Source organism: Limnospira sp. PMC 289.06, assembly GCF_032350395.1.
GTDB lineage: Bacteria > Cyanobacteriota > Cyanobacteriia > Cyanobacteriales > Microcoleaceae > Limnospira > Limnospira platensis.
In genome coordinates this window covers 1-46107 of sequence record NZ_JARPLC010000017.1, presented here as the reverse complement: position 1 = coordinate 46107, position 46107 = coordinate 1, and the positions used below count along the sequence as shown (strand labels likewise).

Sequence of the window (46107 nt, the reverse complement as noted above, 5' to 3'; positions counted from 1 at the left end):
GATGATGCTACCGATGACTTAGCTACCGATGACATGGATTTAGGTTTAGACCTAGATGATGCTGGGGATGACTTAGCCACCGATGACATGGATTTAGGTCTCGATGATGCTACCGATGACTTAGCTACCGATGACATGGATTTAGGTTTAGACCTAGATGATGCTGGGGATGACTTAGCCACCGATGACATGGATTTAGGTTTAGACCTAGATGATGCTGGGGATGATCTAGCTACGGATGATTTAGATTTAGAGGAAAGTAATCCATTTAAAGATGATTCCTCAGATGATATCGGAGAGCTAGATCTTAGCCTAGATGGAGATGATGATTTAGGAGACTTTGGTAGTTCCTCTGATGATGATTTAGATATAGGAGACTTGAATGATGACGACAGCGATTTAGGCGATTTAGGAGACTTAGGAGACTTAGGAGATTTAGAGGAAATCAGTTTAGAAGAGCTAGGAGAGGTAACGACTGGAGATACAGATAAGTTTGATTTAGATCTGGACAGCCTGACCGAATCAAATGATGATGATATCTCAATATCAGACTTTAAATAAGTCAATCATTCCTTAACATCTAACAGGCTGGTGTACTCATTATGATTTTGGAAGTTAGTAGCCAAAGTCAACCGTTGATCATGTCTAAATTTCTGCCAGGTTGTCATCTCATAAATAGCTGGGTGTCAACAGCTTAAAAAGTGACACTAAAACTGGCTTAATTATAAGGAGAAATATATGACTGTTGCTCAACCTGAAGCACTTACCTTTGAATGTGAAACTGGTAATTATCACACTTTTTGTCCGATTAGTTGTGTGGCGTGGTTGTACCAGAAAATTGAAGATAGTTTCTTTTTAGTAATTGGTACAAAAACCTGCGGCTATTTCTTACAAAATGCGATGGGGGTGATGATTTTTGCAGAACCTCGTTATGCAATGGCTGAGTTAGAAGAGGGTGATATTTCGGCTCAACTTAATGATTATGATGAATTAAAACGACTGTGTTTGCAAATTAAACGCGATCGCAATCCTAGTGTAATTGTATGGATCGGAACCTGTACTACTGAAATCATTAAAATGGATTTGGAGGGGTTGGCTCCTAAATTAGAGGGTGAAATTGGAATTCCTATTGTGGTGGCGAGAGCAAATGGTTTAGATTATGCTTTTACCCAGGGAGAAGATACGGTTCTAGCGGCGATGGCTAATCGCTGTCCGAAAGAACCTGAAAAAGATGCGACTACGGCGACTTCAGGCGATCGCAATGCGATTCAGAAATTGCTGAGTTTTGGTAAAAAAAATGAGGATGTCACTAAGGAAGAGTCAGAATATGTAGACCATCCCCCGTTAGTGTTATTTGGTTCCCTCCCAGACCCGGTAGTAACTAATCTGAGTTTGGAGTTGAAAAAACAGGGGATTAAGGTATCTGGATGGCTTCCAGCAAAGCGTTATACGGAACTTCCGGTTTTAGAAGAGGGTTATTATGTATCGGGGGTAAATCCGTTTCTCTCGCGCACCGCAACTACTTTAATGCGTCGTCGTAAGTGTAAACTGATTGGCGCACCGTTCCCCATTGGACCTGATGGAACACGAGCTTGGATTGAAAAAATTTGCTCTGTATTCGGTATTGAACCCCAGGGATTAGATGAACGAGAAGCTCAAATTTGGGCGAATTTAGAGGATTATCTTGAGTTAATCCGGGGTAAGTCGGTGTTCTTTATGGGGGATAATTTGTTAGAAATTTCCCTAGCACGTTTCTTGATTCGCTGTGGGATGACTTGCGCGGAAATTGGCATTCCTTATATGGATAAGCGCTACCAAAAGGCGGAGTTAGACTTACTGGAAAAAACTTGTCATGAAATGGGGGTTCCGGCTCCGAAAATTATGGAAAAGCCGGATAATTATAATCAGATTCAACGGATTTATGAACTTCAGCCGGATCTGGTAATTACGGGTATGGCTCATGCGAATCCTTTGGAGGCGCGGGGTATTAATACTAAGTGGTCGGTTGAGTTTACTTTTGCTCAAATTCATGGGTTTACTAATGCTCGTGATATTCTGGAGTTGGTGACTCGTCCCCTCCGTCGTAACCATAACCTGAAAGATTTGGGTTGGAGTAATTTGGTGAAGGAGGCTAAGGTTTAATCAATTACTGTTGATGGAAAGGAGAGCGATCGCTTTAGGTCGCTCTTTTCGCGTTTGATTAGGATTTTCGATACATTGTCCAGCAGATATGACTATGAACACAATCGTTAATTATCATGTTATTGACCCTAAGAATATTGGGGATTTGTTCTCGTCCCCAGTCAATTATTTTCAGTTTCCGGGTTATGAAGTTATCAAGCGAGATATTCGGACTCTGGATAATTCCCCGCCACTAGAAGACGCGGAAACTCTATTGAATCATCATGCGATCGTTGGTGGTGGTGGGTTAATGTTTGACCGCTTTTTGCCGAATTTTCAACGTTTACAAGCTGGTACAAATGGCAATAGTTTGATTTTATGGGGAGCCGGACAGCAGGTTTATCAACTGAAAAATTCCGGTTTAACAGATGGTTCACACTCACCCTATAATAACAATATTTTTGACTATACCCCTTATTTAAAAGATTTTAATTGTATTGGAATTAGGGACTATAATCAAGGTTATGATTGAGTTCCCTGCGTGAGCTGCATGGATGGATTTTTTGATAAGGAATACTCTATTCAGCAGGAATTTGTAGTATTTTCGCATAAAAAATTTCAACTTAAAATTGATTCATTTCCTCGGATGACTAATGAAGGTAACAACTTTGAGGAAATTATTAGTTTTTTGGCTTCAGGGGAAACTATTTTAACCAGTTCTTTCCACGGAGCCTATTGGGGAACACTGCTGGGACGAAAGGTTTTAGCTTTCCCATTTACCAGTAAATTTTTGACCCTAAAACATCCAGTTGCTATGTATCCAGGGATTCATTGGAAACAACCAAAACGGGAGATAAAAATATTGGGAAAAACTCTATATCAGCGATTTGATGAAAGTAAATTTTTGTGCAGTACGGATAATTGGCGATCGCATCTTAAACACTGCCAATCTTATCCGGAAAGTTTACAAGAATGTCGCGATCGCAATAATTGGTTTTATCAGCAAGTCATGAATCACCTAAGTACAGTATAATCTAAATTCATGCAATTTTGACCTTTGGCCCAAAGTTATGCACTCCGACTACCTAAAACGAATCCTCACCGCCCGGGTCTATGATGTCGCCCAGGAAACCCCCCTAGAATTAGCTCCTAGACTATCCGAAAGGTTAAATAATCAAGTCCTCCTCAAGCGAGAAGATATGCAGTCTGTGTTCTCATTTAAACTGCGGGGAGCCTATAATAAAATAGCCCAATTAACCCCGGAAAGCCTCGCCCAGGGAGTAATAGCCGCCTCAGCGGGAAATCACGCCCAGGGGGTAGCTTTGGGAGCAAGTCGCCTAGGAAGTCGGGCAATTATTGTTATGCCAACTACTACCCCAGATGTGAAAGTACAGGCGGTTAAAGCTAGAGGCGGGGAGGTAGTTTTATATGGAGAAACCTTTGATGATGCCTATGCTTACGCGCGCCAATTAGAAGTCGAAAAAAACCTAACTTTTATTCATCCCTTCGATGACCCAGACGTGATTGCTGGACAGGGAACTATTGCCATGGAAATATTAAGGCAATATCAAAAGCCTATTGATGCTATCTTTGTGGCTATAGGAGGCGGCGGTTTGATTTCTGGTATTGCGGCTTATGTGAAACGACTGCGACCAGAAATTAAAATTATTGGGGTGGAACCTGTGGATGCTGATGCGATGTCTCAATCTTTGAAAGCTGGACATAGGGTAAAATTATCCGAGGTGGGATTATTTGCTGATGGGGTGGCGGTGCGACAGGTGGGAGAGGAGACTTTTCGCCTCTGTCAAACTTATGTAGATGATATTATTTTAGTGGGAACTGATGATATTTGTGCCGCGATTAAGGATGTGTTTGAGGATACTAGATCAATTTTAGAGCCCGCTGGTGCATTAGCGATCGCCGGAATGAAAGCCTATGTGGAAAGGGAGAAGCTCAATAATTGTACTTTAATTGCTGTAGCCTGTGGCGCAAATATGAACTTTGACCGTCTGCAATTTGTCGCAGAAAGAGCCGAATTTGGAGAACGACGCGAGGCGATTTTTGCCGTGACAATTCCTGAACAACCGGGAAGTTTACGCAAGTTTTGTAACTGCTTAGGAAAACGTAATCTCACCGAATTTAACTATCGCATTGCGGACGAAAAAGAAGCCCATATTTTTGTCGGTGTTCAAATTAAAGGCCGGGAAGATGCCCAAAAGTTAACAGAAAACTTTGCCGAACATGATTTAATTGCCATCGATTTAACAGATGATGAATTAACTAAAATGCACTTGCGCCACATGGTAGGCGGTCGTTCTCCTCTGGCTCATGATGAGTTATTATATCGTTTCGAGTTTCCCGAACGTCCGGGTGCATTAATGAAGTTTGTCGAGTCTATGAGTCACACTTGGAATATTAGTTTATTTCACTATCGCAACAATGGCTCAGACTACGGCCGTATTGTGGTTGGAATGCAAGTTCCCCCCCAGGAAATGCAGAAATGGCAAGAGTTTTTAGACACCCTAGGATATCGCTATTGGGATGAAAATAAAAATCCTGCCTATAAATTGTTTTTAGGTTAATGATAATTTTCCATGATTAACTGTTCAGGAATTTCGGCAAATTTAGCGACAGTTTTGGGAATGTTATCCCAATCAAAATCCTGAAGTTGCTGTTTGAGGGTTGCCACATAATCGAGTAAAACTGTCGATTGGTGTTCTTGTCCTAACATCTCTAAATTTTGAATAAACTGCTTAATTTCTCGGGAAACTAAAGTTTCTCGTAAATGGGGTAAAGTCACTTCTACTTCCTGACGCAATTTAGCGGCTAATTCGGGTAATCTCACGGGTTTTAATGAGACTTTATCCGATGGCTGTTTATCTGTGGGTTCGGTGAATTGAGTAGAATTTAGGAACTTCTTGAGTTCAGCTACAATTTGTGATTTAGTCACCGGTTTTGATAAAAAACCATTGCACAATTGCTGTAAATCTTGTTCATGGCGCTGTTGGGGAGATGCTGTTAATAGGACAATGGGAATATGGCTAGTTAGTTCGTTGTGTTTGAGAAACTGGGTGGCTTCTCGTCCATCCATACGAGGCATCCGTAAGTCCATAAAAATAATATCTGGCTGATAAATTTGGGCTAACCTAATGGCTTCTTCTCCATCTTTGGCGGTGATGATTGTATGATATGTATTGGCGAAATATTCGGCTAGTAAATCCAGATTAGAACGGACATCATCAGCCACTAAAATACTAGCAGTTTGAAATTGTTTTAAATTCTCGTCAAGGGCTATTAGAGGCGATAATATTGTGGTTTCTGTGGCTATTTTGACATCAGGGAAATCAAAGGTAAATGTGCTTCCTTGGTTGATTTGGCTTTCCAGATGAATTGAACCACCTAGGAGATGGACTAACCTTTCTGTAATAGTTAAACCTAAACCTGTCCCTCCGTATTTGCGGTTACTTTGACCTTCGCTTTGGGTAAATGAGTCAAAAATCTTCTGTTGGTCTTCGGGAGAAATACCAATACCTGTATCAGTAATGGCAATTTTGAGGTTAATAGAATTATAGGGATGATTTGGTTTGAGTTGTGAACAAGAAGCCATAATTTTAACTGACCCAAATTCTGTAAATTTGATTGAGTTTCCTACAATATTAAATAGAATTTGTCGCAGCCGGACTTCATCCATGATAATACTGTAGGGTATTTCTGGGGCTATATAAACTTGTAGTTCAATATTTTTTTCCTTGGCTTTTTGTTCAAAAATATGCTCGATTTCATTAATGATGGTGCGGATATTAACGGGTTCATAGTGTAATTGTAATTTCCCGGCTTCGATTTTGGAGAGGTCTAAAATGTCATTGATTAATGCTAACAAAGTGCGACCACTAGAGGCGATCGCCTTAATATAAGAACTAGCTTGAGGGTCGGTAATTGTTGATTGTAATAAATCCGCAAAGCCTAAAACTGCATTCATGGGTGTCCGAATTTCATGGCTCATATTAGCCAAAAATTCGCTTTTCGCGCGGTTGGCGGCTTTGGCTTCCTCCGTCATCTTTTTAAGTCTAATATTTTTATAGGTTAATTCTTGGCGTTGCTCTTTTTCTTGGGAGAGTAGTTGTGCGTGAGCGATCGCAATTCCTAATTGGCGTGCTATCGCTTCTATAAGTTCCATTTCATCAACAGTCCAGACTCGCTTATGGTCGCATTGATGCAGGCTAATAATACCATTAGGTTGACCATGATAGAAAGTGGCGATCGCCAACATGGATTTCAGATTTTCTGACTCTTCAAAATATTCATGGGTCTGCAAAAAAGGAGAAGCCATATTCAGTTCTGATAGCTTAATTAAGCAATCATTTTTATGGCATGAAATCGCCCTATCTTGCTCCACTATGTACTCTATATAAGGGTCATTATCAAAGGCTACCGCCTCCTTTAAATCCCCAAGTAAATGACATGGATGCTGAGAATATTTAGCTACTAAAGCCCCATGGGGCAAAGGATATTTTTGGTAAGTATGAATTAGACAGCAGTTGACTTTAAAGGCTTTACCAATTTGTTCCACTGCCGTTGTGAAAATTTCTTGAACATCTAAACTCTGACGAATTTTCTCGGTAATTTTCTGGATGATTAGGGTTTTTTGTAGTTGATTTTGTAGAGCATTTTCGATGTTTTTACGATGAGTTATATCTTCAGCAATACCAGTATATCGATAAATGTTTCCCTGTTTATCTCGCACTGGAAAAGCACGAGACTCAATCCAACGAATTGAGCCATCTGGTCTAACAATTCGGTAAGTTTCATTAAAAGCAATACCTTGACTAATTTGCTTATTTAAAGCCTCAGTCATAGCGTTACGGTCTTCTGGGTGAACACACATTAACCATAAACTAGGATTTTTATATAAACTATCTCGACTTTGTTGCCAAATTTGCTCATAAGCGGGAGACACATAAAGCATTTCTCCGATAGTGCTATTAATAAAGAAAACTTGATGGATATTTTCGGCTAACTGACGAAACTTTTCTTCACTCTCTTTTAAAGCCAGTTCAGTTTTTTTGCGTTCACGCAGTGCAGCTTGCTGTTCGCTAATATCCGTGTGAGTTCCAATTACCCGCAGCGGTTTTCCGTCGGGACTGCGATACATCACCCGACCCCGATCAAGAATCCATTGATAACTACCATCTTTGCACTGAATACGATGTTCACTAATATATTGCTCTGTTTCATCATTTAGGTGTTTATTTAATGCCTCGAATACTTGCGGTTTATCATCGGGATGTATTCGTTTTTCCCACTCCTCAACATTATCGCTAATTTCCTCATCCCTAAAGCCGAGAAGTTGTTTCCAACGTCGAGAAAAATAAACCTGATTGGTTTGAGCATTCCAATCCCAAACTCCATCACCATTTCCTTCTAAAGCAAATTGCCAACGTTGTTCACTCTCTTGTAAAGCAATTTCCGCTTTTTTGCGGTCTGTAATATCCCTAGCTGCTGCATAAATGCGATCGCCTACGGGAGTAGAACGCCACTCTATCCAACGATAAGAACCATCCTTAGCTTGATAGCGATTGACAAAATTAAGCACCGAATTTTTTTGAGATAAATTTGATATTTGCTCAAGGGTAGGTTGCACATCATCGGGATGCAAAAATTCTATAAAAAACCGACCCTCTAACTCTTCTATGGTATATCCTAAGCTGATTTCCCACTGTTGATTTAATCGCAAAAATCTTCCTTCTAAGTCAGCAATACAAAGCAAATCCATAGCCATGGAAAAAAAATCATATAATTCTTGGGTTTTTTGCTGTAAAGCTAGTTCGGTATTCTGACGCTCAGTTATGTCAAAAATTGCACCATCGAGACCCAGCAAATTTCCCTGTTCATCAAACTTACCCCTACCCTTTTCATCAACCCAACGAATACCACCATCTCGATGAATAATCCGGTATTCTACAATAAATGATTCATGTACAGCTACAGCTTGTAAAATCTCGGTGGCGACAGCTTTTTTGTCATCAGGATGAATGATGTTATTATAGGAGATCACCCGATTGTTGATAACTTCATCCGCTCGATAACCGCAAATATCTTCAATGGCATGGCTGATAAATTTCATCGTCCAATCTTGGTCACAAGCACAGCGATAAATCGCACCAGGAAGATTAGCAAGTAAAGCCCGAAATGATACTTCTGAATATTGAGGATTGAGTACATGGGTGTTTAAATTTTGCAATTTTTCGAGCAAATTGGCTTGTTGAATAGCGATCGCCAAATGTACAGATATAATCTTCAGCAGATCTACTTCCTCTGGTAGCCATTTCCGGCTATCACTACACTGATGAACAATCAAATATCCCCAAATATCTCCACTCACCCAAATAGGAACTATCAAAATTCCCCGCACTTGCAGCCGAGCCAGAAATTCTATATAATCATCTCCTAGATGGGTCTGATAAATATCAGCGATCGCCATTACTTCGTCTATAAATGCCTGATACTTCCAGAATATTGGGGCGATGTTTTCCTCGCTGACAAACCAGCAAATATCCTGAAAAGAGGCAGCTCTTATCTGGAGACTACCATCAGATTCTAAGGGACAAATCAAAGCGCGATCGCTTTGCCACAACTCAGATAATTCCGTGACTACCGTATCAAAAATCGTGTTTAAATTAGCCAACTCAACCATCTGGTTAGCTATTTTGAAAAGCAAGTTTTCCCTAGGAGTCGCCGTAGTAAGTTGGTCTGATCGTGCTAAAATCTGTGGAATCATTGGATTTGTCCCCTGTCTGAATCATCTTAGGAAAAATTAACTCGGAAAATTCACAGTGTAGAGTTATATTCCCGCCCCCGTATCAAATACTGTTGACTGAATCACTAAAAATTATCAATGCCTATGATTCCATTTTGCCAGATTTGCTAACCAAATATCTACCCCCTAAATAAACCATGGTAAAATTTGCCGTTAGTGGGTTGAACCTGGTCTATGGGGTCTATGGGGACAGGGCCCAAGTTCCGGTATAATTCCCAATTCAGTTCAAAACCCCGCTTTGTATTGTTTAAAATAGAGTTTTAAGTTAAGTTCACAGCAGCAATCATGGATAAGCAGCGAATTCTCTCAGGAGTACAACCAACGGGAAACCTACACCTAGGTAACTATCTGGGCGCGATCCGCAACTGGGTAGAAGGTCAGAAACAGTATGATAACTTTTTCTGTGTGGTAGACCTACACGCTATCACTGTTCCCCACAACCCCGCCACTCTGGCGACCGATACCTACACGATCGCAGCCCTTTATTTAGCCTGTGGTATCGACCCGGAACATTCAACTATTTTTGTACAGTCCCATATTTCCGCCCATAGTGAGTTAACCTGGCTTCTTAACTGTCTGACCCCCATTAACTGGCTGCAAGATATGATCCAGTTTAAGGAAAAAGCCGTTAAGCAGGGGGAAAATGTCAGCACGGGTTTATTAGACTATCCTGTATTGATGGCCGCCGACATTTTGCTTTATGATGCCGATCGCGTTCCGGTTGGGGAAGACCAAAAACAACATTTGGAACTGACACGGGATATTGCTGGCAGATTTAACCATTTATTCGGTCAACCCGATCAGGAAATTCTCAAAATCCCTGAACCTCTCATTCGTACAGAAGGCGCGCGGGTCATGAGTTTAACTGATGGGACTAAGAAAATGTCTAAGTCTGACCCCTCCGAGTTAAGCCGGATTAACTTATTAGACCCCCCAGATGCGATCGTTAAGAAAATTAAACGCTGCAAAACTGACTCCGTGCGAGGGTTGACTTTTGATGACCCAGACCGCCCCGAATGTCATAATCTGCTGAGTCTATATGCTTTGCTCTCTAACCAAACTAAAGCACAAGTGGCGGCTGAATGTGCAGAGATGGGGTGGGGACAGTTTAAACCCCTGCTGACGGAAACGGCGATCGCCGCCCTCAAGCCTATTCAAGAACGCTACAAGGAAGTTATGAGCGATCGTGGTTATTTAGAGTCCATATTGCGTACAGGTCGCCAACAAGCCGAGGCTGTAGCCAATCAAACTTTAAGCCGCGTTAAAGATGCCCTAGGTTATTCCAAACCTTTGTAATCTCGCTGAATTTACCTTGAATTTTTACATCTAAAACCGCCATAATGAACCGATTTAGGACTGCTTGTTTGAACCCCAAAGAATTTGTGATCACCGCCGAAGTAGCACCCCCAAAAGGCGGCGATCCCACTCACATGATCGAGATGGCGCGGGGTCTAAAAAAACGCGTCCATGGGGTTAATATTACTGATGGCAGTCGGGCTGTTTTAGGGATGAGTTCCCTAGCTTCCTGCGTGATTCTGCAACATCATGGCATTGAACCGATTTTACAAGTGGCTTGTCGCGATCGCAACCGGATTGGTTTACAAGCCGACCTCCTGGGAGCGCACGCCCTAGGAATTAGGAATATTCTCGCCCTCACAGGTGATCCAGTCAAAGCGGGAGATCATGTTAATGCTAAACCAGTTTTTGATTTTGAATCCGTGCGCCTATTACAAGCTATTAATAAGCTAAATAATGGCATGGATTGGAATGACAAAAAGCTGCCCCATGGTCGGACAGACCTATTTCCGGGAGCCGCAGTAGACCCCCAATCTCCCAGTTTTTCCGGGTTACAAAGTCGTTTTTATCGCAAATTAAAAGCCGGGGCTTGTTTCTTTCAAAGTCAATTAATCACGGATTTTGAAAGGCTCTATAAATTCATGAATCAAGTGGCTTCTGATACGGATAAACCGATTTTGGCGGGAATTTTCCTCCTGAAATCCGCGAAAAATGCCATTTTTATTAACAAATATGTTCCCGGTGTTAACATCCCCGACCACATTATCCACCGTTTAGAAAAATCATCACATCCCCTGGAAGAAGGCATTAAAATTGCGGCGGAACAAGTACAAATTGCACGTCAAATTTGCCGAGGTGTTCACCTTATGGCGGTTAAACGAGAAGACCTCATCCCGAAAATATTAGATGCAGCCAATATCCCCCCATTACCATAATAGCGGAGGGTAGAACCATGGAGTTTTCGATATGATGGGATACAGCCAACTCCAGGAGAAGCCACCGCGCGTCTACACCCCTTTCCCCCTGGGGGAGGGGCTTCAGAATGTACTTGATGGCTAGAGAAGGCGAAGCTGTTACCAAAACTGGTGAAGGTGATTTGAATCAGGTCTGACTAACCGAGTAGATGAAGTTGGCATTTGGGCGCAATAATTCAATCAAATGGTAAAGCAACTCAAGGATTTATTCAATACATTATCATAGCCCTCAGAACTGAGAAATTATCCCAAGCCAATCAAGAGATTCTTAGCTTCAATGTGACCAAAATCTAACTTTTGCCATAATTCCCCCCAAATTACCATGAGCGACAATATAACCGAGGTGCGATCGCCTAATATTTCCATTCATCCCCCCACGGCTTTTGTCGCGGCTAATTTAAGGCGGATTCTACCAGATTGGAACTCTGATGATGTTTGGATAGTGATTTTTTTACAGCGATCGCAGTTCCCCTTAACCACAACTAATGATATAATTGAGCAGGAGAAAAACCGATTATGCGATCGCTTTTTAGAATTCGCCCAACCCGTAGCCCAACAACTTAATTCCCAGGGATGGATGACCGATATTATCTACCCTCCCAGCGGTTATCCGTTGCTGTCGAAACCCGGAGAAATCCACCATAGTGATGCTTTAACTGTCGCGACATCCTTAAACCTTTCTCTGCAAAAGGGACCCTGTACCATCGTAATTCATCCCCAATGGGGAACCGCCGTTTATCCCAGTGTGTTGATATCCTCTGCGCCGCCAGATGAAATCAACAAAGCTATCGATTTTGCTGGCTATCGCGTCGCCCCAACTCATAAACCCCACAGGTAACCGCCGCAATGACTCCCACACTGATAGACCAAGAAGGTCCCAACCCCAATTCAACTCCCCAATTCAATAATCCCCCCACCATTAGAAACGGTACAACGCTGAAGATAGAAGCAAAAAAAATATTTCCCGACTCCCTGCTAGTGCGCGTTTCCTCAAATTGTTCATCTGACCCATAAAAGGGACGTTCAGCCCAATCTAGCCACCCCGTGAGTTTTTCCATGAGTAATTCACTGAGGGGGGAAAACCCCAAACTTAATGCCAGCGACCATAACGCCGTCCCAGCCATAGCCGTTGTATTCAACGGGAACCAACCCAGAAATATCGATATAACAGGGGTTTCCATCGCCCATGAAAAATAATCAGTTAACATTATGTTCTGTTTATGCCTAATGGTGGCAGAATATCAAATGTGTGCTATACGGGAATTGATTTAAATATAACCCTTGTGGGTGCATCCGGTAATTCATTAATAGATTTTGGTGATTGAGGAATCAATAATCATGGCAAAACTCAACCCCCTGCAAGTTTTCAAGCGTCCGACCCTTCTGAAACGAATGCTATGGGTTCTGGTAGGTTTCGTGTGTCTGACTCTAATTCCTTGGGGGGGACAACAGTTAGATATAGGTGCAACTAAGGCATCAGCCTCCCAAGTAGCGGTAGGGGTCGATTGGGGTAATGCTTCTTTTCCGGTGGAAAATTTCCAGCAGTATACATCACCTTTTGGCTATCGTGCTGGTGGGTTTCACTATGGTTTAGACTTAGCCGCACCTATGGGGAGTTATATCCGCAATTGGTGGAGCGGACAGGTAGTCGAACTCTGGGAGGATAATCGCTGCGGCACGGGAATTATTATCCAGTCAGGACAGTGGGAACATATCTATTGCCACGTTCAGGGTCATGTACAAAGTAATGCTAATGGTACTTACTTTATTGACCGTGGCGGCGGTCTGGAACTTCGCAAAGGTCAAATTGTGGCAGCCGGGACTAGAATTGCGCGGGTTGGGATGACCGGGAGAACTACCGGACCTCACTTGCACTGGGGACTCAAGTATAGTAATCGGTGGGTTGATCCGGCCCGTGTTCTGATTGCTATGTATCATCAACAAAACCAGCGTTTGTCTCAACGTTGAACAAATAGCTGGTTAGGTTTTGTGGGGCGCGGAGTATAGGTTCATACTGTGCGCCCGGTTGTTTTGTTTTTTGTGGTCTTAGTTAGGATTGCTAACAGGGCTCAATTTAGCCCTGGGAAAGTAGATCAATGGATACCCGTTCCGATGGACTGCTTTGGGAAAAGGTGGGCAATTCTACGGAATTCTGACGCAATGCTGCTACTGGGTTAGTGGCGTTGCAGGCGTAGGTGTTGTCAGTATCGCCGTGGGCGAGGAAATTACAAGGTTGACTTGGGTTGGACTGTTGCCAAGTACACTCAAGGGCTGCATAGTAAGCATCCTCATTTCGGCTTTTCAGACATCTCGCCCAGGCTTCAGGATCGTAACCTGAACCGATACATTGGAGACTGAGACCTAAACCAATGGCTTTTAAGGCGCAGTCGGCATTCACACTACAGCCGTTTTTGTGGAAGACACCGAAGCTGTCTCTGTTGATTTCTTGTTTACCGCCAGTGTGCAAGCCATCCATTTGGCCAGGATCATTAAGTAAATCTTCGGTGGTAATTCCTAGGAAATCTGCTACATCATAGACAAACTCTGTTTGGTCATCATTGAGGACTTCGCCATTAAAGATTAATTCCTCATCTGGTTCTTCTGGTGGCATTGCCCAAGGGGGAAAGGCGGCGGCGGGAGAAACACTCCAGCCTACTACCAAGAAAGAGACGGTGCCGATGGTTGTTAGTAATTTTTTCATAGTTAGTTATAATTTAGAATCAGTTGGTGAGGGAATTTCACAGTTAATAGCCGGGGTCTGAATCCATCAAAAAATCAAGACAATTATGGGTTGCTGAAGTCGCTTAACTTTCCTCCAGCATAGCTAAAGATAGGTGTTGATGTCAATATTTGTTGTGTAAAGATGTTGTAAAATCTGAGAAAATTATGTAAAGGTGGTTGAGGGTGATTGTCTACTCAAAATCTGCTGTCAAGTCAGTATTTTCACGGAAAAAGTGGCTAGGGTTTTGGGGATAAAGGGGAAGCCGGCAATCAATATTGAGCGGAAAAATGGTGGCGAGAGGGTGGTTTTGAGGTAATATCATAGCGAGTTCAGGGTGAAGGTAGCTCAGGATAGAATGGGAGAGTCTCAGTAAAAATACGGAAAGTGATAGTGTTATGAAAGGAACAACTCGAAATCAAATCCCGTCCCAGGCTGCTGGATTTTTGAGGCTGGCGGGGGTGATTTTATTCTTTTTTGCCCTAATTAACTATATTTTGCTGTTTGTGCCACCGAATTTTGGGGATCTGAGATGGCAATTGAATTTTACTACTCAGATGGTAGAACAAGGGGTGATTCCGGTGTTGGCGATCGCCTTAATGTTTTGTGCGTACGGGTTACAGGAGGTAGCTGGTCTATCACCAGAAAAGCCTAAACAGGGGTTCAACAGTCTGAAATTTTGGGTTTATGTGATTTCTGGCATTCTGGGGGTGATGTATTTAGTGCTGATTCCCCTGCACGTTGGCACTACTATAGCGGCGAGTAATGAAACGATTGAGAAAATTAATCAGGATGCAGCGACGGCCCAAGTACAGCTAGAGGAACGTCTGCAAGAACAACAAACGCAGATGTTAGCTATCTTAGGCAATCAGCAGCGCTTAGAAGATTATATCCAAGAACAACAGCTTACGGAAGCACAATTAGCCCGCCTGCAACAATTTCAGGAAAACCCGGAAGTGTTGGGAGTCCAAAGCGATGCTATTGGCCAAGAACTGAAACGGGAAATTGAAAACCGTCGGCGAGAGGCGGAAAAGCGATCGCAACTGGGGACTTTCAAATCTAATCTGCGGGTAGGCTTAGGTAGCTTACTGCTGGCTAGTTGCTATTTGACTATCGCCTGGAGTGGCTTAATCAACAAACGCAGTCGCAAAAAAGCGGTTTAAATGGTCAAATTTGCTGGGCTTCATTGGTCAGGGCTTCCTTGACTCTTTCTAACTCGGCTTGAATCTGAGTATAAAATGATTCCGCCGATGGTTGAGGAATGGGGACACCTGCATCTACTCCTTGACGGCCCATAATTTCTAGTTGCAGACATAATTCCGATAAACCAAAAGCGCCCAAAGTGCCACTGATGGATTTAAGGGAATGGGCTGCCTGTTTTAAGGCGATCGGATCATTTTTTTGGAGGGCTATTTGAATAGTTTTGAGAAGTTCGGGGGCACTTTCGATGTACATTTCGGCTATTTCTTCTAAGGCTTCTATCTCTCGCAGTCCTTGTAAAACAGTGGGATCAAGAATGGGGGAAGATTTGTGATCATCGGTGGTATTGGCATATACTGAGGGTACAATGACATCGCAGGTGATGGGGCGACAGTTGCTGAGAACTTTCACTAATTGTTCCATACGGATAGGTTTGCTGATATAGTCGTCCATTCCTGCTGCTATACATTCAGCCCGATCGCTTTCCATAGCATTGGCTGTAACGGCGATAATACGAGGGCGTGGGGAGTAGGGGTTGTCATTGCTATCATAGCGTTTTTTAATCTGTCGGGCTGCCTCTAAGCCATCCATAATGGGCATCTGCATATCCATTAAAATGACATCATAGGGCTGTCTTTCTAGGGCTTCGAGAACTTCTAAACCATTCCCGGCGACATCAGCCCTATATCCCATTCTTTGCAGAATTTGTAGGGCGACTTTTTGGTTAACTAGGTGATCCTCGGCTAATAAAATCCGCAGGGGGAGTTTTTCTGCTAACAGGGGAATATCTTGGGGCGATCGCATTTGGTTGCGACTCCAATTTTTAATCTGTAGAGGTTCCCCACACAGGACGTTAATCAGAATATTGTATAGGGGTGATTGTTTAATGGGTTTATTGAGAAAGGCGACAAAATCTCGATGATCGGTGGGGTTAAAATTTTGTTGACCGACGGAAATTAACATGACTAAGGGGAGGTCAACGCCGGCTGAAGTTTGTCGGACTTGGGTGGCAAAATTGAACCCGTCTAAATTGGCGATTTCCATTTCCACAATGGCGATATCAAAGGTTTTACCTTGTTTTAACCAGGCGATCGCTTCTGTGGGGCTGTCGGTATCTTCTACCACTAAACCCCAGCATTGAACTTGCTTGGTCAAAATTTGGCGATTGGTGGGGTGAGAGTCAATAATTAATAGTCGTTTTCCGGCTAATTCATCAGCATGATTCCACTGTGGTAATAAATTCTGGCTACTCTGAACTACTATGGAAAAATAGAATGTAGATCCCTGTGTGGGAGTATCTTTATTTATCTGCCAATTTTCTGGGGGATGACCACCGATCGCATCACCACTGACTACCCACATTTTACCCCCCATCATTTCGGCCAGTCGCTGACTAATAGCTAGACCTAATCCTGTCCCGCCATATTGTCGATTCGTGGAAGCATCAACCTGACTAAAGGACTTAAATAAACGATTCATGCGATCGACCGGAATACCAATACCTGTATCCGACACTGCTACCTCAATTTGATAGTGGGTAGAATACATAGATTTTGCAGTCAATTCTAAATCCGAAAACAGTGGTTTTGCTGACACTGATACCAACACTTCACCCCGGGCGGTAAACTTAACGGCGTTGCTGAGTAAATTCACTAAAATTTGCCTAACTCTTGCCATATCTCCCACCACTTCATTGGGGGTATAAGCATCAATGAAATATCCCAATTCTAGGGATTTACTCGCGGCTTTGGTCGCCAATAAGTCCAGGGATTCTTCAAGACAAGTGCGTAAACTAAAGGGGAAGGCTTCTAGGTCTAATTTTCCTGATTCTATTTTGGAGAAATCTAGGATATCATTAATTAAAGAAAGTAGGGCATCACTACTGCTGCGAATGGTTTCGACAAAATCCTGTTGAACTAGACTTAAAGGAGTATCTAATAACAATCCGGTCATCCCAATTACTGCATTCATGGGAGTCCTAATTTCATGGCTCATAGTGGCTAAAAATTCACTTTTGGCACGAGTGGCTGCGAGAGCCTCATCCCTGGCTTCACTCAATTCTTGGGCGGTTTGCTGTCGTTCTATTTCACTACCTATCCACTGCGCCATGAGTTTTAATAGTTCTTGGTCAACGGCTCTAAATGGCTCATTTAAAGGGTTTTGACTCCAAAAACAAAGAGTTCCATAAACCTGACCATAGACTTTAATAGGAATAGCCATATATGCCTCAATTTGCCAGCAATTTTCATCGGCATAAGAGGGGAATCCGGAGACTAACACTGATTCAAAAATCAGGGGGTTTTCAGCCTTTAATGTCGCCAAAATCAACGGATTATTTAAATCAAAATTATCCCCAAATGACCAGCTATTATTATGGTCAATTCCTGCCATAATTTGGGCGGAAGGCTGGGGGGTGCCTAGGTTCAATATCTGGTTAATTATACCGACTTCTAAGTGGAATTTATCACAGCCCAACTTGAGGATTTGCTGGAGTTGTTCTTGCCAGTCTAAATGACGAGATGAGGTGATTTGATAAAGACTCCTAATTGAGGCTTCGCTGTCTTGTAGTTCCTGTTCCCGCTGTTTGCGATCGCTAATATCTCTGGAGACACCCAGAATTTCTTGGACTCTCCCGGTTTCGGGATGATAAATGGCGCGACTGGTGGTTTCAAACCAAATATATTCGCCGTTTTTGTGGCGGATACGATAGGTTAGAGTATAGGATACTTTTTGACTTAAAACAATTTCTAATGTCTTGCTGAGTGTGTTAAGGTCATCTGGGTGAAAAAATTTACTGGGGTGTTGACCAATTAAACTTTCCGGCTCATATCCTAATAGCAACGAACAGGCGGGGGAGGCGTAGCGGATCAAACCTCGGCGAGAGTGATGAGTAATTAAATCGGTGGAATATTCCGCCATTAGCCGATATCTTTCTTCACTATCCTGGCTTTGAATGTTAGCTTGTTCTAAGGCTTCTAACATTTGATTAATGGTTTTTCCTAAGCTGGATAGTTCATCTTCCCCTGGGGGTACTGTTAGCCGTAGGGATGGATCGCGACTTTGGCCGATTTGATTAATTTTGTAGGTGAGGTCTAAGAGTCTGGCTAAAATCAGTTTTTCAAATACCAGTATGGTAATTGCACTTAAAATTATGCCGATCAAAAATAGGGAAAATGTTAGATAAATTAGGCTGGTGCGACCTTGGCGGAAAATGGGGCGATCGCTTTTGATTTGCAGGTTGAGAATCGGTCGATTATAAATGTCTAGGAGGGGAATAGACCCTAGAATAGTGGAAGTGTCTACGGGTTGAACTCTGATGGGGTCTTCGGTATTGATGATCTCTTGGGTTTGTTGGGGGTCTAGAGGACTCCAAGGGGTGATTTCTAAGGAAAGTTGGGTAATTTGAGTTAGGCGATCTATTTCTTTAGCATCAAGATAGCGACCTACTACTAGGGTTCCTCGGCTTGGTCCACGGGCAATACTGGTAAGAATGGGACGGGCCGATAGCAGCAATGGGCCTTCTGGTAACATGACGATCCCTATTGTGGGACAGGGGATTTCCTCTTCTTTCTCAAAACAAGACCGGGAGGGGTTGGAAAATGACAGACTGACTGATTTTAGGTGGGGGGAGAGACTGGGAGGAATGGCGGTTTCGGTTTGGTTGTTGATGTCGAAACCTTTGCTGAAGACGATTTGACCTTGGCTATCTATCAGAATGAAGAGATTTAGCCTCAGATCCATAAACATAGTGTTAGCTAGGTTAGATCGCACATATCGGCTATTTTGTTGATTGATAAAGGCATAGGTATCATCCCATTTGGCTTGATCTTGAGCGATCGTATCTAAATTAGCCAGGTCATCCTCTAAGGCTTTAATTACCCGGACTACATCCTGATGCACCGACTCAATCTCCAGATTACGGAAATTCTGAATCAGGATACAGGATGCTGTTGTATACAACACCACAATTAGGCTAATTAGTGCTGCGCCAATAATGAGCAATGTCTTCTTGTGCAATTTCATAATCTTCCTCCGAGAAACCCCATCCCCTTGTGGGTGGGGAGGGATAGGAACAGCAATTGATATAGAGTGGGCGGGACCCCCAAAAGTGCATCATTCAAAAGCCATTTGAGTGCCATGGGTATTGTGCAAAGTCAGTTCTGCTATTTCTCCCTCGCCAACCACTGGTTTAAAGTAATACAACCATCACTTCCCCTACTAACATACAATCCTGTTGCTTTCTGGGTAATTCCCCTCCGTTGTCCCAAGACTCCCTGGAGTAAGTCTGGTTGGCTTGAAAAAAATCTTTAACCATAAGGTTTGACAGTTAGGAACTAGCGACCCATTCCCAGGTAAGAACTTCAACCCTTGCTCCCAAGGTAGACCCGGAAAGTCTCTCGAATGTTCCACCCAGGTCTGTCAACTAAACTCACTTAGGTTTGTGGCTGTGGTCAGCCTGATCCCTTTGTGGGGGGTTATTGACGGCGTTTTGCCTTGATGATGCTTCTACGAAACAACTGGGATGAGTAAATAAAGTTAGCACCCAACCACCCGGAAAGGCTTGGTTATTTGTAACCTGACATCAAAATAGAGACTAATAAACCCATAATCTGTTGATCCAACTTAAAACTAAGGTAGATACTTTGATTGTAGCCTAGGTTGTTGGTAAAGTTGGCTAATTACATCCATAGGACCAGTTATAGCCTTGTAGGAAGCCCTGGGGTTGAGAAATTGTCTCTGATCCGTTGATGGGTGCTTCTAGGCTTGAAAGGGATTTTCAAAATTAGGATAACGTTGATCAATTTGGTGGGCTTTTTTGGTGAACCAATTAAACAAGAGGTTAAATAGTTGAATTTGCCTCAAAACTTTCTGTGGATCAGATAGGTGAGTGGTCGGCAAAGTCTGTCCGATTTCCTTCAAGACTAAACCCAAGGGAATCTTGATTTCCTCTTGTAGTTTTAGACACCGGGTAAATAGGGGCGCATAAGCAGAAATCAACGAACCTACACCGCCTCGCGCTTGGCCCCATCCGATATAATATAGCCCTTTATAATCATCTAAAAATGCTCCCCCATAACACTGTACAGTCGCTCCCTTGACTCTTTGTAATTCGGGAGGAAGAAAGGGATAGGAAACATGATAGCCTGTGCCACAAACTATTAAATCAAAGGCTTCTCGGGTGCGATCGCTAAATTCTACATCCGAACCGTCTAATTTATCGACGGCGGGTTTGGGGGTGATTTTACCATGTTTGATATAGTAGGGTACTTCATTATTTAAGGTGGGGTGTTTATCGAAAATCCGATATTTTGGTTTGGGTAAACCATAGTTTTCATGACTGCCAAAAGTTAGCTTGATTATACCATAAGATATTAATCTTTGCAAGGCTTCAGGCATCCACCAACGAATTAAATCCGATAGGGGAACCCCAGCAAAGGTTTTGGGAATAAACCACACAGACTCCCGCAGGCTTAACACCGATTTTTGACCGACTCTGGCGGCTTCGGCTGCTAGGTCACAGGCGGAGTTACCACCACCAATTATTAAAACCCGTTTACCCCGGAGTTGGTCGGGATTTTTGTAGTCTTTAGAATGGATGATTTCACCGTTGAATTTTCCGTTAAATTCGGGAAATCTTTTGCACCAATGATGACCATTACATATAATCACCCCTTTATAAATTCGCTTTTCTCCATTATCAAAGCTGACTAACCAGAGATTATTGGCGATAGGATTAACTAGGGTAACGGTGCGTTTTAGTTCAATGTTGGGGCGCAGATTAAAAGCATCAGCAAAATGGTTTAAGTAGTCTCGCATTTGTTTGGCACTAGGAAAATCTGGATAATCATTCGGCATCGGAAAATGAGTAAATTGGGTGATTTTCTTGGAGGAAATAATATGGGCGGTTTCATAGACACCATGATACCAATTACCACCAATATCATCACTAGCATCTACTTGATCATAGGTAATTTTAGCGGCTTTTAAACCTTCGGCTATACCTAATCCGACAAATCCGGCTCCGATAATTAAATATTTGTCGGCAGTTTCTGGGTTGTTTTTTAATGTTGTAAAAGTCATATTTTGGGATTTTTCACAAGTTTTTTATCAGCTAAAACCGAGATTTTATTTAATAAAAAAGGTGTATAGCGCTTGAGTAAATGAATTAAATTTGCCGGGGAGTCTGGAAATACATGGAGTTGATTAGATTTAATCCCTCGTAAGGTCGCTTTCATGACCTGCTGAGGGTCGGTTAACCAAGCCTCTGGTAAACCTTGATAATTAGTGGCTAGGGTTCCATATTTTTCGGCATCTAAAATTGGGGTGCGACTAAAAAATGGGTAGACAGCAGTTACTTTGACATTATAGGATTTTACCTCATCAAAGAGTCCCTCACTAAAGCCTCGTAAGCCAAATTTACTGGCGCAATAGTGGGTTAAACCAGCTTTGCCACTCCAACCAGCTACGGAGGAAATATTGACGATATGACCTTGGCGGCGGCTAATCATATCCCCTACAAATAGACTGCTTAAACGCATGGGTGCGATCAGGTTAACTTCCATGAGAGTTTCCCATTTTTCTGGGGGTGTTTCGTCCATACGACCATAGATGGCTAGTCCGGCATTATTGATTAAAATATCGATGGGAATTTCTAGGCTTTGGACTTGATTAAATAGGGTTTCGCATCCCTCACGGTTCGATAAATCAGCTTCAAAACAGGCGAGGATTTCTCCGGTTTTAATCTCCTGTTTAATTAGTTGTGCTTGGTGGCTGAGAGTCGGTTGATGGCGATCGCTTAAAATTAAACGGCTACCTGCTGCTAATAATTGGCGGGTGAGTTGTTGACCAAATCCGCCAGTGGCTCCCGTTAAAACAACTGTGGCATTTTCTAATTTAGTCATGGTTAAATTTTCGGAGATTTTAGCATGGTTGATAATAGCACAGACCAGGGAATATTTACATTAGGAATTAGTGATGCGGATTTTTGCAGTTGCGGCCATTTCATGGAGAGTAAAAAACGCAGCGATCGCAGAGAAACTGGACGATTACCATTTTCATCTACTAGATTATACTCTTGAGCCCGTTCGGCGACAATTTGCAGGCGACCACTGCGACGCATAATATTAGGATCGGCTGCTAATGCTGCAATAACTCTCCCTGTTAATAGGGGTGTTTCCCAATTATAGCGGTCAACAAGCGATCGTATTGCTGGATCATCTGTGGTGACATTAGAGGCTTCTATTTCCGTGGCGACCCGAGACATATGTTCTGTGTTAACAATTCCTGGCCAAACGGCAACGGAAGCGACATTATAGGGTTGAAGTTCAGTCGCAAAATCCGCAGCTAGGCGATCGCAGGCAGATTTTCCAATCCCATAAACCGCACTAAAAAGATAGGAAAATCCCCCCCAAGATGAAATAGTACAGATTAAACCTTGACGACGTTTAACCATCATTCTAGCTGCTAAAACCGCCGCCACATAATGACTGCGTAAGCCTACATTATTAATCTCATCCCAAACTTGCGGTTCACTTTCCCAAAAGGGTTTACCCTGCATTTCTGTTAAAGTTCGTACTCCCGCGTAGGCGTTATTTACCAATAAATCAAGTTGTCCCTGTTGTTCTTGGTCAATGCGATTAAAAAGTAATTCAACCTGTTGATCATCACTGTGATCAACCGGAATCGCGATACATTTACCCCCGGCTTTTTCCACCGCTAACTGAGTTTCTGCTAAACTGCCTCCGACGGCATCATTGGCTTGCGATAGGCTGCGACCTGTGATATAAACAGTAGCCCCAGCTTCCCCTAAACCAATGGCAATTCCTTTACCTAATCCTCTGGATGCGCCCGTGACTAAAGCGACTTTACCTGTTAATTGGCTCATGTTTGATTAGTGCTATAATTAAATGATTTTGGTCGGGGTAATTAATTAATAACTACCCCTTTCTGGTAAAATTTACGCGGCGGCTTTGATGATTTCATCGTCCGTGGAAAAGTCTACCTCCCCTTGATTGCTATTGATTATATAATCATTTTGGAAGGAATCTTTTAATCCAGAAATGAGATCATATTTGGGTTGCCAATTGAGTTGATTTATGGCTTTGTGAACATCGGCGAAGAAATGCTGAACTCGCAGGGGAAATGCTTTGCGTTTCCCGAAATCAAACTTTTTGGGGTCATAATGAATTAATTGCAGGTCATCTGGGGACTGACCCGCAGCGATCGCACAGGCTTTAGCTAAACCATCAAAGGTGACAAAGCGATCGCCTGAGATATTATAAATTTGACCAATAGCCGTTTGATTTCCTAATACTGCTACCATCGCATTCGCTAAGTCTTCCACATGACCTAATTGGGTAATGTGCATTCCATTACCGGGAACAGGAATCGGACGTTTAGCAACAATGCGATCGAAAAACCAGGACTCTAAGGGGTTATAATTTTGCGGTCCGTAGATGTAAGTTGGTCGAATTGATGTCCAAGGAATTCCCACTTTTTGCAAGTAGGTTTCCGTTTCATATTTCCCTAAATGGCGACTTTTTGGATCGGTGGGATCTCCTTCAATATGAGGCATTTGATCAGACTTGAGATAGACTCCGGCTGAACTCATATAAACAAAGTGTTTCACCTGACCATTAAATAAGTCTGCTAAGGGTTGGGTATCACTTAATTGGCGACCATTATTGTCAAAAATGACATCAAAGGTTTCACCGGATAGCTTTTCCTGCAGTTGTTGGCTATCAGTGCGATCGCCATGAATTTGTTTAATTCCTTCTACCGGACTCGGTTTATTTCCCCGATTAAATAACACCACTTCATGACCCTGGCTGACTAAAATTTTCGTGAGATAAACCCCGATAAACCTAGTACCACCCATGATTAAAATTCGCATTTTATCCATCTCCTAATGATTGATTTTTATGGTTGAGAGTAAACTGGTCACGATAGTTGACTAATGTCTAGCCAGAAACCATAATACCATGGGGTTATACAACTTCTAACTAAAGTGGTAGGAATAGATCCCAATGGTCACTAAATTAATCTTATATGATTCTGGGTATTGATACCAACAAGTTATACAATAGCACAATTAGCCGATGACCAGACCCTATCCAAAAGCGATTTTAGCAGTTACTACAGTTTTCAAGCTATACTGACAACAGTTGAAATTCAAAGTTGTCAGGTAGTTAATTCCATGTTGGCTTTCTATCTTCGCCGTTTTCAGAGACAACTCAAGCGGATATTCAGTAACATTTCACTCCGCACTATTTTAGTAGTACCGTTTTTGCTACAAGTAGCATTAACTGTCGGTTTAGTTGGTTATTTTTCTTTTCGCAATGGCGAAGCAGCCGTGCGAGATTTAGCATTTCAACTGCGCCAGGAATTAACTGCTCGCATTGACCAGCAATTACAAGCATATATTAGAATACCTCATCAGATTAACAAGTTAAATGCTGATAGTTTTTCTCATGGTCAAATTGATTTTTATACTGGGGATAGAATTAATGTTTTGTTGCAACAGATTAAAAATGCACCTTATATTAATGCCGTTTATTGTGCTGAACAAGAAACCGGAAATTTTATCGGTGTAAGTTGGAGTGATGAAGGGTCATTTTTTGAGTTAATGATTAGGAATGATCAAACCAATGGAAATATGCACTTATACGGTATTGATGTCCGTGGCGATCGCCTTTATTTTCTTCGGGATGCTGGACTCTATGAACCTCGTCAACGTCCCTGGTATCGATCCGCACAAGCCACAGGAAAGTCCGTATGGAGTGATATATATTTAGATTTTACCACACAATTACCCACCATTACCGCCAGTTTATCTACTTATGATCCTTGGGGAAATCGTTTTATTGGGGTATGCGGAACTGATATTTTACTGTCTGAAGAACTTAGGCACTTTTTGCAAAATTTAGGAATTGGCAAAACTGGAGAAGCATTTATTATGGAGCGTTCAGGTCTGCTAGTTTCCAGTTCAACTAATGATAGCATGATCCGTAAAATTGGTGATAATATCCAAATTCGTCAAGCCACAGACAGTGAAAATATATTAGTCCGAGAAAGCGCCAAATATTTAACTGACCATATTTTAAACTTTCACACAATTGAGCAACCCAAACAATTCGATTTTAAAATTAAAGGCGAACGGCAATTTGTGCAAATTTTACCCTTTGATGATGGACATGGCTTAGACTGGTTAATTTTGTTAGTAGTTCCCGAAGATGATTTTATGGCTACTATTAATGCCAGCAAACGCACTACAATTTTACTGTGTATTTTAGCTTTAATATTCCCGACAATTTTTAGCATTATGATAGCTAGATGGATTAGTCTTCCTATCTCCAACTTGAGTGCGGCAAGTCAGGCGATCGCTCAAGGAAAATTACAGCAAAAAGTTCATTCTAATGGCATTAAAGAACTCAGGATTTTAGCCAAGTCTTTTAACATGATGACTCAACAGGTGCAAGATGCTTTTACCGCCTTAGAAAAACGGGTAGAGGAGCGGACGTTTGAACTCCGATATGAAAAAGATAAATCTGAAAAACTATTATTAAATATCTTGCCAAAAGCTATTGCTGATCAACTCAAAAATGAACAAACAACCATTGCTTGCTCTATGGAAAATGTGACTATTTTATTTGCAGATATTGTCGGATTTACTCCTTTATCTGCTCGCATTCCTCCCATTCAGTTGGTGGAATTGCTAAATCAGATGTTTTCCCGATTTGATGAATTAGCAGATAAGTATAGTTTAGAAAAAATCAAGACTATTGGTGACGCTTATATGGTAGTGGGAGGCTTACCAATTCCCCGGGATGACCATGCAGAAGCGATCGCCAATATGGCTTTAGAAATGCAGCAAATTATGGATGATTTTAAGACTTGTCCAATCTTGGGTAATATTTCAGGTTGCGAACATTTTCAAATTCGGATTGGTATTAATACTGGTTCCGTGGTAGCCGGAGTAATTGGTATTAAAAAATTCTCCTATGATTTATGGGGAAATGCCGTTAACATTGCTTCCCGCATGGAATCATCAGGAAAACCCGGATATATTCAGGTGACAGACATCACCTATGAACGCCTGAAATATCGTTATAAATTTCAGCCCAGAGGCACAATTAATGTTAAAGGAAAAGGCAATATGACCACCTATTGGCTATTAGGTAAAATTTAGACAATCGCAAACTTTTATTAATCTCAATATTTATCTGCATTCACAATATGATATAATCTCAATTACTATTGGAGAATTATCAAATGATTGCCACACCCAATTTTGTCAATTTATCCCCAGATGATTACCTAGAAATAGAAGCAAACAGTTCTATAAAGCATGAATATATTGATGGGGAAGTCTACGCTATGGCGGGTGCAACTGATACCCATGTTACTATTGCTTTAAATATGGCGATCGCACTTCGTAATCATCTCAGAGGTTCTGGTTGTCGGGTGTATATATCAGATATGAAAGTCCGTATTCAAAAAGCAAATGGTGAGCGTTTTTACTATCCCGATATTCTCGTAACCTGTGACCCTCGTGATAGAGATACACCCACTTATAAACAATTTCCTAAACTTATCATTGAGGTATTGTCAGACTCCACAGAAGCCTTTGATAGGGGTGATAAATTTATGGACTATCAAAGTATTGATAGCCTACAGGAATATATATTAATTAATACCCGTCATCCTCGCTTAGAGATTTTTCGCCGCCAGGATGACAGTTGGCTATTTAATACTTATAGTTTATCTGAGGATACAGAGAACCCCACTTTTCATATTGTTAGCCTGGATTTTACCGAAAAAATTGCCGCAATTTACGAAGATGTTAACTTGAATAATCAATAAATATTAATATGATTGCTACACCCAATTTTGTCAATTTATCCCCAGATGATTACCTAGAACTAGAAGACCAAAGTTCTGTCAAGCATGAATATATTGATGGGGAAGTCTACGCTATGGCGGGTGCAACTGATACCCATGTTACTATTGCTTTAAATATGGCGATCGCACTTCGTAATCATCTCAGAGGTTCTGGTTGTCGGGTGTATATATCAGATATGAAAGTCCGTATTCAAAAAGCAAATGGTGAGCGTTTTTACTATCCCGATATTCTCGTAACCTGTGACCCTCGTGATAGAGATACACCCACTTATAAACAATTTCCTAAACTTATCATTGAGGTATTGTCAGACTCCACAGAAGCCTTTGATAGGGGTGATAAATTTATGGACTATCAAAGTATTGATAGCCTACAGGAATATATATTAATTAATACCCGTCATCCTCGCTTAGAGATTTTTCGCCGCCAGGATGACAGTTGGCTATTTAATACTTATAGTTTATCTGAGGATACAGAGTACTCCACTTTTCATATTGTTAGCCTGGATTTTACCGAAAAAATTGCCACAATTTACGAAGATGTTAACTTTAACTTACCCGAAAACTAAGTTCCTATTTCTAAAATAACGGGTGCATGATCACTCGGTTTTGGTTGGGTTCTGGGTTCAGTGTCAATGTAACAGGCGATCGCATTTTCATAGAGTCCAGGACTTAGATAATGGTGATCAATTCTCCAGCCTCGGTTGCGGGTAAATGAGGCGGCGCGGTAGTCCCACCAGGTAAAATGTCCGCCGTCTTGGGTAAACTTACGAAAGCCGTCTGCTAAACCCAAATTAGCGATCGCATCTAAGGCTTGACGTTCCGCCGCCGATGCCATAATATGATTTTCGCGGTTTTGAGGATTATAAATATCCCGATCTTCTGGCGCAATATTAAAATCACCACAAATACACAGATGAGGATATTTGATTAACATCTGTTGTAGATAATCCCGTAATCGGTTTAACCACTGTAACTTATACTCATATTTATCACTTCCGACACTCGACCCATTCGGGATATAAACATTGATAATACAGATATCATCAATTACCCCAGCAATTACCCGTTTTTGGTCGTCCAAATCCCCCACCTTGTCGGCACTCAAAATAGGGGTAAATCCCATGATTATAGACTCGATATTTAAGCGACTAAAAATTGCCACCCCATTATAGGCTTTTTGACCATAAATATAGACATGATAGCCCAATTCTTCAAAAGGCGATCGCGGAAAATCTTGATCAATAACCTTAGTTTCCTGTAAGCACAAAACATCAATATCCTGACCTTGTAACCAGCCCAAAACTTGGTCTTGTCGAGTCCGAATTGAATTCACATTCCAGGTAGCAATTTTCATATCTTAATCAGGGAATAAAACAGGTTTTTTAATTATAGCAAAAATTATGTCAATTTACAAATATTTTCTGGGATATTCTGAGAATATACCAACGCTGGTAAAGTAATTATAGGGGCGAGAATATCTCCCCTTTTATGGTCTCCTCCACCCACAAATTCAACAGCTTTTCCCCAGAGATTTCTCGATGTTTTGCGATCGCACTAATTTAGTCTGATCAATTGCGATCGATACCATAATATCTCACCGAAGATTTAAGGCAAAGATTCATCACGCCATTAGGTTAATCGCTGGTGAATACAGAAAGACGATCGCACTTTTGAAGCATCAACGAATGATGAAATTAGGCTTTCAGAAAATACATCTGGACAAATAAATTCTACTTATACTTCATGAGTGGCTAATTGATCACTAAAATCTCGCCAATCTGAATCTACTGCATTTAATATGGGTGGTTTATCGGGATGTGCGATCGCCACCGCCACAAATTGGCAATCGGATAAATCAAAACCATCCAGATTTGGATCGTTGGGGAATTCAACAAAATTATACTCGGATATTGCCGTAATCTGAATTCGTTCGCAACGCTGAGGGTTGTATTGATTAGTTAACAACCACTTCAAAAAAGCATCACCAACCCCCGGTTGTCCGCTAGAAGATAACTTCTTCTGGTACTCTTGAATGATTAACCATCCATCATCTAATACGAGAATTTCATTTGGTTGAATTTCTCTTAATCGCCGAACGCAATTAATTACACATTCCACTGATGCTTGAGAGGATTTACCATTAGCCACAATAACCACATTGGTATCAGCAATTATATACATCACGACCCTCTTTCCTCAATTTTTCGTCGCCTTCCTGCTTCGGTCATGGCGGCTAACTCTCCAAGTTCGTCACCCAAAAAACCATCTGGCTAATTATTAATGTTGCCATATTGATCGAGTTCCAAGGCAGTTATTTCTGATATTCCCCGATCGCTTGTTTGGCAAAAGTATAGCGCAGCATCTTGATTAGTTAACTGTTCTTCCGCCAGCCTTCGCTGTAAACGACGCAGCAAATGTTCGCTATGACTTTCTAAAATAATCTGTACCTTGCGGTTTTTCATAGTATCAATAAATATATCAGCCCATGCGGTTTGTGCTGAGGGATGTAGATGAATTTCTGGCTGTTCTAAAATAATTGTTGAACCTTTCGGAACGTAGTAGCAAAGTACCAGTACAGGCAAGATTTGTGAAACTCCAAAACCCACATCGGCGATCGATACTTCAGAAGAGTTCGAGCCCTGGCGAACCCGCACTTCGTAATCTTTAAGGTTTTCGGCAATTGGCTGAATATTAAATTCCGAAATTAAGCCTAAATCTCGTAAAGCTTGCCCTACCTTTTCCTCCATCATATTACTTTGGGTGAACGATCGCGAGGCAAGTAATGCGGGAATGGCTAACTCCCCTCGCTGTCCTACATCTTGGGGTTTTTCCCCTGCCCATAAATATCGCCGACGCGGATCGTCCCGCAATGGCCCAAGATAGTAGAGGTTTTGAAATAATTCCTCAAAGGCTAGAACGAAGTCAGATAAAAAGCTGGCATTTTGATAATAGCTATTGACGCGATCGGGAAATCGGTAATTTTTCAACGGCGGTGTGAGGGGCCAAGCCCGTCCGCGATTTCGCTTGAGAGAATAGCCACTATGGATTAAATCATATTCAGAGTCGTTTTGACTGGTGGCATTTATGTCTTGATCTCTGTCATTTTGGCGGCGCATTCCAAATTGATAGTTAATATCATTGAGGTTGAAACTATAAGCAAATTCTTCAACGGAAATACTGTCAGCAGTTCCCTGAATCGTAGTGGCAAAGCCCAGGGCAGAAATTGAAAATAATGTGCGATCGGGTTCGTTTTCTAAATCGGGAATTTCTAGTAAATTGGGCAGGTTCCAATCGACAGAAACATGGATTTTTCCGGGAATTTGATGCTTATGTAAGATGTCCGAAAATGTCCCTAAGTCAACATAAGCCCCCCTCGTTTCCAGTACCCGTTGGCGATCGACTGCTTCAACAGTTTGCTTCAACATCAGCAACAGTTGTAATATGGCAGTTTTTCCCGAACTATTGGTGCCAAAAAAGCCAGTCAAGGGGGCGATTCTGATGTCGCCAGTATCCTGCCAGGATTTGAAATATTTGGCGCGTAACTGGGTAATCATTTTTATGGTTGACGATCGATTACTTTCATTGAATATATTATCATCATTAGATGATCATAATTAGGGCGATCGCATCTATCTCAGCTTTGGTCAAAGCTTTTCTTTAGTCAGTCAACTAAACACTATTCGTAGGTGGGCAAATATTTGCCCACCTACCCGTAGATTTGTTACGTGAGTCCTGACTCAGCCGGTTGTCCGTTGTGCGATCGCTCAACATGGTGGCTTGGCATTAAATTTGTTGAGCAGGTTCAATATGAACCCTCGTCGAAATCTGGTTAAATGCTGGCTGCAAAACCCCGAAAGTATTTGTTAATAATGATTTAATATTAAATGGCTACACTTGATTTTATAATATTGGGATGGTTGCCCAAATCAAATGGTTTTAGAAGCCCGTGAAAAAATTGCTACTCAGTCAGGGGCAGAAACTTGTTTGAGTGCGGAGAATATGCCGCAGTGGCATTGCATTAATTGATGAACCATCGAAAATTCATCGATGAGTATAAACGGAATTTTGACCTTTTGGCTGTTAATCAAGTTTAGAATGGTTGTTTCTGCAAAATTTTTCTTAATAAAAAGCAGGTTTCAGTTATCACAGATTCGCAGGTTATGATTGGTGAAGAAATATTGTTTAGTTGATTTTTGACCCAACTATGGTATTGTTCGCTACGGTTTAAAAGAGCAACCAGAAACCCTGTGTCAATAATTACTGTTGGTTTCATTCTGTGCTGAATCCTTCTAAGTATTTTTTATTGGTAGCCAAATCGCCGGGTCTCCCTTCTAGACATCCGATAAATTCATGGGCATCTTCTAAAAACGATCGGCTTTCTGGGGATACATCTATGTTTTCGGTCTTGGTTTCTGGATAACGTTTTTTGAGAAGTTGAATGAAGTCAATGAGTAAGTCTTGCGCTTCTGGTGGCAGAGTTTGAATGTCGTTTTGAATTGGCTCTATGCTAATCATAGTTGTGATATCCTCAAAGAATTAAGAAACTAAGAAACCGGGTTTATTTGAACAGAACATTTTTTATGGTCTATCCTTTACCAAGGAAGTTTGAGCAGGCGATCGCACTCCTACTATTTAAACGCCAATCATCCATCCCGCTCATTTCCATACCAAGCTATTCCTAAAATGCTAACCTTCTTGTTTATGTTTCTTACGCTATATCCTGAACCTTTAGGAAAAATATCATATATATTTGGGATTGTTGGAAGTAGTATTTTTTAATTTTTTTCATCTCCCGAAATTCAACAATCGTCTATTAATATGAACGAGTTTTTTATGGGAATTGAAATTTTTACAACAATTGTCATATTTATATCCTGTTGTTTTAATTTTGTTAAGGAAAAACCCAGTTTTCTAATTGTAGTCCCGGAATGCGATCGTAGTGCCGAGTATTGTTGGTGACAACAATTTTACCTTCTGTAAAAGCGACACTCGCTATCATTAGATCGAAATCTGCGATTGTTTGTCCGATTCTACGCAGTTGTGACTTTAATTCTCCAAAGCGTCGTAGAGTCTGATCAGTTAAAGGTAAAACAGGTAATTGTTGGATAAAAAATTCTGCCCGAATGAGATTTTCAGTTACCCGACTAGAATTATATGCGCCATAGTACAACTCAGCAGCAGTTATGACACAAATTGAAATCTTATCCCAGCCAATTTGTCTAACTTTTTCTCTGATTTCGTAACAATTTTTCATCCAGTAAATGCATGTATCGGTATCTAGTAAATAAGTCACAGGCTATATTCTGAGTTGGAAATGCTACGGCTATCATAGATATCTTTGATGATTTCCTCATCGGTGCGATCGTCTTCCCAATCCCCAAATTTTTCCATAAACTTTTCCAGAGGATGTTCTGTTAATGTTGTTTCAGATTGTATATGTTGAGTTGACCAGTTAATCATTTCTTCTTTGATAACTTTGCGTACAACTTTTGTGAGTAGTGCTTCTAACTCGGAGACCGGGATCGCGATCGCGGGTTGATTCGTATCTGGTTGGGAGTTGTCCATAAAAAGCCTCAATTGATGATACCAGACTAGGATGATTCATTACATCTATTCTAGCGAATGATTTTCATAATTTTCTGGCACGCAAATATAATTCCTCACTTTCAAATTACAACAAGGAGAGAAGCAATCTAAAACTTCTCTCCTTTTATTCAGAGAACCCTTGGGAAATTAAAACTCTCCGGCTAAAGCCGAAACACAACGTTCGCAGATAGTGGGATGGTCTGAAGACTCACCGATATGGACAGAGTAATTCCAACAGCGATCGCATTTTTCGCCATCAGCTTTCACCACCCCAACCGCCATAAATTCCGACTCACTTTTATACTGCAAATCCGCCAGTTTATCGGGATTTTCCAATAGCTCCACCTGAGAACAAATCAACAGATATCGCAAAGCATCAACCCCGTTATTCTGCTTAAATTCCGCCGGATTTGGATTCATTGCCGCTAACTGTTGACGCAATTTTTCATCTGCCACATATAGCCGTACTTTAGCATCCAGAGAAGAACCCACCATTTTATCCTTGCGCGCCTGTTCCATCACCTGATTAACCTCAGCGCGAATCTCCCGTAATTTTACCCAAAACTCTGCTAATTCAGGCTTTTTCCAGGTTTCATCTAACCGAACCCAACCAGATTCAAACACTGATAAATAGGGGGTAGAATAGGGCATATTTTGCCAGATATCTTCGGCCGTATGACACAAAACTGGCGCGATCGCTTTCGCCAAATTTTCCAGAGCGATCGCCAAAACCGTCTGACAACTGCGCCGCCGGAAACCATTTTCCGCGCTAATATATAGTCGGTCTTTCGCAATATCCAAATAGAAATTGGATAAATCCACCACACAGAAATTCTGCACCGTTTGGAAAAAGCGGAAAAACTGATAAGTTTCAAAAGCGTCTTTCACTTCCGCAAACACTTCCGTCATGCGGTGCAACATATACCGATCTAACTCTGGTAAATCCTGATAGGCGATCGCATCTTTTGCCGGGTCAAAATCATGCAAATTCCCCAACAAAAACCGCGCCGTATTCCTAATTTTACGGTAAACATCCGACATCTGTTTTAGGATATTTTTACCCAAAGGTACATCTGCAGAATAATCCACCGAAGACACCCACAAACGCAGGATATCCGCACCATAAGCCGGCTCTTGTTGTTGATTTTTGCCCCCATTAATAACCACAGCCGGATCTACCACATTACCGATAGATTTACTCATTTTCCGGCCGTTTTCATCCAGGACAAAACCATGAGTTAGTACAGTTTTATAAGGTGCAATCCCATAGTTAGCCACACTGGTCAACAAACTAGACTGAAACCAACCCCGATGTTGATCAGAACCTTCTAAATAAATATCAGCCGGATAAGCCAATTCTGGGCGCTGTTTAGCCACCGCCGCCCAAGAGGAACCCGAATCAAACCAGACATCCATAGTATCGGTTCCCTTGCGGTATTTCTTGCCATTATTAACATAGGATTCCGGCAGTAATTCCTCAACCGAAAGTTCCCACCAAGCATCAGTACCTCGTTCAGCAATAATACCTTTTACATGGTTAATCGTTTCCTCATTTAGCAGAGGTTCCCCCGTTTCTTCCTCATAAAAAACCGGAATCGGAACCCCCCAACTGCGCTGACGAGAAATACACCAATCACTGCGATCGCTTACCATTGGCGTAATCCTATTTTCTCCCTGGGGGGGAATCCACTGCACCTGTTTAATAGCCTCTAAAGCCTGTGACCGGAAACCTTCCACCGACGCAAACCATTGTTCTGTCGCCCTAAAAATTGTCGGTTTTTTCGTCCGCCAATCATAGGGATATTTATGTTGATAGGGTTCCTCCTTAATCAAAGAACCCGCCTCTTGTAACGCTTCAATAATCGCGCTATTAGCATCTTTGAGAACATTTAAACCCGCAAACTCTCCCGCCTCCTCCGTAAAATCACCATTTTCATCTACTGGCGAAAGTATAGGTAAACCATAACGCTGACCTACGATATAATCTTCCTGACCGTGACCGGGTGCTGTATGAACCAAACCCGTCCCCGATTCAGTAGTCACATAATCACCACCAATTAAAATCCGACTTTCCCGGTCAAATAGAGGATGTTTATAGGTGCAATTTTCTAGCAGTTCGCCTTTTACCGTGGCTTTCACAGTTAAATTAGTCTCAAAAGTAGCTGATAACCTTTCCACTAATTCCGCCGCCACCAACAGATATTTAAACTCAATAGAACTCTCAGAATCCCCTTGAGTTTCTACCACCGAATATGTTAATTCTGGATTCAGAGAAACTGCCAAATTTCCCGGAATCGTCCACGGCGTAGTCGTCCAGATTGCTACTCCTAAATCCGGTAAATATGGACTCAGTAACTCTCGCACCGATTCAGCTAAACTCGTAATTCTGAAAGCCGCATAAATACTGCGGGAGGTGTGACCTTCTGGATATTCTAACTCCGCTTCCGCCAGGGCTGTTTTGGAACTCGGACTCCAATGGACGGGTTTTAGACCCCGATAAATGTATCCCTTGAGAACCATTTGAGCGAATACAGCAATTTGGGCCGCTTCGTATTCGGGAGTTAGGGTTAAATAGGGGTTGTCCCAGTCTCCCCACACCCCATAACGTTGAAATTGGGTTTTTTGTTCTTCAACCGTTTTCAGGGCAAAATCTCGCGCTTTCTCACGCAAAGTCATCGGCGTGAGTTGTTCCCTTTCTGACTGCTTCATCTGTTGCAGCACTTTCAACTCAATCGGGAGTCCGTGACAGTCCCAACCCGGCACATAGCGCACTTTTTGCCCCTGTAGAGTTTGGTAGCGGTTAATAATATCTTTGAGAATCTTATTCAGGGCGTGGCCTATGTGTAGCTGTCCATTCGCATAAGGCGGGCCATCATGAATTACAAACCGATCGCCCGGATTGTTTTCACAGAGGCGATCGTATATCTGGTTATCCGCCCAAAATTTTTGTAATTCTGGTTCCCGTTTGACGGCATTAGCCCGCATATCAAACTTGGTTTTGGGCAGGTTAACCGTGTCTTTGTAGGCGTTTTTTTCGGTCACGGCAGTATACTGAACGATTCTCTAGGGTTAGCAGTTTTCAGATATTTTAACTCTGTTGGGGACGGCTTGCCACAAATTCCCCATCGCTGTGTTTAGTTTTGTAACGTTCCTTAAAATAATCGGGCGATCGCCTGATATGATTAGACCTTGGTTTATATCATCGCTTTGGGAAGTTTTGGGAGGAACAATGGACTTTATTACCAACTTGTTCAGCAATGTCAATTTTGAACTGATCGCCCAGTTACTAATGCTATCGCTGATTGTGATTGCTGGCCCGGTGGTGATCGTATTGTTGGCGTTTCGTGGGGGCGACCTGTAGCATCAGACCCCCAAAATCTCTGAATCCAACGGAGGCGGGTGGGTTTTACCTACCCTCCCATTTTCCTGTGCCTACCAGCAGACCTACATCGACTCAAATTTAGTCCTGGATGTAATCCTGTCCATTCACTAAAGCCATTTCCGCCCGGACGAACTCCCGCCCCAGGTATAGGGCATGATCAAAACAACTCAGCGGACACCGACTCGCTTCTTCTGTGATTTTAATACCTAATTCTTTCGCCGTTCTTCCCCGGTAAATACCCATGGGAGTCCGCTTTAGTTCCCCTTTACACGGGAAAGGTTCCCCCGTGTCTGGATCAACCGCTAGGCCCTGTTCGTTGATATCGTTGCTATAATGTTCCGCACAAATTAAGCCCCTTTCTCGATCAATATAAATGATAAAATAGCCCGCCGGATCGAGTTTAATAAAACGCTGGGAGAGCTTGTCATCTAACGCTATGCGTTCTTCTGGAGATAGGTTGGTGTTCGTTGATAGAGTAGACACAAAAGTTAAAAATGCGATCGCTACAATACAGTCTACTTATTACTTTACAATATGTCGAATATTTAACCGAGGATTGTATTAATTTATACAGAAACCTCCAAGTATTAAAAAATAGTAATTGGCCATTTGCCACTAGATATAGCGTAAAACGAGAAATTTGTCAATACCTGTCACTAAATATATATATGGAGTAAATTAGTAAAGCTGATTCAAATTTCAGACATAAACAGACCATGCAAACCCTATCAACCACAACTGATACCCCCTTCAATCGCCAAATTCAGGTAATCCGGCGGGATGGATCGTTAACCCTTTTGGATGTGTCCAGAATTCGCGCAGTCGTTAACTGGGCTTGTGAAGGCTTAGATGCTAACCCCATTACTTTAGAAGCTGGACTGACCACTCGCCTTAAAAACGGCGTCACCACCAGGGAAATTCAAGATAACTTAATAGGTTGTGCCCTAGAGTTGTGTAGCCCCTCCGACCCAGACTGGCGGTATGTAGCCGGGAGGCTGCATATCTGGAATTTATGGAAAGATACCCTGGTTAGCCGTGGCTATCAATATGAGGATTATTGCCAAACCGTTACTACCAAAGTCAAAGCCGGTCAATATGACGATCGCTTATTAAAATATACCCCCGAACAGTTGAGAGAAGCCGGAACCTGGATTAACCCCCAATGGGATAAGGATTATGATTATGCGGGGGCGATTTTACTAACTAAACGTTATTTATTACCCCAGGAATTACCCCAAGAAGCCCTATTATCTTGTGCCTTATTATTAGCCGTAGTCGAAGCTCCAGAAAAACGAATGTTTTGGGCGCATAAATTCTATCAAGCGATCGCCCTGCGTCAGATTTCTTTAGCCACCCCAATTTTAGCTAATTTGCGGATTCCTAACGGGTCTTTGAGTTCCTGTTTTATTATCGGTATGGATGATAATTTAGAGAACATATTTGACACCATTAAAGACGCTGCCCGAATTTCTAAAAATGGTGGCGGTGTCGGCGTAAATGTCAGCCGCATTAGGGCGACAGGTAGCTGGGTAATGGGTAAGCCTAACGCTTCCGGTGGTGTAATTCCCTGGATTAAACTGTTAAATGATACCGCTATTGCTGTTAATCAGGGAGGCCGTCGGGCTGGGGCAATTACAGTCAGTTTAGATGTGTGGCATTTAGACATTCTCGAATTTCTGGAAATGCAAACCGAGAATGGAGACCAGCGCCGGAAGGCTTATGATATTTTCCCCCAATTAGTGATTTCTGATGAATTCATGCGGCGGGTGCGTAACTGCGAAAACTGGACTTTAGTTGACCCCTACGAAGTCCGGGTAAAATTAGGCATAGAATTATCAGAATTGTGGGGAGAAGAATTTGAGTTATCTTATCAAAAAATCGAATCCTCTTTAGATTCTAAATTAAAGCTATATAAGCGGATTAATGCTAGGGAACTGTTCAAAAATATTATGCGATCGCAAGTAGAAACCGGGATGCCTTATCTGTGGTTTAAAGATACTAGCAACGCTGCCAATCCTAACCAACACGAAGGATATATTCCTGGGGGTAATTTGTGCCAAGAATCTTGGTCTAACGTCAAACCAGGAGAACTCGCCCATACCTGCAACTTAAACAGTCTCAATTTAGCTAATTTAGATTGGCAAGACCTACCCAATATTTGCGAAATAGCCGTCCGAATTTTAGACAACACCATCGAAATTACCCACCCACCATTTCAAGCCAGTATTGACCATAATCAATGTTATCGCACCATTGGCGTAGGTGTCATGGGGTTAGCTGATTGGTTAGCAAAACGGCGCTTTTCCTATAACCATGTGCAGGAAATTAGCAACCTGTTTGAAGATATCGGATTTTACTGCACCAAAACCTCAATGGAACTCTCCAAAGAAAGGGGGGCTTATCCCGCATTTGCTGGAAGTTCCTGGAGTCAAGGCAAGTTAATTGGTGCCAAACCCGTCGATTGGTTTTTAACCCACGCCGACGATAAAATCAGGTGGAAAGAATTAAGCGAAGATATCCAAAAATATGGGATTAGGAACTCTCATATAACCGCCATTGCCCCCAATACCTCATCATCCTTAGTCCAAGGTTGCACCGCCAGCGTATTACCCTGTTATAGTCGTTTCTTCTATGACAAATGGGCTAAAGGAACCGTACCCATTGCCCCTCCCTTTATTAAAGAAAACTTCTGGTTTTACCCAGAGAATAAAACCCTAGATCAGCAAATTGTTGTCAAAGCCGTAGCCACCATGCAGCAATGGATTGATACAGGGATATCAATGGAGTTGATGTTTAACCTCAATCAAGGGGTATATTTCCCTGAAGAACCCGATCGCAGCCTGAAAGCTAAAGATATCTTTGAAACCCTCATGGCGGCTTGGGAACAGGGGTGCAAAGCCATCTATTATGTCAGGACAGTGCAGCGGGACAGCTTTCAAGAATCCGAAGATGCCTGCACAGCTTGTGCAAATTAGCTATAATATCCGTTACCACTAAACTTGTAGTCGGGGGAATCCTAAATTCTCCCGATTAGTTTCGTGTTGTTGATGAAAATTAACCGCTGATAAATACAACTTTTCAGCATTTATAAACATCAACAAAAACTCCCGTTTTGGATGGAAAAAATGACGCTTGTACTAAACTTTAACGGTCACAACAATAAGCAAATCAACAAAATGCCTCTCAATCCCATCTTTAATCCTGATGGTAATGATGATGTGGCTCACCGTTCAATGTGGTTTGGCGAGACTACCAACCTAATGCAACTTAATGATGTTCGCTATTCTTGGGCAGTCGGTTTATACAAGCAAATGCGCGAAAATTTCTGGGTTAATTAGGTAGCCCAGATTAAACCCCTTGAAAACGGGGGAACTCTGGAGTTGCATGGTTCGCCAAAACTGGGGATAATCGACAAGGAACCTTACCAAGTTGATATTAAACAAAGAAAAGGTTTTTTGGGCGCTAATTGCGATCGCATATGGCACTACAGACAATCCCGTGCCTAGCTCATAGATAGTGAGAAGGTGTAGAGACTATCCAGCTTATGGAGTAGGCAGTAAGCGGTTGACTGTCGAAGCGGGGGGCTCTTTTGTTTAACAAAAGATGATGATATAGTCCGATCTATGTGGTGACACATAGCAGCTTGAATAAAGCGGGCAACACCTAGCGAATGTTGCTGAACATCAATGACCTGAAAAACTGGACATCACCCAGGATGTTGTTGATTACACTAATTTAACCCCTGATGAACGGACGGCATTTGATGGAATTCTATCTTATTTAACTTTCTTGGATTCCATTCAAACCTGCAACATTCCCTATATCAAAAATAGTGTAACTGCCCCAGAAGTCAGCCTCTGTATGGCCGAACAAATCTCTCAAGAAGGAATGCACAATCAGAGTTATCAATACATGATTGAAACTATCATTCCTTCCGAACGGAGAAACTACGTTTATGACTTTTGGCGCACCGATAAAGTTTTACGCGATCGATGTGAATTTATCGCCGGACTTTATCAACAATATGTTGATGATCCCACCCCGGAAAATTACTTTGTCTCATTGATGGCAGATTACTTGTTAGAAGGAATGTACTTTTATAATGGGTTCATTTTCTTCTACAATTTAGCCTCGCGAATGTTAATGCCGGGAAGTGCCGATATTTTCAAGATGATTAACCGTTAATGTTAGCGGCTATTGTCAGTAATGATAATAGAAAACCCCTTGAATTCAGGGGAAGTCTCATTGAGATAATCCTGAGCGAAACCTATGCTAATTAGCAGAATGTTCAAACTATGTCAGAGTTAACATCTGGCAACTGTATGAACAAGGGACGTGCAAAGACCATCCAGAAATGGAGTAGAGTCAAGCGACTCGAAGCGGGGGGAATCCTTCTTAAATAAATAAGTTAAGGATTGTGATATGGTCTGTTCTATTCGGCGACGGGTAGCTGCTTAAATTAAGCGGGTAGGGAGTAGCGACCCCTACTGAACATTAAAGGACGAACTTTCTCATGTGCGGTTATTCCAGAAAATTATCCCGGAAGCTATGGCAATTTTTCCCCATTCCCAAGACCGGATTTATGAAATGTTCGATGCGGCTGTTCAACATGAATGCCGCTGGACCAATCATATTGTTGGTAACAACATTTTGGGAATTACTGAACACAGTACAGAACAGTACACTAAATATCTCGCTAATATCCGACTGCGTTCTATTGGTTTAGAATCCCTCTATAGTGACCCCAAATACCAAAAGAGTCCCTATACTCATTTAGAGCGTTTCTCGGATACTAAAAAAGAAGCTCACACTAAGGCGAACTTCTTTGAAGCCAGTGTTACCAGTTATGTGATGTCTTCTGGGGTGAGTGGCTGGGATGAAATTTGAGGATTACCCACCACTAAACTGTTAGCAACGCAACCAAGACAGGAAGAAGCTATCACAAACCTTCTTCCTGTTTTGATTTCTACGGTCAGCCTCTGACGCGGAATTGCTACCATGAGTAATAATACTGAATGTTTCAGACCCATATAACCCAGACATTCCTCAACAGGTGTTCTACAATAAGATATTGCACCCCTGTAAAATTCCATTGATCCAATCTTCGAGATAATGAGAAAACTGTTTAGCGATTTAATTTCCAAACCAGCACCCCCAGCCCCACCCCAACCCAAACCCCCCCAAATTAAAAAACGCCGTGGCGGTATCAGCATTAAAACCCCCGAACAAATCGAAATCATGCGAGAGTCGGGTAGAATAGTCGCGACAGTCCTCAAAGAGATCTCACAACAGATCAAACCTGGTATGACTACCGCAGAAATCGACGCCTACGCTGAAAGGCGGATTAGGGAATTAGGCGCTGTTCCTAGCTTTAAAGGCTATCACGGCTTCCCGGCTAGTATTTGCATCTGCATTAATAACGAAGTAGTCCACGGTATCCCCCGTAAAAATAAGGTGATCCGTAACTCAGATGTGGTAAAAGTCGATACAGGAGCCTACTACCAGGGTTTTCATGGAGACTCCTGCATCACTATTGCTATTGGTGAAGTGACACCATCAGCTAGTAAACTGATTAGAGTGGCTGAAGAATGTCTGTATAAAGGCATTGAACAAGTCAAAGCTGGAGCCTACTTGCTAGACATCGCTGGAGCTATTCAAGACCACGCAGAAGCTAATAACTTTCAGATTGTCCAAGAGTTTACAGGTCATGGGGTAGGAGAAAACCTGCACGAGGAACCTTCGGTGTTTAATGTCCGCACCTATGATTTACCTAATGTCAAGCTCAAAGCAGGTATGACCCTAGCCATTGAACCTATTTTAAACGCTGGCTCTCGATTTACCCGTATCCTTAGCGATCGCTGGACGGCAGTTACGGTTGATAACGCCTTATCTGCCCAATTTGAGCATACTGTATTAGTGACTGAAAACGGCTACGAAATTTTAACCGATCGCCATCAAGTCTAAACAGATACCCCACCAGCCAAAACAGGTAAATTTTCCTCAACCCTACTAAATACCCCCTCCCTTGGGTCTAGGGTTGAGGAGAGATCCACTTTCCCCGGCTTCTGCTGATAAGTCATCAAACCTGTTAACTTTTATCAACTTTATAAAAATGTCAAATCAAATCCCAGAAAATGAGCCACAAGGGGAAGAAATACCCCCAGTATCTCCTCGACTTTTATTAGTAGATGATGAACCGGGATTACGGGAAGCTGTCCAAGCCTATTTAGAGGACAGTAATTTTATTGTAGATGTCGCGGAAAATGCTAAACTGGGCTGGGAATTACTACAGCAAAATCTACCAGATTTGGTAATTACTGATATTATGATGCCGGAAGTTGACGGCTATCAATTCCTGGAACAAATGCGCTCAGACCCTAAATTTAAAGCCCTTCCTGTGGTGTTTTTGACTGCTAAAGGGATGAAAGGCGATCGCATTCAAGGTTATCAAGCCGGTTGTGATGCCTATTTATCTAAACCCTTTGACCCAGAAGAACTTGTAGCCATTGTTAAAAACCTGTTAGAACGTCGAGCCGCCACCCGCCAAGAAGCCGAAGACGGCACCCCAGATATTACCGCCTTAGCTGGACAAATTGCCCGCATTGAAAATATGCTCAAGGGTAAAACTGGCATCAATTTGAGTCCTTCCCCCATTAAAATTGACCTAACACCCAGAGAACAAAGTGTTTTAGATTTAGTCGCCCAAGGACTAATGAATAAAGAAATAGCCAGCCGTTTAGAAACCAGTGTCCGCAATGTCGAAAAATATGTGAGTCGGTTATTTACTAAAACCGGAACTAATAGCCGCACTGAATTAGTCCGTTATGCTCTCGAACACGGTTTAACTAAATGAAAATACTTGGATATTTGTTAAGATTTATTGAGAATCATCATGCAATCTCCATTTTTTTGTTAGCATTCAGTCAGAGAGTTCAAATTGACAACAGTCAATCCGATTATGAAAACCTCTGTTCTGCATAAAGAATCAGTATCAACCCTAATCCAAACATTTTTACTCCTGGTGCTGCTGTTGAGTTTTTTCCTGATGATTAGCATGGCGGGCACCGTTTGAGATTAGAGATGATCGAATTATCGCGATGCACTATGCTCAATGACCAAAAATATACCCCGTCTCTTGTGAGCGGGGAGTTGAAAATTTAGAGTCGCACTAATAGATTAAGGCCGTGGGTATCGGTGCCGCAGGTGGGCAGTAAATTGTAATCCCAAGCCAGTTGTTGTATTTCTTCAGTAATTTTTGGGGTTGGATACCAGGGGTTAGTCCGGCGATAGCCATAGAAAACCTCAACGCCATCAATTCCCAGGCGACTGGCTTCGGGGATGAGTTCTGCTGCTGGGCGGCGATATCGTGCTGGGTGAGCTAAAACAGCTAAACCGCCGGCGTTTTGGATAGCGGCGATCACAGCCCGGGCTCCGGAATGTTGACGAGGGACTGAATGATGCTGTAAATAGGGATAGATACTAGGAGCATCTGGGTCAAAAGCATAGCCCAAAATATGTACGTCGGTTTCCAGGAGGTGGGCGTTAATTTCAACACCCGTCCACAGGGTCAGGGATGGGATGTTGTCTGGTTTGCAAGCATGACTTTTCCGGTGATTTAACCAATGCTGGGCGATTTGATAGCCCTCAGTGGTATGGTGGTCTGTGATGGCAAGTCCTTTGAGTCCAATAGCGATCGCCTGTTGAATGAGGGCGATAGGGTCAAGCTGTCCATCCGATTTCGTGGTATGAGCATGGAAATTGTAGGATGTGGGACAGCTATCCGCATCAATTCCCTGTAAGACTTGAATAAGTGCTGACCGACTCATAGCCGTAGACTCAACATATTGCTTCTGAGCATTTTCCCAAGTTTTCGATAAACTGGAGAAGGATGCAGAAGCCGGGACAAGATTGACTGACATAGCCGTCGATTTCTTAATAAACCTTTACCTACATCTACTGTATCGAATTTATCAGGCCTGATGTGGGATTTCGGCTGATTTAAGGACGATTTTAGATTTAAAATTCTTATATATACTTACTAATTCTTATATATACTTACTAACTGCCATTTTAGGGAAGGATGGGGCGATCGGGTGGAATTGCCGATGCCCATTTTTCCCCACCCTAAGCTGATGCTTCACTGTTGCGATAACTAGCAGCCTGATTAAGCAATTTAGACCAACGCTTCTGTACCTGTTTGGGAGTACATTTGAGAGCCACAGCGATCGCCTTATCAGGTTCTCCATCCCGTTTTAGTTGCAATAAAGTCCTTTCCGCCAGAGACAGATTATTCTGAAACGCCGCCCATTGCTCAGTAGTCATCCCCAGTTTTTGGTCTAAGTCCGCTCCCAACCACTCATGAACCAGTTTCCAGTTATTAGAGTGAGCAAACTTTTCGACATGGTACTTAAACCGCTGTTGTAAGTAGTCCCGTTGACGAGGGGTGAGATTAAGGGCCTTATCAATATCGCCGGCTTGCCAATCCTGAAGTTTCAGAACTAGATAATCTACACAATCATTCTGACCCTGGGCTTCCAGATATTGTACCAGTTCCGCAATTACGCGATCGCGCAATACAGCATCAGCCGGGTCAACCATCTCAGACACCATCAAATCGCGAATTTGCTGCATAGCGTGGGTACGACTTTGAGCCTCAGCTTCCTCGGTTTTGCCCCCCTCAACCGCCAATTCAATATCAAGAGACATTTCTGGGGGTTGACCTTTAGCAAAACCTTGAGCCCGCAGGACGATTAACCGTTGGCGGTTGCGACCCGGTAAACCAATCTGACGCTTGGCATATTGTTCTGTAAAAGCCATATATTCCGAAAGTTCTAACCTAGTTTGGGGGGTATAGTCCGCTTCGAGTTCATGTTCACGACGAAACGCCCGCAGAGACTCAATATAGAAACCTTGGAGGAAATCTTCAATCAGATTATACCGAGCCTGGAAATGCAGATTAGAGTTAAAAGGAGCCACATGGCGGTACACCATCGCTGCCAAATTGGAGTGCAGTTCCACCCGACCTTGACGGGAACCTAGACGATAGTATTGTAAGCATTTTTGCAGGCGATGACGGGCTAAATTCAGTTGCCAGGTTCCTACTTCCCCGGAATCTTGAATCCGCTTGCTTTTGCTGCAAATGCGATCGACTTCTATGGCAATTCGCATCATTACTGAGTCGCTGCTGGCTGGTTTCAGTTTCAGAACCTGCTTAATTTCGTCTAGGAGGCTGTTCACTACTGTTTGAGTATGTAAGGTCTCAACACTGGTATCTGACAGTTCAGGGGTGGCGACGACGTTGGTAGAATTGGTATTAAACATTTTCATTACCTGGTATAAGTTGGCTGTTGCAGAGGTTGAGGTGCAGGTGCAAGGTCTTGGCTGGCTTGTTTGTTTCCCTGTCCTGATTCAACTCTCTACAATTTGAATAGTAGGAGCAACCACATTCAAACAGGGTCTGAACTGTTCCACTCTTTTAAGTAACTGCAATCACTCCTAGGGTGAACTGACCTACTTATACACAATCACTCTCGGCTCCATTTCGCTCAAACTCCCTCTGCATAAGGATTTAGACATAAGCGCGATCGCTCCTGTTCCCCCACTGTTCTGCCTATGGGACTACCCCCATTTCGTAGACAGTTACCTAACTGGTTCCTTCTGTAGTCTTCTCAAATTGATGTTGGGTTCCACTTATAAAATTGATGTTGGGTTCCACCACGCTGACAGAAACACCCCCTGATGTTCGGTTCCACTGCCCTGCACCCAACCTACTTCATAAAAAACCCCTGGTGTTCGGTTCCACCGCCGTTATACAAAACCCTGGTGTTCGGTTACACCGCCGTTATACAAAACCCTGGTGTTGGGTTACACTCCGTTACACCCAACCTACTTCATAAAAAACCCCTGGTGTTCGGTTCCACCGCCGTTATACAAAACCCTGGTGTTCGGTTACACCGCCGTTATACAAAACCCTGGTGTTGGGTTACACTCCGTTACACCCAACCTACTTCATAAAAAACCCCTGGTGTTCGGTTACACCGCCGTTATACAAAACCCTGGTGTTCGGTTCCACCGCCGTTATACAAAACCCTGGTGTTGGGTTACACTACGT

At 42.4% G+C, this 46107-nt stretch carries 38 protein-coding genes and 1 pseudogene; 19 read left to right on the top strand and 20 right to left on the bottom strand.

What is annotated here, in order from left to right:
• The first annotated feature begins 738 nt into the window (after positions 1-738).
• The 4 genes from P5674_RS06175 to ilvA all read left to right on the top strand — a co-directional run bounded on the left by P5674_RS06175 (position 739) and on the right by ilvA (position 4703).
• Positions 739-2142 carry a ferredoxin:protochlorophyllide reductase (ATP-dependent) subunit N gene (locus P5674_RS06175; protein ID WP_006620199.1) on the top strand — a complete coding sequence of 468 codons (1404 nt, stop codon included), beginning with the start codon at positions 739-741 and terminating at the stop codon, positions 2140-2142.
• Between the two features lie 94 nt (positions 2143-2236).
• Positions 2237-2653: a hypothetical protein gene (locus tag P5674_RS06170; RefSeq protein WP_014276651.1), complete on the top strand. Its 417-nt coding sequence runs from the start codon at positions 2237-2239 to the stop codon at positions 2651-2653.
• A gap of 18 nt (positions 2654-2671) precedes the next feature.
• Positions 2672-3154 carry a hypothetical protein gene (locus P5674_RS06165; protein WP_231851995.1) on the top strand — a complete coding sequence of 161 codons (483 nt, stop codon included), beginning with the start codon at positions 2672-2674 and terminating at the stop codon, positions 3152-3154.
• Between the two features lie 37 nt (positions 3155-3191).
• On the top strand, positions 3192-4703 hold the full coding sequence (ilvA, locus tag P5674_RS06160; protein ID WP_006620198.1) for a threonine ammonia-lyase, biosynthetic: 1512 nt from the start codon (positions 3192-3194) through the stop codon (positions 4701-4703).
• Here ilvA and P5674_RS06155 read toward each other — a convergent pair.
• Positions 4700-8899 (bottom strand): PAS domain-containing protein, encoded by a 4200-nt coding sequence (locus tag P5674_RS06155; protein WP_006620197.1) that lies wholly within the window; start codon positions 8897-8899, stop codon positions 4700-4702. The genes ilvA and P5674_RS06155 overlap by 4 nt on opposite strands.
• 324 nt (positions 8900-9223) lie before the next feature.
• Between P5674_RS06155 and trpS the strand changes: the two genes are divergently transcribed.
• The 3 genes from trpS to P5674_RS06140 all read left to right on the top strand — a co-directional run bounded on the left by trpS (position 9224) and on the right by P5674_RS06140 (position 12046).
• Complete coding sequence (gene trpS, locus P5674_RS06150) at positions 9224-10234, top strand: tryptophan--tRNA ligase (RefSeq protein ID WP_315669862.1); 1011 nt, start codon at positions 9224-9226, stop codon at positions 10232-10234.
• 44 nt (positions 10235-10278) lie between these two features.
• Positions 10279-11169: a methylenetetrahydrofolate reductase gene (locus P5674_RS06145; protein ID WP_014276657.1), complete on the top strand. Its 891-nt coding sequence runs from the start codon at positions 10279-10281 to the stop codon at positions 11167-11169.
• Between the two features lie 361 nt (positions 11170-11530).
• Positions 11531-12046, top strand: coding sequence for a methylmalonic aciduria and homocystinuria type D protein (locus P5674_RS06140; RefSeq protein WP_014276658.1), 516 nt, complete (start codon positions 11531-11533; stop codon positions 12044-12046).
• On the opposite strand, the gene P5674_RS06135 is transcribed toward P5674_RS06140, so the two are convergent.
• Positions 11994-12416, bottom strand: coding sequence for a hypothetical protein (locus tag P5674_RS06135; RefSeq protein ID WP_006620193.1), 423 nt, complete (start codon positions 12414-12416; stop codon positions 11994-11996). The genes P5674_RS06140 and P5674_RS06135 overlap by 53 nt on opposite strands.
• A gap of 130 nt (positions 12417-12546) precedes the next feature.
• Here P5674_RS06135 and P5674_RS06130 point away from each other — a divergent pair, with 130 nt between their 5' ends.
• The gene (locus tag P5674_RS06130) at positions 12547-13176 is read left to right on the top strand and encodes a M23 family metallopeptidase (protein ID WP_006620192.1); all 630 of its coding nucleotides are present in this window, start codon (positions 12547-12549) and stop codon (positions 13174-13176) included.
• A gap of 106 nt (positions 13177-13282) precedes the next feature.
• On the opposite strand, the gene P5674_RS06125 is transcribed toward P5674_RS06130, so the two are convergent.
• Complete coding sequence (locus P5674_RS06125; RefSeq protein WP_315669861.1) at positions 13283-13909, bottom strand: hypothetical protein; 627 nt, start codon at positions 13907-13909, stop codon at positions 13283-13285.
• Between the two features lie 416 nt (positions 13910-14325).
• On the opposite strand from P5674_RS06125, the gene P5674_RS06120 reads away from it, so the two are divergent.
• Positions 14326-15090, top strand: coding sequence for an HpsJ family protein (locus P5674_RS06120; RefSeq protein WP_006620190.1), 765 nt, complete (start codon positions 14326-14328; stop codon positions 15088-15090).
• 4 nt (positions 15091-15094) lie between these two features.
• Here P5674_RS06120 and P5674_RS06115 read toward each other — a convergent pair whose 3' ends face one another.
• The 6 genes from P5674_RS06115 to P5674_RS06090 all read right to left on the bottom strand — a co-directional run bounded on the left by P5674_RS06115 (position 15095) and on the right by P5674_RS06090 (position 24020).
• On the bottom strand, positions 15095-19150 hold the full coding sequence (locus P5674_RS06115; RefSeq protein ID WP_006620189.1) for a CHASE4 domain-containing protein: 4056 nt from the start codon (positions 19148-19150) through the stop codon (positions 15095-15097).
• Positions 19151-19316: 166 nt separating this feature from the next.
• On the bottom strand, positions 19317-19442 hold the full coding sequence (locus P5674_RS06110) for a hypothetical protein (protein ID WP_286131463.1): 126 nt from the start codon (positions 19440-19442) through the stop codon (positions 19317-19319).
• Between the two features lie 443 nt (positions 19443-19885).
• Positions 19886-21208, bottom strand: a complete 1323-nt coding sequence (locus P5674_RS06105) for a flavin-containing monooxygenase (RefSeq protein WP_006620188.1) — start codon at positions 21206-21208, stop codon at positions 19886-19888.
• Positions 21205-22029: an SDR family NAD(P)-dependent oxidoreductase gene (locus P5674_RS06100; RefSeq protein ID WP_006620187.1), complete on the bottom strand. Its 825-nt coding sequence runs from the start codon at positions 22027-22029 to the stop codon at positions 21205-21207. Before P5674_RS06100 ends, P5674_RS06105 begins: the two co-directional genes overlap by 4 nt.
• 2 nt (positions 22030-22031) lie before the next feature.
• Entirely contained in the window at positions 22032-23012 is a 981-nt protein-coding gene (locus tag P5674_RS06095) for an SDR family NAD(P)-dependent oxidoreductase (RefSeq protein ID WP_006620186.1), read from the bottom strand.
• Positions 23013-23084: 72 nt separating this feature from the next.
• Positions 23085-24020: an NAD-dependent epimerase/dehydratase family protein gene (locus tag P5674_RS06090; protein ID WP_006620185.1), complete on the bottom strand. Its 936-nt coding sequence runs from the start codon at positions 24018-24020 to the stop codon at positions 23085-23087.
• A gap of 303 nt (positions 24021-24323) precedes the next feature.
• Here P5674_RS06090 and P5674_RS06085 point away from each other — a divergent pair, with 303 nt between their 5' ends.
• The 3 genes from P5674_RS06085 (at position 24324) to P5674_RS06075 (ending at position 27594) form a co-directional block, all read left to right on the top strand.
• Positions 24324-26315 carry an adenylate/guanylate cyclase domain-containing protein gene (locus tag P5674_RS06085; protein WP_006620184.1) on the top strand — a complete coding sequence of 664 codons (1992 nt, stop codon included), beginning with the start codon at positions 24324-24326 and terminating at the stop codon, positions 26313-26315.
• An 83-nt stretch (positions 26316-26398) separates the two neighbouring features.
• On the top strand, positions 26399-26989 hold the full coding sequence (locus P5674_RS06080; RefSeq protein ID WP_315669860.1) for a Uma2 family endonuclease: 591 nt from the start codon (positions 26399-26401) through the stop codon (positions 26987-26989).
• A gap of 8 nt (positions 26990-26997) precedes the next feature.
• A complete protein-coding gene (locus P5674_RS06075; protein WP_014276664.1) occupies positions 26998-27594 on the top strand; it encodes a Uma2 family endonuclease in 597 nt (198 codons plus the stop codon).
• Here the strand turns inward: P5674_RS06075 and xth are convergent.
• The 8 genes from xth to ileS all read right to left on the bottom strand — a co-directional run bounded on the left by xth (position 27591) and on the right by ileS (position 35656).
• Complete coding sequence (gene xth, locus P5674_RS06070) at positions 27591-28382, bottom strand: exodeoxyribonuclease III (RefSeq protein ID WP_006620182.1); 792 nt, start codon at positions 28380-28382, stop codon at positions 27591-27593. The genes P5674_RS06075 and xth overlap by 4 nt on opposite strands.
• Positions 28383-28762: 380 nt before the next feature.
• Entirely contained in the window at positions 28763-29209 is a 447-nt protein-coding gene (locus tag P5674_RS06065) for a hypothetical protein (protein WP_006620181.1), read from the bottom strand.
• A gap of 89 nt (positions 29210-29298) precedes the next feature.
• Positions 29299-30582 carry an AAA family ATPase gene (locus tag P5674_RS06060; protein ID WP_006620180.1) on the bottom strand — a complete coding sequence of 428 codons (1284 nt, stop codon included), beginning with the start codon at positions 30580-30582 and terminating at the stop codon, positions 29299-29301.
• Positions 30583-31118: 536 nt separating this feature from the next.
• Complete coding sequence (locus P5674_RS06055; protein ID WP_006620179.1) at positions 31119-31301, bottom strand: type II toxin-antitoxin system VapC family toxin; 183 nt, start codon at positions 31299-31301, stop codon at positions 31119-31121.
• The gene (locus P5674_RS06050; protein ID WP_006620178.1) at positions 31298-31543 is read right to left on the bottom strand and encodes a hypothetical protein; all 246 of its coding nucleotides are present in this window, start codon (positions 31541-31543) and stop codon (positions 31298-31300) included. Before P5674_RS06050 ends, P5674_RS06055 begins: the two co-directional genes overlap by 4 nt.
• A 376-nt stretch (positions 31544-31919) precedes the next feature.
• Positions 31920-32321, bottom strand: coding sequence for a type II toxin-antitoxin system VapC family toxin (locus tag P5674_RS06045; RefSeq protein WP_014276665.1), 402 nt, complete (start codon positions 32319-32321; stop codon positions 31920-31922).
• Positions 32318-32593 (bottom strand): hypothetical protein, encoded by a 276-nt coding sequence (locus tag P5674_RS06040; RefSeq protein WP_006620176.1) that lies wholly within the window; start codon positions 32591-32593, stop codon positions 32318-32320. Before P5674_RS06040 ends, P5674_RS06045 begins: the two co-directional genes overlap by 4 nt.
• A 168-nt stretch (positions 32594-32761) precedes the next feature.
• Positions 32762-35656, bottom strand: a complete 2895-nt coding sequence (ileS, locus tag P5674_RS06035; RefSeq protein ID WP_006620175.1) for an isoleucine--tRNA ligase — start codon at positions 35654-35656, stop codon at positions 32762-32764.
• An 88-nt stretch (positions 35657-35744) separates the two neighbouring features.
• Here ileS and psb30 point away from each other — a divergent pair, with 88 nt between their 5' ends.
• A complete protein-coding gene (gene psb30 / locus P5674_RS26555) occupies positions 35745-35975 on the top strand; it encodes a photosystem II reaction center protein Ycf12/Psb30 (protein ID WP_434475121.1) in 231 nt (76 codons plus the stop codon).
• Positions 35976-36074: 99 nt separating this feature from the next.
• On the opposite strand, the gene P5674_RS06025 is transcribed toward psb30, so the two are convergent.
• A complete protein-coding gene (locus P5674_RS06025; protein ID WP_006620173.1) occupies positions 36075-36479 on the bottom strand; it encodes a DUF4346 domain-containing protein in 405 nt (134 codons plus the stop codon).
• Positions 36480-36712: 233 nt separating this feature from the next.
• Here P5674_RS06025 and P5674_RS06020 point away from each other — a divergent pair, with 233 nt between their 5' ends.
• The 6 genes and pseudogenes from P5674_RS06020 to P5674_RS05995 all read left to right on the top strand — a co-directional run bounded on the left by P5674_RS06020 (position 36713) and on the right by P5674_RS05995 (position 42849).
• Positions 36713-38971 carry a ribonucleoside-diphosphate reductase subunit alpha gene (locus tag P5674_RS06020; RefSeq protein ID WP_006620172.1) on the top strand — a complete coding sequence of 753 codons (2259 nt, stop codon included), beginning with the start codon at positions 36713-36715 and terminating at the stop codon, positions 38969-38971.
• Between the two features lie 150 nt (positions 38972-39121).
• Complete coding sequence (locus P5674_RS06015) at positions 39122-39334, top strand: hypothetical protein (RefSeq protein ID WP_006668400.1); 213 nt, start codon at positions 39122-39124, stop codon at positions 39332-39334.
• Between the two features lie 361 nt (positions 39335-39695).
• Positions 39696-40181 (top strand): ribonucleotide-diphosphate reductase subunit beta, encoded by a 486-nt coding sequence (locus tag P5674_RS06010; protein ID WP_286131468.1) that lies wholly within the window; start codon positions 39696-39698, stop codon positions 40179-40181.
• Positions 40182-40502: 321 nt separating this feature from the next.
• Positions 40503-40883 (top strand): annotated as a pseudogene (locus P5674_RS06005) (ribonucleotide-diphosphate reductase subunit beta); the annotation flags it as partial.
• 225 nt (positions 40884-41108) lie between these two features.
• Positions 41109-41960 (top strand): type I methionyl aminopeptidase, encoded by an 852-nt coding sequence (map, locus tag P5674_RS06000; RefSeq protein ID WP_006620168.1) that lies wholly within the window; start codon positions 41109-41111, stop codon positions 41958-41960.
• A 148-nt stretch (positions 41961-42108) separates the two neighbouring features.
• A complete protein-coding gene (locus P5674_RS05995) occupies positions 42109-42849 on the top strand; it encodes a response regulator transcription factor (protein WP_006620167.1) in 741 nt (246 codons plus the stop codon).
• 304 nt (positions 42850-43153) lie between these two features.
• On the opposite strand, the gene P5674_RS05990 is transcribed toward P5674_RS05995, so the two are convergent.
• Both P5674_RS05990 and P5674_RS05985 read right to left on the bottom strand, forming a co-directional pair.
• Positions 43154-43915 (bottom strand): PHP domain-containing protein, encoded by a 762-nt coding sequence (locus P5674_RS05990; protein WP_006620166.1) that lies wholly within the window; start codon positions 43913-43915, stop codon positions 43154-43156.
• 205 nt (positions 43916-44120) lie between these two features.
• Complete coding sequence (locus tag P5674_RS05985; protein WP_006620165.1) at positions 44121-45317, bottom strand: HetZ-related protein; 1197 nt, start codon at positions 45315-45317, stop codon at positions 44121-44123.
• Positions 45318-46107 lie beyond the last annotated feature (790 nt).

Bases quoted from the DNA above. Each gene is read 5' to 3' on its own strand.
- P5674_RS06095 (WP_006620186.1), bottom strand. From the start codon at position 23,012: ATGAGCCAATTAACAGGTAAAGTCGCTTTAGTCACGGGCGCATCCAGA.
- P5674_RS06105 (WP_006620188.1), bottom strand. From the start codon at position 21,208: ATGACTTTTACAACATTAAAAAACAACCCAGAAACTGCCGACAAATAT.
- P5674_RS06060 (WP_006620180.1), bottom strand. From the start codon at position 30,582: ATGATTACCCAGTTACGCGCCAAATATTTCAAATCCTGGCAGGATACT.
- map (WP_006620168.1), top strand. From the start codon at position 41,109: ATGAGAAAACTGTTTAGCGATTTAATTTCCAAACCAGCACCCCCAGCC.
- P5674_RS06075 (WP_014276664.1), top strand. From the start codon at position 26,998: ATGATTGCTACACCCAATTTTGTCAATTTATCCCCAGATGATTACCTA.
- trpS (WP_315669862.1), top strand. From the start codon at position 9,224: ATGGATAAGCAGCGAATTCTCTCAGGAGTACAACCAACGGGAAACCTA.
- P5674_RS06170 (WP_014276651.1), top strand. From the start codon at position 2,237: ATGAACACAATCGTTAATTATCATGTTATTGACCCTAAGAATATTGGG.
- P5674_RS06040 (WP_006620176.1), bottom strand. From the start codon at position 32,593: ATGGACAACTCCCAACCAGATACGAATCAACCCGCGATCGCGATCCCG.
- P5674_RS06155 (WP_006620197.1), bottom strand. From the start codon at position 8,899: ATGATTCCACAGATTTTAGCACGATCAGACCAACTTACTACGGCGACT.
- P5674_RS06115 (WP_006620189.1), bottom strand. From the start codon at position 19,150: ATGAAATTGCACAAGAAGACATTGCTCATTATTGGCGCAGCACTAATT.
- P5674_RS06065 (WP_006620181.1), bottom strand. From the start codon at position 29,209: ATGTATATAATTGCTGATACCAATGTGGTTATTGTGGCTAATGGTAAA.
- P5674_RS06175 (WP_006620199.1), top strand. From the start codon at position 739: ATGACTGTTGCTCAACCTGAAGCACTTACCTTTGAATGTGAAACTGGT.
- P5674_RS06085 (WP_006620184.1), top strand. From the start codon at position 24,324: ATGTTGGCTTTCTATCTTCGCCGTTTTCAGAGACAACTCAAGCGGATA.
- ilvA (WP_006620198.1), top strand. From the start codon at position 3,192: ATGCACTCCGACTACCTAAAACGAATCCTCACCGCCCGGGTCTATGAT.
- xth (WP_006620182.1), bottom strand. From the start codon at position 28,382: ATGAAAATTGCTACCTGGAATGTGAATTCAATTCGGACTCGACAAGAC.
- P5674_RS05985 (WP_006620165.1), bottom strand. From the start codon at position 45,317: ATGTTTAATACCAATTCTACCAACGTCGTCGCCACCCCTGAACTGTCA.
- P5674_RS05995 (WP_006620167.1), top strand. From the start codon at position 42,109: ATGTCAAATCAAATCCCAGAAAATGAGCCACAAGGGGAAGAAATACCC.
- P5674_RS06055 (WP_006620179.1), bottom strand. From the start codon at position 31,301: ATGAAACCAACAGTAATTATTGACACAGGGTTTCTGGTTGCTCTTTTA.
- P5674_RS06050 (WP_006620178.1), bottom strand. From the start codon at position 31,543: ATGATTAGCATAGAGCCAATTCAAAACGACATTCAAACTCTGCCACCA.
- P5674_RS06080 (WP_315669860.1), top strand. From the start codon at position 26,399: ATGATTGCCACACCCAATTTTGTCAATTTATCCCCAGATGATTACCTA.
- P5674_RS06090 (WP_006620185.1), bottom strand. From the start codon at position 24,020: ATGCGAATTTTAATCATGGGTGGTACTAGGTTTATCGGGGTTTATCTC.
- P5674_RS06165 (WP_231851995.1), top strand. From the start codon at position 2,672: ATGGATGGATTTTTTGATAAGGAATACTCTATTCAGCAGGAATTTGTA.
- P5674_RS06120 (WP_006620190.1), top strand. From the start codon at position 14,326: ATGAAAGGAACAACTCGAAATCAAATCCCGTCCCAGGCTGCTGGATTT.
- P5674_RS06135 (WP_006620193.1), bottom strand. From the start codon at position 12,416: ATGTTAACTGATTATTTTTCATGGGCGATGGAAACCCCTGTTATATCG.
- P5674_RS06125 (WP_315669861.1), bottom strand. From the start codon at position 13,909: ATGAAAAAATTACTAACAACCATCGGCACCGTCTCTTTCTTGGTAGTA.
- P5674_RS06130 (WP_006620192.1), top strand. From the start codon at position 12,547: ATGGCAAAACTCAACCCCCTGCAAGTTTTCAAGCGTCCGACCCTTCTG.
- P5674_RS06145 (WP_014276657.1), top strand. From the start codon at position 10,279: ATGAACCGATTTAGGACTGCTTGTTTGAACCCCAAAGAATTTGTGATC.
- P5674_RS05990 (WP_006620166.1), bottom strand. From the start codon at position 43,915: ATGTCAGTCAATCTTGTCCCGGCTTCTGCATCCTTCTCCAGTTTATCG.
- P5674_RS06015 (WP_006668400.1), top strand. From the start codon at position 39,122: ATGACGCTTGTACTAAACTTTAACGGTCACAACAATAAGCAAATCAAC.
- P5674_RS06140 (WP_014276658.1), top strand. From the start codon at position 11,531: ATGAGCGACAATATAACCGAGGTGCGATCGCCTAATATTTCCATTCAT.
- P5674_RS06020 (WP_006620172.1), top strand. From the start codon at position 36,713: ATGCAAACCCTATCAACCACAACTGATACCCCCTTCAATCGCCAAATT.
- P5674_RS06100 (WP_006620187.1), bottom strand. From the start codon at position 22,029: ATGACTAAATTAGAAAATGCCACAGTTGTTTTAACGGGAGCCACTGGC.
- P5674_RS06110 (WP_286131463.1), bottom strand. From the start codon at position 19,442: ATGGTTAAAGATTTTTTTCAAGCCAACCAGACTTACTCCAGGGAGTCT.